The 55,832-nt window shown below is 69.8% G+C and carries 55 protein-coding genes (2 of these 55 running past the window's edge); 31 read left to right on the top strand and 24 right to left on the bottom strand.

All coding sequences use genetic code 11. The annotated features are described in order from the left end of the window. Positions 1-714: the 3' portion of a hypothetical protein gene (locus ABZ027_RS04995; protein ID WP_356764416.1), read on the top strand. Its footprint begins 486 nt before the window's first position; the window shows 714 of its 1,200 coding nt (coding positions 487-1,200); the start codon falls outside the window, past its left edge; it ends in the stop codon at positions 712-714. An 11-nt stretch (positions 715-725) separates the two neighbouring features. Further along, entirely contained in the window at positions 726-1,316 is a 591-nt protein-coding gene (locus tag ABZ027_RS04990) for a hemerythrin domain-containing protein (RefSeq protein ID WP_356764414.1), read from the top strand. A 192-nt stretch (positions 1,317-1,508) separates the two neighbouring features. On the opposite strand, the gene ABZ027_RS04985 is transcribed toward ABZ027_RS04990, so the two are convergent. Together ABZ027_RS04985 and ABZ027_RS04980 are read right to left on the bottom strand one after the other, a co-directional pair. After that, complete coding sequence (locus ABZ027_RS04985; RefSeq protein WP_356764455.1) at positions 1,509-2,654, bottom strand: DUF6596 domain-containing protein; 1,146 nt, start codon at positions 2,652-2,654, stop codon at positions 1,509-1,511. A gap of 8 nt (positions 2,655-2,662) precedes the next feature. After that, positions 2,663-3,070, bottom strand: a complete 408-nt coding sequence (locus ABZ027_RS04980) for a YciI family protein (protein WP_356764412.1) — start codon at positions 3,068-3,070, stop codon at positions 2,663-2,665. A gap of 298 nt (positions 3,071-3,368) precedes the next feature. Here ABZ027_RS04980 and ABZ027_RS04975 point away from each other — a divergent pair, with 298 nt between their 5' ends. Next, on the top strand, positions 3,369-3,890 hold the full coding sequence (locus ABZ027_RS04975; protein ID WP_356764410.1) for an ATP-binding protein: 522 nt from the start codon (positions 3,369-3,371) through the stop codon (positions 3,888-3,890). Between the two features lie 75 nt (positions 3,891-3,965). Here the strand turns inward: ABZ027_RS04975 and ABZ027_RS04970 are convergent, their stop codons facing one another. Then, entirely contained in the window at positions 3,966-4,388 is a 423-nt protein-coding gene (locus ABZ027_RS04970) for a DUF3592 domain-containing protein (protein WP_356764408.1), read from the bottom strand. Between the two features lie 410 nt (positions 4,389-4,798). Between ABZ027_RS04970 and ABZ027_RS04965 the strand changes: the two genes are divergently transcribed. Both ABZ027_RS04965 and ABZ027_RS04960 read left to right on the top strand, forming a co-directional pair. Further along, on the top strand, positions 4,799-5,017 hold the full coding sequence (locus ABZ027_RS04965) for a hypothetical protein (RefSeq protein ID WP_356764406.1): 219 nt from the start codon (positions 4,799-4,801) through the stop codon (positions 5,015-5,017). A 25-nt stretch (positions 5,018-5,042) separates the two neighbouring features. Next, entirely contained in the window at positions 5,043-6,275 is a 1,233-nt protein-coding gene (locus ABZ027_RS04960; protein ID WP_356764404.1) for an MFS transporter, read from the top strand. A gap of 300 nt (positions 6,276-6,575) precedes the next feature. Here ABZ027_RS04960 and ABZ027_RS04955 read toward each other — a convergent pair whose 3' ends face one another. Next, positions 6,576-7,310, bottom strand: a complete 735-nt coding sequence (locus ABZ027_RS04955) for a maleylpyruvate isomerase family mycothiol-dependent enzyme (RefSeq protein WP_356764402.1) — start codon at positions 7,308-7,310, stop codon at positions 6,576-6,578. Between the two features lie 211 nt (positions 7,311-7,521). Here ABZ027_RS04955 and ABZ027_RS04950 point away from each other — a divergent pair, with 211 nt between their 5' ends. The 3 genes from ABZ027_RS04950 to ABZ027_RS04940 all read left to right on the top strand — a co-directional run bounded on the left by ABZ027_RS04950 (position 7,522) and on the right by ABZ027_RS04940 (position 11,374). After that, on the top strand, positions 7,522-9,234 hold the full coding sequence (locus ABZ027_RS04950; RefSeq protein WP_356764400.1) for an IlvD/Edd family dehydratase: 1,713 nt from the start codon (positions 7,522-7,524) through the stop codon (positions 9,232-9,234). A 175-nt stretch (positions 9,235-9,409) separates the two neighbouring features. Next, the gene (locus ABZ027_RS04945) at positions 9,410-10,666 is read left to right on the top strand and encodes an SGNH/GDSL hydrolase family protein (RefSeq protein WP_356764398.1); all 1,257 of its coding nucleotides are present in this window, start codon (positions 9,410-9,412) and stop codon (positions 10,664-10,666) included. A 174-nt stretch (positions 10,667-10,840) separates the two neighbouring features. Further along, on the top strand, positions 10,841-11,374 hold the full coding sequence (locus tag ABZ027_RS04940) for an AAA family ATPase (protein WP_356764453.1): 534 nt from the start codon (positions 10,841-10,843) through the stop codon (positions 11,372-11,374). Positions 11,375-11,411: 37 nt separating this feature from the next. Here ABZ027_RS04940 and ABZ027_RS04935 read toward each other — a convergent pair whose 3' ends face one another. After that, positions 11,412-12,428 carry a helix-turn-helix domain-containing protein gene (locus tag ABZ027_RS04935; protein ID WP_356764451.1) on the bottom strand — a complete coding sequence of 339 codons (1,017 nt, stop codon included), beginning with the start codon at positions 12,426-12,428 and terminating at the stop codon, positions 11,412-11,414. 65 nt (positions 12,429-12,493) lie between these two features. Here ABZ027_RS04935 and ABZ027_RS04930 point away from each other — a divergent pair, with 65 nt between their 5' ends. Next, entirely contained in the window at positions 12,494-13,792 is a 1,299-nt protein-coding gene (locus tag ABZ027_RS04930; protein ID WP_356764396.1) for an MFS transporter, read from the top strand. A gap of 76 nt (positions 13,793-13,868) precedes the next feature. Here ABZ027_RS04930 and ABZ027_RS04925 read toward each other — a convergent pair whose 3' ends face one another. Next, positions 13,869-15,761, bottom strand: a complete 1,893-nt coding sequence (locus ABZ027_RS04925; protein ID WP_356764394.1) for an NAD-binding lipoprotein — start codon at positions 15,759-15,761, stop codon at positions 13,869-13,871. 296 nt (positions 15,762-16,057) lie between these two features. Here ABZ027_RS04925 and ABZ027_RS04920 point away from each other — a divergent pair, with 296 nt between their 5' ends. From ABZ027_RS04920 to ABZ027_RS04905, 4 genes are all read left to right on the top strand, one after another. After that, positions 16,058-18,061 (top strand): FAD-dependent oxidoreductase, encoded by a 2,004-nt coding sequence (locus ABZ027_RS04920; protein ID WP_356764392.1) that lies wholly within the window; start codon positions 16,058-16,060, stop codon positions 18,059-18,061. Between the two features lie 712 nt (positions 18,062-18,773). Further along, a complete protein-coding gene (locus ABZ027_RS04915; protein WP_356764390.1) occupies positions 18,774-20,033 on the top strand; it encodes a nucleotide sugar dehydrogenase in 1,260 nt (419 codons plus the stop codon). 113 nt (positions 20,034-20,146) lie between these two features. Beyond that, on the top strand, positions 20,147-20,311 hold the full coding sequence (locus ABZ027_RS04910) for a hypothetical protein (RefSeq protein WP_356764389.1): 165 nt from the start codon (positions 20,147-20,149) through the stop codon (positions 20,309-20,311). Continuing rightward, positions 20,304-21,599 (top strand): glycosyltransferase, encoded by a 1,296-nt coding sequence (locus ABZ027_RS04905; RefSeq protein WP_356764387.1) that lies wholly within the window; start codon positions 20,304-20,306, stop codon positions 21,597-21,599. Before ABZ027_RS04910 ends, ABZ027_RS04905 begins: the two co-directional genes overlap by 8 nt. Positions 21,600-21,748: 149 nt before the next feature. On the opposite strand, the gene ABZ027_RS04900 is transcribed toward ABZ027_RS04905, so the two are convergent. After that, positions 21,749-22,147: a VOC family protein gene (locus tag ABZ027_RS04900; RefSeq protein WP_356764385.1), complete on the bottom strand. Its 399-nt coding sequence runs from the start codon at positions 22,145-22,147 to the stop codon at positions 21,749-21,751. A 465-nt stretch (positions 22,148-22,612) separates the two neighbouring features. On the opposite strand from ABZ027_RS04900, the gene ABZ027_RS04895 reads away from it, so the two are divergent. Both ABZ027_RS04895 and ABZ027_RS04890 read left to right on the top strand, forming a co-directional pair. Next, positions 22,613-24,016, top strand: coding sequence for a prolyl oligopeptidase family serine peptidase (locus tag ABZ027_RS04895; protein WP_356764383.1), 1,404 nt, complete (start codon positions 22,613-22,615; stop codon positions 24,014-24,016). Positions 24,017-24,260: 244 nt separating this feature from the next. Further along, on the top strand, positions 24,261-25,532 hold the full coding sequence (locus ABZ027_RS04890; RefSeq protein ID WP_356764381.1) for a discoidin domain-containing protein: 1,272 nt from the start codon (positions 24,261-24,263) through the stop codon (positions 25,530-25,532). 70 nt (positions 25,533-25,602) lie between these two features. On the opposite strand, the gene ABZ027_RS04885 is transcribed toward ABZ027_RS04890, so the two are convergent. Further along, a complete protein-coding gene (locus tag ABZ027_RS04885; protein WP_356764379.1) occupies positions 25,603-26,124 on the bottom strand; it encodes an ATP-binding protein in 522 nt (173 codons plus the stop codon). Positions 26,125-26,818: 694 nt separating this feature from the next. Between ABZ027_RS04885 and ABZ027_RS04880 the strand changes: the two genes are divergently transcribed. From ABZ027_RS04880 to ABZ027_RS04865, 4 genes are all read left to right on the top strand, one after another. Beyond that, positions 26,819-27,172: a hypothetical protein gene (locus tag ABZ027_RS04880; RefSeq protein WP_356764377.1), complete on the top strand. Its 354-nt coding sequence runs from the start codon at positions 26,819-26,821 to the stop codon at positions 27,170-27,172. 810 nt (positions 27,173-27,982) lie between these two features. After that, entirely contained in the window at positions 27,983-29,401 is a 1,419-nt protein-coding gene (locus ABZ027_RS04875) for a cytochrome ubiquinol oxidase subunit I (RefSeq protein ID WP_356764449.1), read from the top strand. A 54-nt stretch (positions 29,402-29,455) separates the two neighbouring features. Next, a complete protein-coding gene (locus ABZ027_RS04870) occupies positions 29,456-30,490 on the top strand; it encodes a cytochrome d ubiquinol oxidase subunit II (protein ID WP_356764375.1) in 1,035 nt (344 codons plus the stop codon). A 556-nt stretch (positions 30,491-31,046) separates the two neighbouring features. Next, positions 31,047-31,370, top strand: coding sequence for a MerR family transcriptional regulator (locus tag ABZ027_RS04865; RefSeq protein ID WP_356764374.1), 324 nt, complete (start codon positions 31,047-31,049; stop codon positions 31,368-31,370). A gap of 228 nt (positions 31,371-31,598) precedes the next feature. Here the strand turns inward: ABZ027_RS04865 and ABZ027_RS04860 are convergent, their stop codons facing one another. After that, complete coding sequence (locus tag ABZ027_RS04860; protein WP_356764372.1) at positions 31,599-31,952, bottom strand: VOC family protein; 354 nt, start codon at positions 31,950-31,952, stop codon at positions 31,599-31,601. Between the two features lie 191 nt (positions 31,953-32,143). Between ABZ027_RS04860 and ABZ027_RS04855 the strand changes: the two genes are divergently transcribed. The 3 genes from ABZ027_RS04855 to ABZ027_RS04845 all read left to right on the top strand — a co-directional run bounded on the left by ABZ027_RS04855 (position 32,144) and on the right by ABZ027_RS04845 (position 34,423). Continuing rightward, positions 32,144-33,307, top strand: a complete 1,164-nt coding sequence (locus tag ABZ027_RS04855) for a PP2C family protein-serine/threonine phosphatase (protein ID WP_356764370.1) — start codon at positions 32,144-32,146, stop codon at positions 33,305-33,307. Between the two features lie 85 nt (positions 33,308-33,392). Then, entirely contained in the window at positions 33,393-33,851 is a 459-nt protein-coding gene (locus ABZ027_RS04850) for a MarR family winged helix-turn-helix transcriptional regulator (RefSeq protein WP_356764368.1), read from the top strand. Positions 33,852-34,042: 191 nt separating this feature from the next. Beyond that, positions 34,043-34,423 carry a VOC family protein gene (locus ABZ027_RS04845; protein ID WP_356764366.1) on the top strand — a complete coding sequence of 127 codons (381 nt, stop codon included), beginning with the start codon at positions 34,043-34,045 and terminating at the stop codon, positions 34,421-34,423. A gap of 63 nt (positions 34,424-34,486) precedes the next feature. Here the strand turns inward: ABZ027_RS04845 and ABZ027_RS04840 are convergent, their stop codons facing one another. Both ABZ027_RS04840 and ABZ027_RS04835 read right to left on the bottom strand, forming a co-directional pair. Continuing rightward, positions 34,487-35,725: an MFS transporter gene (locus tag ABZ027_RS04840; RefSeq protein ID WP_356764364.1), complete on the bottom strand. Its 1,239-nt coding sequence runs from the start codon at positions 35,723-35,725 to the stop codon at positions 34,487-34,489. Between the two features lie 114 nt (positions 35,726-35,839). Beyond that, entirely contained in the window at positions 35,840-37,150 is a 1,311-nt protein-coding gene (locus ABZ027_RS04835) for an MFS transporter (protein WP_356764362.1), read from the bottom strand. Positions 37,151-37,283: 133 nt separating this feature from the next. Here ABZ027_RS04835 and ABZ027_RS04830 point away from each other — a divergent pair, with 133 nt between their 5' ends. Then, the gene (locus tag ABZ027_RS04830; protein ID WP_356764360.1) at positions 37,284-38,219 is read left to right on the top strand and encodes a LysR family transcriptional regulator; all 936 of its coding nucleotides are present in this window, start codon (positions 37,284-37,286) and stop codon (positions 38,217-38,219) included. Positions 38,220-38,323: 104 nt separating this feature from the next. Next, positions 38,324-39,184, top strand: coding sequence for an oxygenase MpaB family protein (locus ABZ027_RS04825; RefSeq protein ID WP_356764358.1), 861 nt, complete (start codon positions 38,324-38,326; stop codon positions 39,182-39,184). A gap of 127 nt (positions 39,185-39,311) precedes the next feature. Here the strand turns inward: ABZ027_RS04825 and ABZ027_RS04820 are convergent, their stop codons facing one another. The 8 genes from ABZ027_RS04820 to ABZ027_RS04785 all read right to left on the bottom strand — a co-directional run bounded on the left by ABZ027_RS04820 (position 39,312) and on the right by ABZ027_RS04785 (position 45,575). Continuing rightward, entirely contained in the window at positions 39,312-40,391 is a 1,080-nt protein-coding gene (locus ABZ027_RS04820; protein WP_356764356.1) for a PQQ-dependent sugar dehydrogenase, read from the bottom strand. A gap of 341 nt (positions 40,392-40,732) precedes the next feature. After that, entirely contained in the window at positions 40,733-41,881 is a 1,149-nt protein-coding gene (gene pqqE / locus ABZ027_RS04815) for a pyrroloquinoline quinone biosynthesis protein PqqE (RefSeq protein ID WP_356764354.1), read from the bottom strand. Next, complete coding sequence (gene pqqD, locus ABZ027_RS04810; RefSeq protein ID WP_356764448.1) at positions 41,878-42,099, bottom strand: pyrroloquinoline quinone biosynthesis peptide chaperone PqqD; 222 nt, start codon at positions 42,097-42,099, stop codon at positions 41,878-41,880. The genes pqqE and pqqD overlap by 4 nt, the downstream gene beginning before the upstream one ends. A gap of 44 nt (positions 42,100-42,143) precedes the next feature. Beyond that, entirely contained in the window at positions 42,144-42,899 is a 756-nt protein-coding gene (gene pqqC, locus ABZ027_RS04805; RefSeq protein ID WP_356764352.1) for a pyrroloquinoline-quinone synthase PqqC, read from the bottom strand. Further along, positions 42,896-43,810: a pyrroloquinoline quinone biosynthesis protein PqqB gene (gene pqqB, locus ABZ027_RS04800; protein WP_356764350.1), complete on the bottom strand. Its 915-nt coding sequence runs from the start codon at positions 43,808-43,810 to the stop codon at positions 42,896-42,898. The genes pqqC and pqqB overlap by 4 nt, the downstream gene beginning before the upstream one ends. A 9-nt stretch (positions 43,811-43,819) precedes the next feature. Further along, positions 43,820-43,960 (bottom strand): pyrroloquinoline quinone precursor peptide PqqA, encoded by a 141-nt coding sequence (gene pqqA / locus ABZ027_RS04795; protein ID WP_356764348.1) that lies wholly within the window; start codon positions 43,958-43,960, stop codon positions 43,820-43,822. 544 nt (positions 43,961-44,504) lie between these two features. Then, complete coding sequence (locus ABZ027_RS04790) at positions 44,505-44,930, bottom strand: hypothetical protein (protein ID WP_356764346.1); 426 nt, start codon at positions 44,928-44,930, stop codon at positions 44,505-44,507. A gap of 372 nt (positions 44,931-45,302) precedes the next feature. After that, positions 45,303-45,575: a hypothetical protein gene (locus tag ABZ027_RS04785; RefSeq protein ID WP_356764344.1), complete on the bottom strand. Its 273-nt coding sequence runs from the start codon at positions 45,573-45,575 to the stop codon at positions 45,303-45,305. A 286-nt stretch (positions 45,576-45,861) separates the two neighbouring features. On the opposite strand from ABZ027_RS04785, the gene ABZ027_RS04780 reads away from it, so the two are divergent. The 3 genes from ABZ027_RS04780 (at position 45,862) to ABZ027_RS04770 (ending at position 47,474) form a co-directional block, all read left to right on the top strand. Beyond that, positions 45,862-46,404 (top strand): MOSC domain-containing protein, encoded by a 543-nt coding sequence (locus ABZ027_RS04780; RefSeq protein ID WP_356764342.1) that lies wholly within the window; start codon positions 45,862-45,864, stop codon positions 46,402-46,404. A gap of 146 nt (positions 46,405-46,550) precedes the next feature. Continuing rightward, the gene (locus ABZ027_RS04775) at positions 46,551-46,871 is read left to right on the top strand and encodes a GYD domain-containing protein (RefSeq protein ID WP_356764340.1); all 321 of its coding nucleotides are present in this window, start codon (positions 46,551-46,553) and stop codon (positions 46,869-46,871) included. Between the two features lie 189 nt (positions 46,872-47,060). Beyond that, positions 47,061-47,474 carry a cytidine deaminase gene (locus ABZ027_RS04770; protein WP_356764338.1) on the top strand — a complete coding sequence of 138 codons (414 nt, stop codon included), beginning with the start codon at positions 47,061-47,063 and terminating at the stop codon, positions 47,472-47,474. Between the two features lie 76 nt (positions 47,475-47,550). Here the strand turns inward: ABZ027_RS04770 and ABZ027_RS04765 are convergent, their stop codons facing one another. After that, on the bottom strand, positions 47,551-48,240 hold the full coding sequence (locus tag ABZ027_RS04765; RefSeq protein WP_356764336.1) for an NAD(P)-binding domain-containing protein: 690 nt from the start codon (positions 48,238-48,240) through the stop codon (positions 47,551-47,553). A gap of 285 nt (positions 48,241-48,525) precedes the next feature. Continuing rightward, a complete protein-coding gene (locus ABZ027_RS04760; RefSeq protein WP_356764334.1) occupies positions 48,526-49,068 on the bottom strand; it encodes a TetR/AcrR family transcriptional regulator in 543 nt (180 codons plus the stop codon). 110 nt (positions 49,069-49,178) lie between these two features. On the opposite strand from ABZ027_RS04760, the gene ABZ027_RS04755 reads away from it, so the two are divergent. Then, positions 49,179-50,189, top strand: a complete 1,011-nt coding sequence (locus ABZ027_RS04755; RefSeq protein WP_356764332.1) for an NADP-dependent oxidoreductase — start codon at positions 49,179-49,181, stop codon at positions 50,187-50,189. 464 nt (positions 50,190-50,653) lie between these two features. On the opposite strand, the gene ABZ027_RS04750 is transcribed toward ABZ027_RS04755, so the two are convergent. Genes ABZ027_RS04750 through ABZ027_RS04740 form a run of 3 tightly spaced genes read right to left on the bottom strand, consistent with a single transcriptional unit; the run spans position 50,654 to position 54,426 of the window. Next, positions 50,654-52,006, bottom strand: coding sequence for an MFS transporter (locus ABZ027_RS04750; protein ID WP_356764330.1), 1,353 nt, complete (start codon positions 52,004-52,006; stop codon positions 50,654-50,656). Next, a complete protein-coding gene (locus tag ABZ027_RS04745) occupies positions 52,003-53,781 on the bottom strand; it encodes a sulfatase (RefSeq protein WP_356764446.1) in 1,779 nt (592 codons plus the stop codon). The genes ABZ027_RS04750 and ABZ027_RS04745 overlap by 4 nt, the downstream gene beginning before the upstream one ends. 36 nt (positions 53,782-53,817) lie before the next feature. Further along, positions 53,818-54,426, bottom strand: a complete 609-nt coding sequence (locus tag ABZ027_RS04740; RefSeq protein ID WP_356764328.1) for a PadR family transcriptional regulator — start codon at positions 54,424-54,426, stop codon at positions 53,818-53,820. A 244-nt stretch (positions 54,427-54,670) separates the two neighbouring features. Between ABZ027_RS04740 and ABZ027_RS04735 the strand changes: the two genes are divergently transcribed. The 3 genes in view from ABZ027_RS04735 to ABZ027_RS04725 are tightly spaced (each overlapping or abutting the next) and all read left to right on the top strand, a layout consistent with a single transcriptional unit that may run on beyond the window. Beyond that, complete coding sequence (locus ABZ027_RS04735; protein ID WP_356764326.1) at positions 54,671-55,063, top strand: DUF202 domain-containing protein; 393 nt, start codon at positions 54,671-54,673, stop codon at positions 55,061-55,063. Further along, positions 55,048-55,587 carry a DUF202 domain-containing protein gene (locus ABZ027_RS04730; protein WP_356764325.1) on the top strand — a complete coding sequence of 180 codons (540 nt, stop codon included), beginning with the start codon at positions 55,048-55,050 and terminating at the stop codon, positions 55,585-55,587. Before ABZ027_RS04735 ends, ABZ027_RS04730 begins: the two co-directional genes overlap by 16 nt. Next, positions 55,550-55,832, top strand: partial view of a formylglycine-generating enzyme family protein gene (locus ABZ027_RS04725; protein WP_356764444.1) — the start only. Its footprint extends 572 nt past the window's final position; only the first 283 of its 855 coding nucleotides appear in the window; the start codon lies at positions 55,550-55,552; the stop codon falls past the right edge of the window. The genes ABZ027_RS04730 and ABZ027_RS04725 overlap by 38 nt, the downstream gene beginning before the upstream one ends.

The following is a 55,832-nucleotide window of genomic DNA, read 5'->3' as shown; positions in this document are numbered from 1 at the left end:
ATGCCGGGACGACCGACCAAGTACCACCACCGCGATCCGTTCGACAACGTCCGCGACCCGTACGCCAAGGACGAGACGGACCCGCTGTCGAAGCTGCACGCGCTGACCATCATGTCGGCGGAGCAGCAGACCATGAACTTCTACATGAACACCGGCCCCACCTACATGGAGCCGATCGCCCGCCAGCTCTACCAGGAGATCGGGCTGATCGAGGAGGAGCACGTCACCCACTACGAGTCGCTCGTCGACCCGGGGGAGACGTGGTGGGAGCAGCTGGTCAACCACGAGTACAACGAGTGCTATCTCTACTACTCCTTCATGGAGCAGGAGAGCGACCCCAAGGTGAAGGCGATCTGGGAGCTGCACCTGAACCAGGAGTTGGAGCACCTGCACATCGCCTGTGACCTGATGCGCCGGCACGACGGGCGCGACCCGGAGCCGGTGCTGGCGCCGCGGCTGCCCGACGTCCTGACCTTCGAACCGAACAAGGCGTACCTGCGTGAGCTGCTCGACACGCAGATCGACCTGACGACGCTCGGCGCCGGATACGTCCGGGAGGCGCATGAGCGGTTCGAGAAGATGCAGGAGCAGATCCACGGTGGCGAAGCCCCGCCCAGCGAACGGGTGATGGCCCAGCACGACGAGATGTTCGGGCGCGAGTACCGCATCGAGTCCGAAGGTGAACACCCCGATCCCGCCCTGCGTGAGAAGTGAGGAGACCGGTCATGTCCGAGCTTCACACCCCGCAGGCCGGTGACGACGCCGCCCAGGACACCGACGTGGTCGCCCTGCTCATGCGACAGCACGGGGACATCCGTAACCTCTTCGACGAGGTCGAGGCCACCAAGGGCGACGCCCGACAGGAAGCCTTCCGCCGCCTGGTTCGACTCCTCGCAGTCCATGAGACGGCGGAGGAAGAGGTGGTGCACCCGTTCGTCCACCGCACTGTCGCAGGCGGCGAGGAGGTCGTGAAGGCCCGTCTCGCCGAGGAGCGCTCGGCGAAAGAGACACTGAGCACGTTGGACGACCTGGACACCGGCGACCCGAAGTTCATGCCGCAGCTGCTGTCGCTGCGCCAGGACGTCCAGGAGCACGCCCGGGCTGAGGAACGCTACGAGTTCATCCACATCAGGCGCTCCGCCGACGCCGCGACACTCGCCTCACTGGCCAGGGGCGTCAAGGCGGCCGAGGCCATGGCGCCCACCCGGCCTCACCCCGGCGTGGAGTCCGCCACGGCCAACGTGATACTGGGGCCGGTCGCCGCCCTGATGGACCGCACCCGTGATGCCGTCCGCAAAGCCATGGGCAAAGACTGAGCGTACGCGTACGGAACATCAGCGAGGTGGGTTCCGCCACGGCGGGACCCACGGAACGGCCCCGCCGCAAGGGCGGATTCCAGGGGCCGTTCGCCTTGCTCCCCGGCCGGCGCCGGCCTTCGGGGATGCGTCAGGTGAGCGCTCGGGGCACGGAACCGGGACGGCCGTCGCAGGACATCCGAGCGTGGCCTCTCAGCGAGACCGGTCGGCGTTGAGCCGGGCGGCCTGGCGCGTAAGGTGGTCGCGCTCGGCGAGGTTGGGTGCCTTCCGGGCCGCCTCGGCGTACAGGCGCGCCGCCGTCGCCAGGTCGCCGTCGCGCTCGTGCAGGTAGGCCGCCACCGCGGCGTGGCGGGGCAGTGACTCGTCCAGCGCCGCGAGCGCCCGCAGGCCGGCACGTGGTCCGTCGGCCTCGCCGACGGCCACCGCGCGGTTGAGCCGGACGACGGGGCTGTCGGTCAGGCGCGCGAGTTCGTCGTACCACTCGACGATCTGCACCCAGTCGGTCTCCTCGGTGGTGGGCGCGTCGGCGTGGAGTGCCGCGATGGCGGCCTGCGCCTGGAACTCGCCCAACTGGTCGCGGGCGAGGGCCGCTTGCAGGATCTCGACGCCCTCGGCGATAGCCCGGGCGTCCCAGCGGCCGCGGTCCTGCTCGGCGAGCGGCACCAGGCTGCCGTCGGGTGCGGTCCGGGCGGCGCGCCGGGCGTGGTGGAGCAGCATGAGGGCGAGCAGCCCCGCCACCTCGGGGTGGTCGATCGCGGCCGCGAGCTGCCGGGTGAGCCGGATGGCCTCGGCGGCGAGGTCGATGTCGCCCGAGTAGCCCTCGTTGAAGACCAGGTAGAGGACGCGCAGCACGGTGGCGACGTCGCCGGGCCGGTCGAACCGTACGGCGGAGACGGTGCGCTTGGCCCGGCTGACGCGTTGCGCCATGGTCGCCTCGGGTACCAGGTAGGCCTGGGCGATCTGGCGGGTGGTCAGCCCGCCCACGGCGCGCAGCGTGAGCGCGACCGCGGACGACGGCGTCAGTGACGGGTGGGCGCACAGGAAGTAGAGCTGGAGCGTGTCGTCCACCGCGGGCGCGGGCCCGGGCGCCGGCTCCTCGTCCACGAGGTCCTCACGCCGACGGCGGGCGGCGTCCGCCCGGGTCGCGTCGAGGAACTTGCGCCAGGCCACGGTGACCAGCCAGCCCTTCGGATCCCGCGGCGGGTCGGCCGGCCAGACGCGGACCGCCTCGACCAGCGCGTCCTGAACGGCGTCCTCGGCCGCCGCGAAGTCGGCTCCGCGGCGGACGAGGATCCCGAGCACGCTCGGTGTGAGTCTCCGGAGCAGCACCTCGTTCACTTCGGAGGTCACTCCGTGATGGTGGGCGGCGCGGACAGGAACGGACGCAGCTCGAGCCACTCGTGGATCGGCTTGCCACCCGCCCCAGGGGCGGCCGAGAGTTCTCCGGCCAGCTCGACCGCGCGCTCGTAGCTGTCGACGTCGATCACCATCCAGCCGGCGATGAGGTCCTTGGTCTCCGCGAACGGGCCGTCGGTGACCGGCGGGCGGCCCTCGCCGTCGTAGCGGACGAAGGTCCCCTCGGGGGCGAGTGCCTGGCCGTCGACGAACTCGCCGGTCTTCTCGAGCCTGGCCGCGAAGTCCTGCATGTACGTGATGTGGGCCGAGATCTCCTCCTGGGTCCACTGGTCCATGGGGACGTCGTTGACCGCAGCCGGGGCGCCGCGGTAGTGCTTGAGCAGCAGGTACTTGGCCATCGTGGTTCTCCTCGGTGCGCGTGCGACCCATTGTGGTCGCGTTCGGAGCAGGGACGGAGCCGGACACGTGTTCTCGACATCCCCGCCGGATTTTTCTCGGCTTTTTTTCGATGAACCTGCGTGAGGTGTCGCGCGGGGCCCGGGGCGGTGGCGTGGCGCGGGGGCGAGACGCAGCGACGCGGTCGATGAGCGGGCGCATGGCGGCGCCCGAAGCGGCCCTCGCAGAACTCTCGCCTGTGTCGGTTCTGTGACAGGAACGGCGTCCACCGCGGACCGGACATCGCTAACGTCAGGCCCCATGATCGTATGGCTCAACGGCACCCACGGCGCCGGCAAGACGACGACCAGCGCACTCGTCCAGCAACTCCTCCCGGATTCAAGAGTGTTCGACGCCGAGAAGGTCGGTGAGACGCTCATGGACATCACGCCCGGGCTGCCCGAGACGGACAACTTCCAGCACTGGCCGCCGTGGCGGCCACTCGTCGTCGAGACCGCTCGCCGCGTACTCGACTACACCGGCGGCACCCTGGTGATGCCCATGACCGTCCTGGTCGAGGAGTACTGGCGTGAGATCAGCGCGGGCCTCGCCCACCATGCCATCCCGGTACGGCACTTCGTCCTCCACGCCGACCAGGACACGCTCCGCGGACGCATCGAGGGGGACACGGTTCTTGGCCCCTCCTCGTTCCGCCTCGCATACCTGGAGCCCTACGCCGAGGCGGCCCGGACCTGGCTGCACGCCGAGGCCGAGGTCATCGACACCACGCACCTCACGCCCGCCCAGGCCGCCCTGCGGATCGCGGAGGCGGTCAAGGGGTGAGGTTGCTGCCGCCCGCCCCATGCTGACCGGCACCACTGGAGGTACAGGCGGTGCCGGCTGTCCCGGACACGCGGCTCAGGAACGCCCCCGCCTCAGCAACGCGACCGTCGTACCGATCCCCGCGAACAGCGCCCCGAGTCCACTGAAGATCAGCGGCATCAGCCACAGCGAGGCGAACCCGTTGATCCGCGCGTCCCCGGGGGAATCAGCGCGGTAGAGCACCTCGACCCGTTCGCCCTCCTCGTACGACGGCGGGTTGGAGCCCGCCTCGTTCCGGAACGTCTGCCGGGTGCCGTCCGCCGGCGTGAACTCCACGACGGGGTACGCCACGGGCTGGTTGTTCGCACGCTGCTTCCGGGATGCACTGCTGTGGTCGGTGCGCCACTCCAGCGCCACCACTGTGCCCCGGGTGCGCTCCGCATTCGCCAGGAACGAGGCCGTCGTCCCCGCCATGACCAGCCCGATGACCAAGAACAACGATCCGAAAGCGATCGTCACGAACGCGATCCACTGGCGGGCGCCCCACCCACGCACCTGAAACTGCACGATGTCCCTCTCACTTTTACTGAGTGAGAAGGACGCTATCCCAGGTACGCCGGTCGCGATCTCCCGCCCCCGGTGCTCGCTCATCCACTGATCACGCCGGTCTCTCGGTTCGTCCGCCGTGGACTTTCCTCGCCCGTGCCTCCCCACCGTCGTGGAGCGGCGACAAGTGGTCACCGGCGTTGGTCTTGCCCACCGCCTCCTGCTCAGGGGGAGTGACCTGGGAGCGTTTCGGTCATCATCGGCGGCTCTGCCATCCCGCCCGCCGCAGCGACTCACACGCGGTGACCAGGCTCTGCACCCGGCGTGGCACCGGTTGACGCCTGTCTGCGGATCGACCGGAACTCGGCCGTTAGGGAGGCGGGTTGAGGGAGACACGGGGCTTCCCGCTTCGGTGGGCCCGGCCGGTCACCACGCTGGGCGAAGACGGAGAGGTGTTCACCTCTCATGTGGCGCCCATGCTGGGCCCTTCGTCATCGGTGACGCGCCGGCCGGCTGCCTGGCGGCAGTTCGCCGACGGCGAGGACGGCGTCATCAGTGTGGAGCGGCACGGGGCCGCACAGAACGACGCCGTGGCGGCATAGGTCAGGGAGAGGGGATCGGACGTCGATGAAGAAGCGCGGCATTGTGCCCCTGCTGTTGGCCGGGCAAGCGGTCAACGGCTTCGGTGACGGACTGTGGTTCAGCGTCTGGGCCATCTTCTTCACCCGCATTCAGCACATCCCGGCCGAGAGCATGGGACTCGCCATCGGGATCGGTGGCGTGGCCGGCATCCTCACGGCGATACCGGTCGGCACCGCCGCGGACCGGTACGGTCCGCGCGAGGTGCTCGTCGTGGTCATCGCGCTGCGCGGGCTGGCCTCGATCGCCTACATCTTCGCTGGTGACTTCTGGTCCCTGCTCGTCGTCTCGTGCTGCTACTCCGCCGTGCAGAGTTCGGGAGTCGGGGTACGGGTCAGCCTGGTGTACCAACTGCTGGGTCAGGACGACCCGTTGCGGGCACTGGCACAGAGCCGGGTGGTGCAGCACATCGCCTACGCCGCGGGCGCGGGCGTCGCCATGCTGGTGCTGGCGGACGGAAGCCGGTTCGTGTTCGTCGCGTCCATCCTGGTCAACGCCGCCGCGTTCTTCATCACCGCGGTGATCACGTTGGCCCTCCCGTCGGTGCCGTCCGTTCCCGTGGAGCGGCAGCGGTCGAGCACCGAGGCGCTGCGTGACCTGCCGTATGTGGGACTCATGAGCACGACCGCGCTTCTCGCGCTGTGCTGGGCCCTGCTCTCCAGTGGTCTGCCCCTGTGGATCGCGGAGGGCACCGAGGCCCCCCTGTGGACCGCCGGCCTCGCGGTCGCGCTGAGTTCCCTGGCGATCGCCCTGTTCCAGGTACGGGTGAGCGGGCGGGCCGTGAACATCCCGCGCTCCGTCCGCGCCAGCCGTGTCTCCGCCGTCGCCCTGGCCGGCTGCTGCCTGCTGTTCGCCGCGGCGGCCTGGGCCCACCAGCCGTTGCTGGCCACCCTGGTCATCGTCGTCGGCATGGGAGCCCACATCATCGGCGAGTTGTACTACGTCTCGTCCCGGTGGGGGCTCTCCCTGGGGTTCATGGTCAAGGAGGCCGAGGGGCAGTACCAGGGGCTGACCGCCAGCACGGAGGCCGGCACCACGGCCATGGGCCCCGCGCTCGTCACCTCCCTGGTCAGCGGACTGCGCGAGGTCGGCTGGGTGGTTCTGGCGCTGGTGTTCCTGCTCAGCGCGACACCCGTCGGCTCGCTGTCCCGACGAGCCCTGCGTGATTCCCGCCGCGTCTGGCGGACGGACCGGGCGGGTGACCGAGAAGTGCTGTCCTGACTCCGCTCCTCCCTCCCAGCGGCCCCCAAGGAGACCCATCACTGTCAGTTTCCCCGACACCGCCGCCCGCCCCGCTCCCGGGCGGTCGTCGCTGCCCTGGCAGCCGGCGTCCGTGGATGGGCTGCACGGCCTGGAACCTGCCCGCGAGCGGGACAGCCGGGGTTACTGCGACGCCGCCATCCAGCTCCACGCCGACGGCGTGCGCAACCCCCTGCACAACGACCACATCACCCGCGACGCGCAGGGCACGACCTGGAGCCGACGCCCTCCGCGTCGGCTCTCGGCCGTCCCGACCGGCGGTCAGCTCCGCCAGACCGGAACCTCCGGGAGGGCCCCGGAAGGCTCGACGGCCAGTGCGCGTCCGTCCGTCCGGCCGGTGAGCCAGCCGAGCAGCTCGGCCGCGGGTCCCGACACCCGCGGCCCGTGTCCGCCCGCCCCGACCCGGTGCAGCACCTGGTCCTCGTCGGCGCGCAGCACCATGGCCGGGGCCTCAGGGCTGTCGCGCAGGTTCTGCACCGTGGTCTCCAGTTCCAGTGCCACGAAGAAGTCCGGCCAGTCGACCGGGCGATGGCCGGTGGCCAGGTCGGTGTGGTGCACCTCCACCTCACGCAGCATGCTTCCCACGGCGCCGCGCACCGGCCGCCGACCGTCACCGAGCCACCGCACCGGCACCTCCCAGGCGTCCTGCGGATGGCCGTCGGCCGTGGTGAGGAAACGGCGCAGCGAGGTCTCGAGGTCCTCCACGAGGGCGTCCGCCGGGCGTGCCGCGCCTTCTTCGATCTCCCGGTTCCGTTCGTCGGCGTCGGCGTACTGCGGCAGGTCCCGGCCCGTCCGGGCGGCGGTCAGCAGCCGGGTACGGGAGTCGGCGCTGCGGGCGAGGTGCGTCAGCACGTGCCCGCGGGTCCATCCGGGCAGCAGCGACGCTGCCCGTACGTCCTCGTCGGAGAGCGCCGAGGCGGACTTGAGCAGCCGGTCGACGGATGTACGCAGCAGGGGCAGGTAGGTGGTGGGTGAGTCCTTCTCGTGGTGCGCCAATGGAGGTCTCCGTTCGGTGGCCGTGCGTCGTCACCAGACCGTTTCCCCGCACCCGGGGGGCCATGTACGCGGAAGGCGGGGGAGCCCCGCATGGCCGGTACCGCACACCCAGGTCGGGGCTGTTGATCCGTCGTCCGTCTGGCTATGCTTCATGAGGTTCAACTCTGTACCGCCGTAACGCCTGTTGCAGGACTGTGGGAAGAGAGTCCGGGTGGAGCTCCGTAGCGACCAGTGGTACGCGGGTCAGGACCGCAACGGCTACATTCACCGGGCGTGGATGCGCAGAGGTGTACCGGGGGACGCCTTCACCGGCCGGCCTCAGATCGCCATCGCCAACACGGCCTCCGACCTGACTCCCTGCAACGCCCACCTGAACGAGGTGGCGGCCTCGGTCCGCAACGGCGTGTACGAGGCGGGCGGCATCCCGCTGGACCTGCCGGTGGTGTCGCTGGGGGAGACGAACGTGCGGCCCACCGCCATGCTGTGGCGCAACATGGCCGCGATGGCCACGGAGGAGATGCTGCGGGCCAACCCGATCGACGGCGTCGTACTGCTCGGCGGCTGCGACAAGACGATCCCGTCGCTGCTGATGGCCGCCGCCTCGGTGGACCTGCCCGCGGTCGTGGTCCCCGGCGGCCCGATGCTCAACGGCACGTTCCGCGGCGGCCTGTTGGGCTGCGGCACCGGGGTGTGGCAGCTGTCGGAGGAGGTGCGCGCGGGCACGCTCTCCCAGGAGCAGTTCACCCGCTCCGAGTCGTCGATGATCCGCAGCCGCGGGCACTGCAACACGATGGGCACGGCCTCCACGATGGCGCTGGTGGCGGAGGCGCTGGGCACGGTCCTGCCCGGGGTGGCCGGCACGCCCGCCCCCGACAGCCGCCTGCTGGAGGCCGCCCACCACACCGGCCTGCTGGCTGTCGACATGGTGGGCGCCGACCGGCGCCCGGGCACCTTCCTGACCAAGGCGTCCTTCCACAACGCGATCGTCGCGCTGGCCGCCATCGGCGGCTCGACCAACGCGGTCGTCCACCTCCTCGCCATCGCCGGGCGGCTGGGCATCGACCTGTCGCTCGACGACTTCGACCGCATCGGCTCCCGGGTGCCGGTCCTGGTGGACCTCCAGCCGGCCGGGCGTTTCCTCATGGAGGACTTCCATCGCGCCGGAGGCCTGCTCGCCGTCCTGCGCGAGGTCCGTGACCTCCTCGACCCGGACGCGCTCACCGTCACCGGCGAACCCCTGTCGAGCTACCTGGACGACGCGCCGATCTGGGACAGCGAGGTCATCCGCACCCGCGCCCAGCCACTGGTCGCCGAGGGCGGCATCGCCGTCCTGCGCGGCAACCTCGCCCCCGACGGCGCGCTCATCAAACCCGCCGCGGCTTCCCCGCACCTCCTGCGACACCGGGGCCGGGCCGTCGTCTTCGACTCCATCGAGGACTTCCACGCCCGCGTCGACGACCCCGACCTCGACGTGGACGCCGACTCCGTCCTCGTCCTGCGGGGCTGCGGCCCCAAGGGCTACCCGGGCATGCCCGAGGTGTCGAACATGCCGCTGCCCAAGAAGCTCCTCGAACAGGGCGTCCGTGACATGGTCCGCGTCTGCGACGGCCGGATGAGCGGCACCGCCTACGGCACCGTCGTCCTGCACGTGGCGCCGGAGGCCGCGGCCGGCGGCCCCCTCGCCCTCGTCCGCACCGGGGACGTCATCGCCCTCGACGTCGAGGCCCGCCGTATCGACGTCGACGTCCCCGCTGGTGAACTCGCGGCCCGCAAGCCCAACCAGGCCACCGTCGACGGCTTCGCCGCCCCCCGCCGTGGCTGGGAACGTCTCTACGTCGATCATGTCCTGCAGGCCGACACCGGCGCCGATCTCGACTTCCTCGTCGGTTCCAGCGGCTCCGAGGTGAGCCGCGAGTCGCACTGACAGGCCGCGAATTGGTCCGTTCCCAGGGCGGCCCGCGCGGACCGGCAGGTCACATACGTGACCGTGGTTCAACCCATTGACACATCCGATGAATTGCTGGTTGTCTGCGAATCGCTCAGCCTCCGGTCGACTCCGCGCACCCCACGGACACGGACTACTGGAAAGGCGAACCCGCATGTTCAAGAACCGGTACTTATTCGCCGCCTTGGTGGCATCGCTGGCGATCGTCCTGTTGGGAACGGCGGGCGGACTGCCCGCGAGAGCCGACGCGGGGCCGGCCCCCGCCAACCGCCTCGGCTGGACCGGCACGTGGGAAGCCGCAGCGTCCGGCACCGTCCCGGCCCTGCCCGGCACCTCCATCCGCAATGTCGTCCACATCAGCGTCGGTGGCCGCGCCGCACGCGTCCGCATCACCAACCGGCTCGGCACCGCGCCGCTCGAACTCGGCGCCGTGAGCGTGGCGTTGCAGGAGAACGACGCGCCGAAGAGCCCGAACGCCGTCGCCGGCACGCTGCGTACCGCCACGTTCCGCGGCGCCACCTCGGTCACCGTCCCCGCCGGCAAGGACGTCGTCACCGATCCTGTGCCGCTCGCGGTGCCCTCCGGCGCCAACCTCCTGATCACGGTCTACACACCGACCGACAACGGCCCGGCCACCTACCACCGGTCGGCCCTGCAGACCAATTTCCTCGCCCCTTCCGGTGACCACACCGCCGACGAGGACGGATCTGCCTACACCCAGACCACGGGATCCTGGTACTACGTGACCGGCGTGGACGTGGTCGGCTCGCGCACCGCCGGAAGCGTCGTCGCACTCGGCGACTCGATCACCGACGGTTCGGGATCGACCTCCAGCGCCAACCGCCGCTGGCCGGACCGGCTCTCCGAACGCCTGCGCGCGCTGCCTCCGCACCGCAGGCTCGGCGTCCTGAACGCCGGTATCTCCGGCAACCGCGTCCTGCTCGAAGGCACCGGCCCGAGCGCCCTGTCCCGGCTCGACGCCGACGTCCTGTCCCGCTCCGGGGTACGCGCGATGATCGTCATGGAGGGCATCAACGACATCAAGGGCAACCCCAACCAGACGGACCCGGCCGCGTTCGAGGACGCCTACCGCGAGATCGTGCGGCGCGCCCACGCGCGCGGCATCCGAGTCATCGGCGCCACCATCACCCCCTACGGCGGGAACGGCGGTTACACCGAGGCCCGTGAGACCGTCCGCCAGACCGTGAACGACTTCATCCGCACCAGCGGGCTCTTCGACGCCGTCGCGGACTTCGACGCGGTGGTCCGGGACCCGGCCGATCCCCACCGCATCCTGCCCGCCTACGACAACGGCGACCATCTGCACTTCAACGACGCGGGCCTGAAGGCGATGGCCGACGCCATCGACCTCAACGACCTCCACCGCACCCGAGCGCACAGCGCCGTTTGAGCCTCAGTCCGCGACGGCCGCACGAAGCCCGCGGACGGTACGACGCCGCCCTGGCCCGCCTGTCGAGAGGCGGTGCCAGAGCGGCCTGGTACCGGTCGACGCACTGACCACGTCCGCAGATCCGGCCGGTACGTCCACGCGATGTCACCGACCGTCGGTAGCGTGACCGCCGTGATGGTGGGAACCGAACAAACCCGGCTGGTCGTCCTGCGCGGCAACAGCGCCTCCGGCAAGTCGTCCGTCGCGGTCGGCCTGCGTGAGAGGTTCGGCAGCGGCCTGGCCCTGGTCGGCCAGGACAACCTCCGCCGTATCGTGCTCCGCGAGCGGGACCGGCCGGGAGCGGCGAACATCGGACTGATCGACCTGACGGCCCGCTACGCCCTTGACGCCGGGTATCACGTCGTCGTCGAAGGCATCCTGTACGCCGATCACTACGGCGACATGCTCGCCCGACTGCGCGTCGACCACCGCGGCCCGAGCCACAGTTACTACCTGGATGTGCCGTTCGCCGAGACTCTCGCCCGGCACGCCACCAAGCCGATCGCCGATGACGTCGACGAGACGCAACTGCGCGACTGGTACCGGTCCCGTGATCTGCTCCCGGACGGCACCGAGACCGTCATCGGCGCCGACAGCGCCCTGCACGAGACCGTCGACCGCATCATGCTCGACACCGGCCTGGCCCACCTGCCCGCGCTCGACCGCTGACCGACGGCGCGGTGGGTCCCGCCGACGCGAGGGCCGCTCAAACGTCGCTCGCCGGATCGCCCGGCCCACGGAACGTCATACGGTAGGCGCTCGGCGATGTGCCCAGGGCCGCGTGGAAGTGCTGCCGCAGATTTGCCGCCGTGCCCAGGCCGGCGCGGACGGCGACCTGGTCGACCGGAAGGTCGGTCTCCTCCAGCAACTCCCGTGCGAGTTCGACGCGTTGCCGGGTCAGCCAGCTCATCGGCGTCGTGCCGACCTCATCCCGGAAACGACGGTTGAAGTTGCGCACGCTCATCGCGTCCCTGGCCGCCAACTGCCCGAGCGTGATGGACTCGTGCAGATGCCGCAGCGCCCACTCGCGGGCGGCCGAGGTGGCCGACGCCGTGGGAGCCGGTACGGGGTGGCGGATGTACTGGACCTGACCCCCCTCACGATGCGGCGGAACGACCGCGCGACGGGCGACGTCACCGGCGACGGCCATGCCGTGGTCGTTCCGGATCATGTGCAGGCACAGATCGATCCCGGAGGCGCAGCCCGCGGAGGTCAGCACGTCGCCGGCGTCGGTGTACAGCACATCCGGGTCCAGTTCGACCTGCGGGAACAACCTCGAGAACAGGTCGGTGTAGCGCCAGTGGGTGGTTGCCCGACGCCCGTCCAGGAGGCCGGCGGACGCCAGCACGAACGCGCCCGTGCAGATGGACGCCATCCGGGTGCCGGGCCTGATCCGGGCGAACGCCTCGGCCAGCGGGGCGGCGAGGTCCGCTGTCTCCTGGGCGTAGTCCTCGTAGGACGAGAGGACGATCACGGTGTCGGCCTCCGCCAAGGCTTCGAGGCCGTGCGGGACACGTACGGTGAAGTCACCGTCCGTCCGTATGTCTCCGGCCCGCAAGGCGCAGGTGGCGACTTCGTACAGAGGCTCCCCGTCCACCGACGCGCCCGATCTGGCCTGCCCGAACAACTGGTGCACGATGCCCAACTCGATGGGGAGCAGGTCCTGACGGACGAAGAGGGCGATGCGATGCCGCCCGGGGTGGCAGAAAACAGGCATGGCCATATTCTTGCGCATGTGGTCCATCTGGACTCTCGTGAAGAGGGAGGTTCTCCCAGCAGGGTTGAACCATGGCCCAGTTGACATCCACCTCACAGACCACCGCACCGCACAGCCCGGGACCACGTTTCCACCGAGCCTGGGTGATCGCCCTCGCCGCGGGCGCGGCCATCGTCACGGCCGGTGCCTTCACCACCGTCCCCGGCCTGCTGGTGACTCCACTGCACGACAGTTACGGCTGGGATCGTGGACACATCGCCCTCGCCGCCTCGGTGAACATGGTGCTCTTCGGTCTCACCGCGCCCTTCGCGGCGGCCCTGATGGACCGGATCGGCGTCCGCCGGGTGGTGGCGGGCGCGCTTGTCCTCGTCGCCGTGGGTGCCCTGCTCACCAGCGTCATGACCCAGCCCTGGCAGCTGGTCACGTACTGGGGCGTGCTGATCGGTCTCGGCAGCGGCTGCCTGACCACGACGTTCGCCGCGAGCATCACCAGCAACTGGTTCGACAGGCGCCGGGGGCTGGTCACCGGCCTACTCAGCTCATCCAGCCACCTGGGCCAGATGCTCTTCCTGCCGCTCCTCGCCTGGGCTGTCGGCCGCTACGGCTGGCGTCCGCCGGTCGTGACACTCGCGTTCGTGGCCCTCACGGTGACCGCCCTGGTCCTGCTGCTGCTGCGTGATCACCCGGCCGACGTGGGCGTGAAGCCCTACGGCGCACCGACGTTCGTGCCGAAACCGGCACCGGCCTCCGGTGCGGCACGGCGCACGCTGGCCGTGCTCTTCAACGCCGCACGCACCGGCCCCTTCTGGCTCCTGGTCGGCATGTTCGTCATCTGCGGCGCCTCCACCAACGGCATCATGTGGAGCAACTGGGCCCCCGCAGCCCACGACCACGGCATGCACGCCACGGCCGCGGCGTCGATGCTCTCCCTCATCGGGATCTTCTCCGCCCTGGGCGCGGTCTTCTCGGGCTGGCTCACCGACCGTTTCGACCCCCGCCGCCTGCTGACCACGTACTTCGCGGTCCGCGCGCTCACCCTGCTGGTCCTGCCGATGGTGCTCTCGTCCACGGTCACGCTCACTCTGATCGTCTTTGTGACCGTCTACGGTCTGGTCGACGTCGCCACGGTCCCGCCCGTCATCGCCCTGTGCGGTCGTGTCTACGGCGAGGACGGCCCCATCGTCTTCGGCTGGACGAACTCCGCCCACCAACTGGGCGCGGGCGCCTCGGCGTTCCTCGGAGCCGCCGCGCGTGACCTGTTCGGCACCTATGACGTGGTGTGGACGACGCTGAGCGCGGTGTGCCTTGTCGCCGCCCTGATGGCGCTGGTCGTACGCGCCCCGAAGCGGCCCCGACCGGTTCCGGCGTAGGAACGGGGTTACGCGGCGACCGGCCGGTCGGTCTCTGCGCGGCCCCGGGCGACGGGCCATGCCGTGAGAAACCCCGTCAGTCCCGCGCGATCACGATCACTTCGTCGCGCTCCGTCCAGCGTCGTCGCTCGCTCTTGTCCGGGTTGATCCGCACTCCGTGGTCGGGAACGGCCGTGGCTCGGTCGTGGCGGCGGTAGCCGATGGCGCATTCGCGCCGCTGCCGCGCCGCGGCGACGACGGTGGCGAAGGACGCCTCGCAGCCGGGCAGGACGTACGACGTCGCCGGTCTCAGGTGGACCTGACTGCCGGTGAGGGAGAACAGCTCCTCGAACACGGCGGCCAGGTGCCGGTTCTGGGAGATCTGCGCCATCAGCAGGCCGATGAGCTTTCCGCTGATGATCACGTCGGACCCGGGGCTGATCGGCGCGAGCGTCCGGTTGCGGTCGTCGATCATCTCGGTGACCACCGGCAGCTCCTGCCCGGTCTCCTGCTGCAGCTGTTGCAGAACGAGGAGGGTGACGAGGGTCCCGTTGTCGGCGTCGTCGGGCTGCTGTCCCGGGGCGGGGTCCGGACCCAGAACCACGACACTGTCGTACGAGTCGATCTCCAGGCACCGCAGTGTCTCGGGCCGGGTGACGTCTCCAGGCCGGAACGTGATGCTCAGCCGAGGTGCGAAGTCCGCGTGGGCCTCCCGTAACTGCTCGGCCGACACCTCCTTCCCGTCCGCCACCACGGCGATGACCGAGCCGTGCACGGCAGACCGGCCCAACTGGTCGACTATGAGCGAGGCCCGCCGGTTCCAGCCGAGGATCAGGACCCGTTCGGGCCGCGTGTTCCCCGGCTGCCAGGGCGTCATCACCGCCTCGTCGACCAGCCCGCAGCAGTCGCTGAGCCGCGCGGTGTCATCGTCCCGCGTGATGACGATCAGCTGGTCGCCGGGGCCGATCAGGGTCTGCGGCGGCGGGTTCAGCAGGGGCCTGCCGTCACGCAGCAGGCCCACCACGCTGGAGGTGGCGTAGGCCAGCAGCGCGTCGCCGAAGGAGCGGCCGGTCAGGGCCGGATCGAACGTGAGGTAGAACTCGTCTCCGGCGAAGTCGAGGAGGTCGCGGTACACGAGGGAGAGTCCCGGGCGGCGGGCGGACTGGACGATCAGCCGGGCGGTGATCGCGTCGCTTTCCAGAACGGTGCCGTGCGTTCCCGCGGCGAGGGAGGCCGCCAGCCGGTACCGGTCGTCTCTGACGGCGGCGACGACGGGTGGCCCTTCCTGCTCGCCGAGGGCGGATCGCAGCGCCAGCAGCGTCTTGACCACTTCCGGGTCCGCCGACGGATCGTCATGGGGCAGCACCAGCACGGCGCTCGCCGCGCCGGGGTTGGCCAGGGCCAGCAGAGCCGGGTCGGTGGGCGGACCGCTACGGCAGATCAGCCGGGTACGGCCGGTGGCCCCCACCTTGCCGCTGAGGGCCTCCTCCATGCCGGTCTTGTCCCGGTCCGCCAGCACGGCCACCGCGCCGTACCGCTGGTTGGCGTTGGCGGCCACCAGTTCGCTCACCACCGTGAACACCTGCTCGGACCAGCCCAGGACCACCGAGTGCCCCTGCTCGATGACGGTGGAGCGGCCCCGCCGCAGCGCGGTGAGCCGCTCGGTGAGCCCGGTGGTGATCAGACCGACGAGGGTGGAGACGTACACCAGGGCGACCAGGGCGAGCAGCACCGACAACAGCACGCGCAGCAGCGGGCCTGTCGCCCCGCCGAGCCGCAGCGTCTCACCGGTGAGACGCCAGACCGCTGCCAGCCTCCCCGAACGGGTCGCGGGCGCGTGCGGGTCCGTCCACACCAGCACGGCGCTCGCCGGGAAGACGATGACGAGGCAGCCCAGGGCCAGCCAGCCGACGAGCGCGGAGGTGCCGCGGGCCAGCGTGGTGTCGAACCAGTACCGTGCCCTGCCCTTGAGTGAAGCCGTTCGTCCCACGCCTGCCCCCCTGTTCCGGCGGGGCCCGGCGGCGGCAACCGTGCCGCCGCTCCGGACTGCCCCGCCCGTCCCCCCACCGGCCGCGCCCGGCCACGCGGCCACCTGGAAGTGTGCCGACGAGTCGGCCGTGACACGCGGACCACCGTCTGAGGTTCATCCCTTCGGGGACATCGCCGGGGAGCCGCTCCCGTCCAAGTCCGATGCGGCGTCAGTGGTTTGACCTCGGCATCGCTCGTTCGGGGCAACGCCGCGACGCAGGTGGGCGGGTCGTGTCGGCCGACCGGTAGAAGTGCGGCATGACTGAAGATCACGAGGCCGTCTCGGCAGGTTCAGGTCTGTCCAGGCGTACCTTCACCACGGCGGCGGGAACGACGGCGGCGGCCACGGCTCTGGCCGGCGCTCCCGCCACGGCGACGCCCGCACGGGCCGTCCCTGCCGCACCAACGCCCACCAGGGGCGCGGACTTCGACAGATGCCTGGCGGTGGCCCGGGCCCTACTGGTCGTGGACGACCACGACCGCCCCCTGGTTCCTCGCTACGAGCGCGTACTCAAGGACGGACTGCCCGCCCGGCGGACGGCCACGCCCAAGAAGGTCCTCGTCATCGGGGCAGGCCCGGCCGGCCTGGTGGCGGCGTCGCTGCTGAAGCGGGCGGGCCACCACGTGACCGTTCTCGAGGCGAACGGCAACCGGGCGGGCGGACGCATCAAGACCTTCCGCCGGGGCGGCCACGAACGGGCCGCGCAGCCCTTCGCCGACCCCCGCCAGTACGCCGAGGCCGGCGCCATGCGCCTGCCCTCCAGCCACCCGCTGGTGATGGGTCTGATCGACCAACTGAACCTGAAGAAGCGGCGTTTCCACTACGTCGACGTCGACGCCGACGGCCGTCCCGCCAACCGCACCTGGATCTACGTCAACGGCATCCGGATGCGGCGCGAGGAGTACGCCCGCGCACCCCGCCGCATCAACCGGTCCTTCGGCGTGCCGCGCGCCCGCTGGGACACTCCCGCCGCCGCCATCCTGCGGTCGGTGCTGGACCCGGTGCGCGACGAGTTCAGCACCGTGGGCGCCGACGGCAAACGGGTCGACAAGCCGCTGCCGGAACGGGTGCAGGGCTGGGCCAGGGTCATCCAACGCTTCGGTGACTGGTCGATGTTCCGCTTCCTGACCGAGCACGCGGGGCTGGACGAACGTACGGTCGACCTGATCGGCACGCTGGAGAACCTCACCTCACGCCTGCCCCTGTCGTTCATCCACAGCTTCATCGGCTCCTCCCTCATCAGCCCCGACACCGCCTTCTGGGAGCTTGAGGGCGGCACGGCGGTACTGCCTGACGCACTACTGGCGCAGGTGCGTGACACGGTCCGCTTCGACCGCCGGGTCACCCGCGTCGAGTACCACGATCCCGACCGCCCTTCTTCCGACGCCCGGCACGTCGGCGCCAAGGGCCCCCGGGTGTGGGTGGACACGGTCTCCGAGGGACGCGACGGCCAGGTGGTGCGCGAGCAGTTCACCGCGGACGCCGCCGTGGTCACCGTTCCCTTCTCGGGTCTACGGCACGTGCAGATCAGCCCTCTGATGTCGTACCGCAAGCGCCGCGCGGTCACGGAACTGCACTACGACAGTGCCACGAAGGTGCTGCTGGAGTTCAGCCGCCGTTGGTGGGAGTTCACGGAGGCGGACTGGAAGCGTGAGCTGGACCGGATCGACCCGAAGCTGTACGACGCCTACCGTTCCGGTCGCGCACCCGCCGACGGCAGCCTGCTCGGCGCCCATTCCTCCGTGCCGGCCGGCCACATCACCCCGGCCCAGCGCACCCACTACGCCGCCAACCGCGCCGTCTCGCGCGACCAGCCCGAGGCCGTACACGTCGTGGGCGGCGGCTCGGTGTCGGACAGTGCCAACCGGTTCATGTACCACCCCTCCCATCCGGTGCCCGGCAGCGCGAGCGGAGTGGTGCTGGCCTCCTACAGCTGGGCGGACGACGCCCTGCGCTGGGACTCCCTGGACGAGGAGGCCCGCTACCCGCACGCCCTGTGCGGACTGCAGCAGGTCTACGGCCAGCGCGTCGAGGTCTTCTACACCGGCGCCGGACGCACCCAGAGCTGGCTGCGCGACCCCTATGCCTACGGCGAGGCGTCGGTCCTGCTGCCCGGCCAGCACACCGAGTTGCTGCCCTCCATCCCGCTGCCCGAAGGCCCGATGCACTTCGCGGGTGACCACACCTCCCTCAAGCCGGCCTGGATCGAGGGCGCCCTGGAGTCGGCGGTCCGCGCCGCGCTGGAGGTCCACACCTCGTGACCTGACGTAACTCGTCATCACGACGCCCGCTGCCCTTCGACTTGGGCAGCGGGCTTTCCCATGTCACGACCCGACGGTGGTACAAGGGGCGCATTCCGGGAGCGCGTAATCTTTCGAAACGCAACCACTCCAGATGTCGCGAATCGGCAACAGGCCTTCCGTTTCCCGATCTGTTGTTGAATCCTTTATCATGTGCAGTGAGGGGGAGTTGTGAAGGCTTCCCGTACCTCGGCACAGCCGTCCCCGTCGCGGGATCGCCCTTTGGTGGGTGGGCTGCGGACGACGCCGTCCGCATGACCGACTGGACCCGAGACGCATCAAATCCCCTGCTACATCCATCATCCAGCGTCGTATCCGACGGTGTACGTGGACGATGCATCAACTCATAGGTCTCGAATAGGTAAAGAGACTTCCGCTTCCGGGCGGCTTGTTGAACCCTGGAGATCCACAAATGAGGGGGAGTTGTGAAGATCGCCCGGCGTATCTGACGCACGGTTCAGGCAGGGGGCCTGGACCGGTCTTCGAGCCGGCGATGACTCAACTGGGCGTCACCGCAACCCGACGGGGGGTTGCAGCAAACGCTGTACAGCCCAGCGCATCACGCAGTATCCGACGCCGCGACCGCCTGATTCAGGACCAGGGGGCCGCATTCAGGGGCGCCGTTCCCGGGGCCGCCATGCCGGCGGACCGGCTGAAGGTGAGGAAAACCACCATGCACATCTGTGTTCTCGGGCAGGGATATGTCGGCCTGCCCCTGGCCTTACGGGCCGCCGAGGCCGCTCACACCGTGACCGGATACGAGCCCGACACGCGGCGCTGCGCTCAACTGGCGGCGGGGTCCTCCTACATCGAGGACATCGAATCCACGCGCCTGCAGGACCTGCTGCGCTCGGGGGCGTACAAGCCCACCGACGACCCGGAGGACCTCAAGGGCTTCGACGTCGCCGTCATCACCGTGCCCACACCGCTCACCGACCGTACTCCGGACCTGAGTTGTGTGCGCGATGCCGCCGGTGAGGTGGCCCTCCGGCTGGAGCCGGGCGCGACCGTGGTGCTGGAGTCCACCACACACCCCGGCACCACCCGCGACGTGCTCATACCCCTGCTGGAGGAGGGCTCCGGCCTGACAGCGGGACGGGACTTCCACGTCGGGTTCAGCCCCGAGCGCATCGACCCCGGGAACCCCGCCTGGCGGCTGGAGAACACACCCAAGATCGTCGCCGGGCTCACCGAGGCGTGCCTGAGTCAGGTGAAGGCCTTCTACGACACGGTCACCGACGCCACCGTACCGGCCTCAGGGCTGGAGGAGGCAGAGCTGGCCAAGGTCTTCGAGAACACCTACCGGCACGTCAACATCGCGCTGGTCAACGAGCTTTCCCGGATGGCGCACACGCTGGGCGTGGACGTCTGGCACACCCTGGAACTGGCCGCGACCAAGCCCTTCGGATTCACCAAGTTCCTGCCCGGGCCGGGCGTCGGCGGGCACTGCCTGCCCATCGACCCCGTCTACCTCAGCCACCACGTCAAGACGCAGCACGGGCAGACCTTCCGGCTCATCGAGCTGGCGCAGGACATCAACGACAGCCAGCCCGACTATGTGGTGCGCCGCCTGCAGGACGCGCTCAGCCGCCGCTTCCGCCGCAGCGTGCACGGCGCTCGCGTCCTCGCACTGGGCGCCGCCTACAAGCCGGGGACGGCGGACGCCCGCCAGTCGCCGGCCGTGCAGGTCATCGACCGCCTGCGCGACATGGGCGCGGACGTCACCGTCGTGGACCCCTATCTGCCGGACGGCGGATCACGGGAGATCCCCTTCGCCGCTGCGGGCAACGACGCGAGCGTCGCCGATTTCGACGCGGTCGTCCTGCTCACCCCACACGCCGAGTTCGACCTGGTCCAGGTCGCCGCCGAGGCCGCCTACGTCCTCGACACCCGAGGCGTCATGGGGGCGGCACCGCACGTCGAGCGGCTCTGACGGCCACGACCGCCGTTCGGCAGCGCGCACGCGGACCCCCGTGTGTGCCCGGCTGCCCCATCAAGCGCATCAATCACAGCTTCAACAACAATGAGCCAGAGGTAGGAATCACCATGGGTTACGACGACGGAGCACTTGCCAGAACCGGCGTGGGAGCGATCACGCTGTTCGGTGCGAGCGTCTCGCTGAACTGGATACTCGCCATCGCGGTGGCGCTCGTTCTGCTCGGCTCCTTCACCTACCGGGCCGTCACCCGGCACCAGCGAGGGCGTGTCTGACGTGTTCGATCACAAGTCCAAGCGGGGCCGGCGTGCTCCGTGGCAGACCTGGGTCTGTGTGGCCGCCGCTCTGGCGGCCACCGCCTGGACCCTCATCTACCACCTGTACTGGAGCGCCCAGCCCTGGGGAACAGCGCTGGTCTTCTACTGCGCCGTCACCGCCGTACTCATCTATTCCCTGGCCGCGGTGGTCAAGGGGCGGAGTTTCAGCCACCTGCCCGCACATGACGGCCGGGTGCTGGCCATCGTCCCGGCGTACAACGAACCGGCCGAGGCCCTGTACAAAACCGTGTGGGCGCTCATCGACCAGGTGCGTCCGCCCGAGGCGATCCATGTGGTCGACGACGGTTCCAGGGTTCCCGTGGTCCCGTTCGAGCATCCCTTGGTCACATGGCACCGCCAGGACAACGCGGGCAAGCGCGAAGCCCAGGCGCACGTCTTGCGGACGGTCGACCCGTCGACGTATGACCTCGTCATGACCGTCGACTCGGACTCGGTCGTGCACCGCATGGGTCTGTGGCATTGCCTGAAGGCCATGTCGGACGTGCGAGTGCAAGCGTGCACCGGCCTGACGCTGGTCTCCAACCGCGCGCACAACCTGCTGACCCGGGTGATCGACGTAGAGATCGTCACTTGGTGCTTAGTGACGCGCATGGCCCGCTCCCAGGTCGGAGCCGTCGCACCCACGTCCGGCATCCTCGCTGTCTACCGCAAGGAACTCGTCCTGGACAATCTGGACGACTACATCAGCTCCGGCACGGCGGGGGACGACCGGCGCCTGACGCACTACGCGCTTCAGCGCGGCCAAGTGGTGGCCGTCAACGAGGCCTGGGTCTACAGCAACATGCCCACCGACCTGAACGAACTGTTCACCCAGCGGGTGCGATGGTTCAAGTCGTACTGGCGCTACGTCGGCTGGGAGCTGACCAACTTCTCGGCGGCTCCTCTGTTCTTCCGCCTCTACGGTCTGGTCGTCACCGCGACCACGCCGATCCTGTACGCATGGGTCTTGTTCGTGCTGCCCTACCACACCGACAACAAGCTGCTGTTCGTGCAGGGCCTCGGCTACTGGCTCATCATGACCTATGCACAGACCGGCATGTACGCGGCACTGCGCCCTGAGCTGACGGTCAGCCAGAAGCTTGTGGCGTGGCTTTTCCTCACTCCTCTGGTGACCCTGCTCAACCTGTTCGTCGTCCGCCCCGCCATGTACTGGGCCCTCACCCAGGCGCGCACCACCCACTGGGGCACGCGCAAAGTGCCGGTGCCATCGGTGGAGCAGGCCTGAGGCCCAGTCGGAACAAGGGAAGGGAAAAAGGACGCGCCCCACAGCCCACGAGGCGGACATCTGCTGGGGCGGTCGCCCCCTCGACCTCACGGCCTGAACGACCCTCCGACTATGCGATCGACCGCGCCAAGGTGTTCGCCTGGCTCCGCTCACCCCAAGCGGTCGGCGACATACGTCGCGAGTGTCTCTCGGGACGGATGTCCCCAGCCGATGCAGAACGGGTGCCCGGCCGGATCCGCGTACACCTGGTGCCCCTCGACGGCATCGAGATCAGGAGCCGGTTGAAGAAGCCGGGCACCCAGGGCGATCACCTCTTGGTGCGCAGCTCGCGGGTCGTTGACGTGCAGGTCGAGATGAACTTGCTGGGGGGTCGTGCCGTGCGGCCAGTCGGGCGGGACGTGGTTCGGCGCCCGCTGGACGCCGATCCGCCACTCTCCGGCAGCGTCGATGACACTGTGCCAATCGTCGTCCTCGAAGACGTGCCCGCCGAGCACGCCGACCCAGAACGTGCTTTCCGCATGGAGGTCGGCCGCGTCGAACACGATCACCTGACGGACCATGTGCATACCGCGCACACTACGCGAGCGCGTGCCTGCCGGACAGCTCGTGCCAGGCCTGGCCGTGACCGGACCCGGCGAACGTGAATGGTCACCGCACCAGCCTGTGCAACCCCGCGGTGCGGCTCGCGGCGCGGCCGGCAAGCCGCACCCACGTGCATTGATGCGCCGATCGCATGCACAGATCTCGGTCTCGATCCTGGACACCGATCCGGTACCGCTCCGAGACTCTCGCGTAGCACCTCGGTCTGCCCCGTCGGCCGCCGCCGCGGGTCGTCCCCCCCCCCGAGAAAGCGAGCGTCGCATGCCGACAGACCCGTGTTTCGCCGCAGTGGCCGTCCTGCTGCCGTGCACCATGACCGGACACACCCCCGCTCCCACGACCGTCGCCCGGCCAACCGGATCCACACGCAGAGGCATCCGGTCCGGATGCCCCACCGACTGAGACGAGGGCCCATGGGACACATCACCAGACGTACCCTCCTCGCCGGCACGGCAGGTGCGGTCACGGCGCCGGCCGTGAGCACGGCAACCGCTGCGGCCGCCGACACCACGACGGTCACATCTGCAGGACGACAAGCGGCCGGACTCAATCCGGTCCTGCGGACGGACCTCGTCACGCGGGTGACGCCGAGGAACAACTGGCTGGTGACCGCCGTCGCCATCCAGTACGGGCACCCGATCGACTTACCAGGCGCGGTGATCCCGCCCTCCGCCTTCGAGGTGAAGGCCACGGTGGGCGGGCAGACCGCGGCTCGCACGGTGACCCGGGTCTACTCCAACTCCGCCGCCGAAGTGGACGACCGGGCTCGTCCCGGACGGCCGGGGGACCGGCTGATCGTCGAACTCGACCCGAACGACGCCAACGCTCGGGCCGCCGGCACCGATCCCCTTCCGCTGGACCGGGCGTACTCCGTCAGGCAGGTGGCGGACGTGCGTGCCCCGGGAGGCGAACCTGTCCTGAAGGCCGGCCCGTTCGCGAGCCGGAACGACGACGTCATCACCCCGGTGGTCGACCGCTTCACCGCCGGTTCCTTCACCGACTCCGCCGGTTTCGAACTCGACTTCCGGCTGTACCAGCCCGAGGGATACGTACGTGATCCTCAAACGCGCACGCGGTACCCGCTCGTCGTCACCCTGCACGGCGGTGGCGAAGTCGCGGACAACAACATGACCCAGCTCACCTCCAACCGGGTCGCGGTCACCTTCGCCACACCGCAACGGCAGCGCCGCAACCCCGCGTTCGTCCTCTCTCCGCAGATTCCCCTGCCTCGGCCCATGGACGGACCCGACGGCACCGACTGGACCGACGCCAAGGTCCAGGCCGCGCTGAGCGAACTCATCGACACCTTCGTGGGCGAGCACTCCCGGAACATCGACAGAAGCCGGCTCTATCTCGTCGGCCTGTCCTCGGGCGGGCGCGGCATCTACAGCCTGCTGGCGAAGCGCCCCGACGTGTTCGCGGCCGCCCTGCCCACGGCCGGCTGGGGCGATGCGGCCACCATGGACCGGATCACACACATTCCGATCTGGGCCGACCACTCGGTCGACGACCCGGTCGTCCCCTACCGTGAGGGCCGGTTCGGCAATCCCGGAACCTGGACCCTGATGAACGCGCTGGAGACCGCCGGCGCACGAGTCGTCCGTGCGGAGTGGGCCAACGATCTGCCGAAGGCCCAGTTCGAGGCCCGCTCCCGGGCGCTCCTGAGGCAGGCCCGGGCCACCCACAGCCACGTACTGTTCACCAGCTACACGCCAGGAACGACGCCGGTGAACCCGCACCTCGCGTGGGGTCAGACGTATGAGAACGACGTGGTCATCGACTGGCTCTTCGAACAGTCCCGGCCCCGTTCCGGGTGATCGCCGGTCACAGGATTCCCCCTCCTCGTCCGCTCCGGCCCGCCCGGGTCACGAGGGTTCCGGTCGTCTCTTCTCCTTCCGCACCGTGAGAGCTCGCCTTCCGGCTCGCTCCGGCAGCGCTTACAGTGCGGGCGCACCTCGCTGTCCGGTTACCGCGCTCCCACCGCATTCCGGAGGTACAACGATGCGTCCACGCAGTCCTTCAACCCTCGCGACCGTGCCGTTACGGACGCGGTCCCGGCCCATGACGGCACTGATCGCGCTGGCCACCGCCATCGGCTTGGCCCTGACCCTGCTGACCGCCGCCGCGCCGCCGGCGGCTGCCGCCGACCTGCTGTCCCAGGGCAAGCCCGCCACGTCCTCGTCGACCGAGAACACCTCCACCCCCGCGTCGGCGGCGGTGGACGGCAACCCCAGGACGCGCTGGTCGAGCGCCTTCAGCGATCCGCAGTGGCTGAGAGTGGATCTGGGTGCCACCGCCGCGATCAGCCAGGTGGTGTTGCGCTGGGAGGCCGGGTACGGCCGCGCTTTCCAGGTCCAGACCTCCGACGACGGCACCGCCTGGAGCACCCTCTACTCCACCACGACCGGCGTCGGCGGCGTGCAGACCCTCGACGTGAACGGCAAGGGCCGGTACGTCCGCGTCCACGGCACCCAGCGCGGCACCCCGTACGGCTACTCGCTGTGGGAGTTCCAGGTGTACGGCTCCCGGGGCGGCACCCCTCCGGGCAACGGGATCCCCGACCCGACCACCGCTTCCCTCGAGGCCGCCGACGGTCCGCTGCCCACGGCCACCTACACCGTGCCCCAGACCACCGGATACGGCTCCGGCACCGTCACCTACCCGACGACCGGCGGCGCGTACCCGGGCGTCGTACTGATGCCGGGCTATCAGGGCACCCAGCAGAACCTGCAATGGCTCGCACCCCGCCTCGCCTCATGGGGCTTCGTCGTCATCAACGTCGGAACCAACACACTCACCGACGATCCCGAATCGCGCGGCCGCCAGATCACCGCCGCCGGCACCCAGCTACTGGCGCTCGGCAACGCCTCCGGCAACCCGATATCGGGGAAGCTCAACGGCACCCTGGGGGCCGCCGGTCACTCGATGGGGGGCGGTGGCGTCATGGCGGCCCTCCGGGACGACCCGCGCTTCCGGGCGGGCGTGCCCACGGCCCCGTACCACACGAACCCGAACTTTTCCGGAGTGACCGAGCCCACCTTCTTCCTGACGTGTGAGAGCGACCCCGTCGCCAACGGCGACAGCTACGCGGTGCCCTGGTACAACTCCATGTCCCAGGCCGAGAAGCTCTACATCGAGGTTCCCGGCGACCATCTGTGCCCGATGACCGGATACGGCAACAAGGCCAAGCAGGGCAAGTGGATCGTGTCGTTCTTCAGCCTCTGGCTGCGGGCCGACACCCGCTTCAGCCAGTTCCTGTGTGGTCCGGCACGTGACGCCGACAAGAACAACACGTCCCTGGTCACGCAGTGGATGGACACCTGTCAGTTCTGACCCGCTCGCTCGGAGCGCTGCGCGGCCCCGCCGACGTGGCGCTCCGAGCCTGCACCCGCTCCGGTGCTTGTCACGGAATCTGCCGTGTCCCACCGGAGAGGGAGGCGGGCGGAAGGCTGCCGCTCGTAGCAGTTGCCTCGTCGGGCGCCAGGCGTAGATGGGCAGTGATCTGCTTCCCGCGGGCGTGGACCGTAGAGACGACTCTGTCGCTGACCGTGTGCACGATGTGAAGGCCGTGGCCGCCCACCCGGTGCCGATTGCCTTGCCTCACCCTTGGTGGCTCGGTGGAGTTGTCCCACACGGTGATCGTCAGTTCTTCACTGGAGAGGTGCACGCTCAGCCCGCAGGGACCGGGGGCGTGCCGGATGGCGTTGGTGATCAGTTCGCTGACGGTGAGTTCGGCGTCCATGGCCACGAGTGCGGGAACAGGGTCGCGGCCGGTGTGCGGGGCATGAGCGAGAAAGGCGCGAAGGGCCTGGCGAGCGTCGATGGCGCAGGCCGCACCATCGGTCCACACCGCGCTGCAGCGTAGCGTGGTGAGCTCGTCCGTGCCCCGCTCATCTGCCGCCTGCTTCATAAGCGGGATGACCATGTGGGTTCTTTCGTTGTGGTCGCCGCTCCGGGCGGCTTTCGGTCGTGCGTATACCCGGACACCGCCGGTGCACACGGTGCGCAGCCTCCCGATGCCCGACACACGGAGTGCCGCGAGGGTGAGCACGACGGAGAACCGCTTCGGGGCTGTGACACTTGCGGGGCCCGCTGCGCTATGACCAGTAGGGCCATGACCACGGCCCTTCGCAAGACCCGCTCTTCCCCCGTGAGCGGGTCTTGCCCACGGTGCGGGCAGGTGCCCTCCCCCCGGTCGCCTGCCCGCTCCGTGGCCGCCCCGATCCGCGCACCCGCCCCTGGCGGCAGTGTGATCGCGACACAAGACGGCAGACGCGGTACGTCCTTCAACCGCCGCCGCTCGGCGTATGCGCCGACCTCCCACCACCACGCCCCGCCTCAGGCCCCGGTTCGGACACGGCACCGTCAGCCTGCTCTGCGCCTGTCGGCCGTCCTCCAACACCCGCAGGACAGCTTCGTCCGTGCGGTTCGCAAAATGCCTCCCAGCGAACATTTCGGTAAGTCGCCGGATAGGAAGCCATATTTAGGCCTCCGCTGGTGCGGGTGTAACACGATGGCCCCCGCAGGGCGCAGAAGTAGGCGGAAAGGGTCACTGGCCGAAGCTGAATCTCGGTTCCGGGACGACCTGCCGACAAAGCGCATGCCAGATCGGATTTACTGTGAACAGCACCGACCCGGTTTCCGGATATCAGCCCTACGACCAGCCCCCGAGGCCCGACCACGCCACGCGCTACCAGGCCGGGACACGGCGGGCAGCCCTTGCGATCTGCACGATCGCTGACATCGCGGCCGGTGTGCTGGGCCTGTGGATCGTGCTCTACCTGCTCGACGCCAACCAGGCCAACACATTTGTGGAGTTCGTGCGAGGAACTGCGGACTGGTTGTCCGGGTGGGCACAGGATATTTTCACCATGGACACAGACGGCCTACGTGTTGTCCTCAATTATGGTCTCCCGGCCGTCATATATTTGCTGATCGGTCATGGGATTGCCGCCCGGCTCAACCGGGCCTGACGGAATTACTGGCAATCACCCAAGCCGGAATGAGCACGACATCGGAAGGAACAGTGCTGTGACACCTGCTCCCAGCGGAAGCGATCACGTCCCCATCTACGAGGACTTGGTCCGTGAACGAGGCGACGTGGTGGCCGAGGCCCAGATGGCCGCCGATCATACGCAGCACCAGGCAGCCGAGCTGCTCGGCACAGACCATGCCGACCAGCCGTACCTGCCGACTGCATGACAGGTAGTGAGGGTCTCCCCGTAAAGGCGCCGACGCGAACGGCGACGGCGCGACCTGCGCGGTCGCCCGTTCGGCGCTGAATCACCGTCCATGCCGGGAAGCCCGGCAGACGGAAGAGGAGCCGGCGCGCTGCTCGCAGGGGCAGACGGTCGTGCGAAGCCGCCCGCGCCCAGGCCCTGGCGGCGGGGTTCCACCGCGCGGACGTCGCGGAGGGACCAGGCCTGACCCGCGCCGCTCCCGGCGCGCCCTGCCCCGCCCACGAAGAGAGCCGCAGCGACGAAGGACGGAACCCTTCGCTGGGCGGTTGGGCCCAGCGGGTGCCGAGAGCCCCGGACGCGCGCCCAGCCGTCGCCTGAGCGACGGCACGAGGGTGAGGAACACAACCGCCTTCATCGAGTGGTCCGCGTGGCTACCCCCGCCCTCCCCGCTGACAGCTATAGCGTCGTCGTCGGCTGACGGGCGTGTTCTTGGCGTGATCAGACGAGAGGCCCCAGGGCCGCCACCCCTGCGGAAGGGCCCTCCGACGCCCCTCCGCAAGCCGTGCCTCGTCCCACGTCCACCTCGGGGAGCGACTTGTGCCTGTGTTCGACCAGTTGACTTCCGCTCCCTGGCCGATCGCCGTCCTGGCCGCGGACACGGTGTCCGAAGGTGACCTTGCCGCGGCCCGCGCGCAGATGGGGTTTTCGCTGGCCTGGCACATCGTCGTGGCCTGCCTCGGGGTGGGGCTGCCGGCGCTGACGTTGATCGCGGAGTGGTACGGCATCCGTACCGGCAAACCCGTACACCGCCTGCTGGCGCGTCGATGGGCCCGCGCGATGGGGGTGCTGTTCGCGGTCGGCGCTGTCTCCGGCACGATTCTCAGCTTCGAGATGGGGCTGTTGTGGCCCGGCCTGATGGGAACGTACGGGCAGGTGCTCGGCTTGCCCTTCGCGCTGGAGGGCATCGCCTTCTTCATCGAGGCGATCTTCCTGGGCATCTACCTCTACGCCTGGGACCGGCTGCCGCCCAAGCGGCATCTGCTCACCGGCCTGCCGATCGTGGTGGCCGGCGTCGCCTCGGCGTTCTTCGTCGTCTGCGCCAACGCCTGGATGAACCAGCCCCGCGGCTTCACGCTGCGCGACGGCCGGGTCATCGGCGTGGACCCGTGGGCGGCCATGCTGAACCCGGCAAGCCCGCCGCAGACCGTGCACATGATTCTGGCCGCGTTCATGGTGGCCTCCTTCCTCACCGCTTCGGTCTACGCGGTCGCCCTGCTCCGGGGCCGCCGGGACGCGTACCACAAGGCCGGCTTCGGCATCCCCTTCGCGCTCGGAGCGGTGGTGACCCCCTTCCAGATTTACGTGGGCGACTGGGCCGCCCGGTTTCTGGCCGAGTACCAGCCGACCAAGCTGGCGGCCATGGAGGGCGTCTACACCACCGGCTCCCACGTCCCGCTCACCCTCGGAGGCGTCGCCCTCGACGACTCCCTGCGCTACGGGCTGGAGGTCCCGAGCGGGCTCTCCCTGCTGGTCGGGTACCACCCCGGCACGGTCGTCCAGGGCCTGGACAAGGTGCCGCGCAGCCAGTGGCCGGCGGTGACCGGGGTGCACTGGGCGTTCGACCTGATGGTGGGCATCGGGTTCTTCCTGCTGGCCCTCGGGGTCTGGCTGCTGGTGTCGTGGTGGCACGGGCGCCGCAGGGACGGCGAACTGCTCGACCGGCGCGGCTCCCGCCTCTTCCTGGGGCTGGCCGCCCTGAGCGGTCCCGCCTCGGTCGTCGCGCTGGAGAGCGGCTGGTGTGTCACCGAACTCGGGCGGCAACCCTGGATCGTCTACGGGATCATGACGGTGCGGGACGCCGTCAATCCGGCTCCCGGCCTCATGACCGGTCTGTGGCTGGTCCTGGTCGTCTACGCCGCCATGACCGTCGCGACGGTGTACGTCCTGCGCCGCCTGGTCAAGAACACGGCCGTGCCGATGGCGCCGCAGGAGGAGGACGTCGAGAGCTACCCCGTCGTATAGCCCCTCGTACAGACCACCCTCGCCCCGTTCACGTCGGTACCACTGGAGGTGACCGTGCTCGCGGACACGGCTCTTGCTGTCATGTGGGTGGGCCTCACCTGCTACGCCCTCTTCGGCGGCGCGGATTTCGGCGCCGGTGTGTGGGATCTGCTCGCCGGCGGAACCCGACGGGGGCAGGCACAGCGCCATCTCATCGAGCACTCCATCGGGCCGGTCTGGGAGGCCAATCACGTCTGGCTGATCTTCGTGATCGTGCTGCTGTGGTCCGCCTTCTCACCCGTCTTCGCCGCCGTGATGTCCACGCTCTACCTGCCGCTCACTCTCGCGGCGCTGGGCATCATCGCCCGCGGGGCCGCCTTCGCCTTCCGCAAGGCCAGCAGCGAGCTGTGGCAACAGCGCCTGTTCGGCGCCTGCTTCGCCCTCTCCTCGCTGATCACCCCGTTCTTCCTCGGCGCCGTGGCCGGCGGGGTCGCCTCCGGCCGGGTCCCGCCCGGCATCGCCGGAGGCGACGTCATCACGAGCTGGCTCAACCCCACCTCGGTCCTCGGCGGCGTCCTTGCCGTCCTCACCTGCGCACACCTCGCCGCGGTATACCTGTGCGCCGACGCCACCCGTGACGGCCGGACCACGCTCGCCTCGGCCTTCGCGCACCGCGCCACGATCAGCGGCCTGGCCGGCGGAACCGTGGCCTGCGCCGGCATCGCCGTCCTGCACGCCGACGCCCCCGAGCTCTTCCACGGTCTGACCCACCGCGCCCTGCCCCTCGTCATCCTCAGCATCGTCGCGGGCGTCGCCGGCCTCGTCCTGCTCAACAGGCGCCGGTACGTGGCGTCACGCCCCGCCGCGGCGCTGGCAGTCGCCGCGATCCTGTGGGCCTGGGGCGCGGCGCAATACCCCGCCATGCTCGTCGGCAGCACCACAGTCGATCAAGCTGCCTCGAGCAGGTCCGTGCTGTGGGCATGTCTGATTGCGTTGGCCGTCGGAGCAGCCCTGTTGGTCCCCTCCCTGTGGCTTCTCTACGCGACCTTCCAGCGCCGCACCCCTGCCGCGCCCGAGGCCCGTACCGAGCCGCCGCCCGCCTCCTCATGAGTCAGGTGCCGCGCCGTCCACTCGGGTGAGGCCGCGCTCACCCGGATGGCGGGCTGATCGACCTCGGGGTGCCCCGTCACCGTTCGGGCACGATTTCCCCACCGCCGGACACACGGAAATCTATGCCGCCCAGAGTAGACATTGGGCGCTGGCATGGTTATGGTTTCTCTCGTAACCCAGAGAGACAGCAGGACCTGGCAGAAACGAACTGCCGGTCAGCAGTACCCGAAGTGGCAGTACCCGCAAGTGCAGTTCGCAGTACCCAGCAGTACGCAGTACCCCGCAAAGTACGTGAGCACCGAGGAAAGAACGGAGGAACCCGCGCCATCAGGATCGCCCGGGCTGAAACCGTGAGCCCGGGTACCGCAGGACATCGATAGTGAGGTGGTCTCCGGTCAAGCAACCGCGATCCCCGCGACCCCGACAGCATCTCGGTCGGGTCAGCGGAAACAGGGAGCCGGCGCAGCAACAAGGCCGGCAGATGGTCTAGCAGTTCCTTCGGGGTCCTGGTGCCACAAGCACCAGGACCCCTCGACGCGTGCCACAGAGAGGTGCGATGACAGCAGACGACACGTACGGCCGTCTCGACGACGACGACTACCCCGCCTACACGATGGGCCGGGCCGCGGAAATCCTCGGCACCACCCAGGGCTTCCTCCGTGCCATCGGGGAAACCCGCCTCATCACCCCGCTGCGGTCCGAGGGCGGCCACCGCCGCTACTCCCGCTACCAACTGCGCATCGCCGCCCGCGCCCGGGAACTCGTCGATCAGGGCACCCCCATCGAGGCCGCCTGCCGCATCATCATCCTCGAAGACCAGCTTGAAGAAGCCCAGCGCATCAACGCCGAATACCGCCGCGCCGCCGAATCGACGACATGACCTTCCGCACGGATCATCCGCCTGTGCAGGTCGCCCTGCAGGCCGCCCTGCAGGGCCGTCCTGGAGGGGCGAGGTGACGGCGTGACGCAGGTCGTCGGGGGCGAATCAGTTGCCGGGAAGGTTGGGCGAGCAACACGCGGGTGAAGCCCGTGAGTTGGCCATCGGCGAGCCGCGGGCCGACGAGGATGTCGAGGTGGGTCCCACTGTCTCAAAGGCCCACTTCGGCGGTCAGGCGGGCTGCCACAGCTCGACCCGGTTGCCCTCCGGATCGGTGACCCAGCCGAATCGGCCGACACCCGCCATGTCCTGCGTCTCGGTGGCCACGTCCGCTCCCTTGGCACGCAGTTGCGCGAGCATCGCATCGAGGTCGCGGACGCGGAAGTTGAGCATGGTGTGCTGTGCGCGGGACCCGAGATAGTCGGTCTCGGACTCGAACGTCGCGAACACCGTCGGTCCGGCGCCCTGGTGCCACAGACCGTTCTCGTCGGCGTCCAGGCCCAGGCACTCGCGATACCACGCGCCCAGGGCCGCCGGGTCAGAGGCCCGCATGAAGTATCCACCGATTCCCAGCACACGTTCCATGCCGCCATCTTGCCAGGTCGGCGACCGGGCGGGCCGCGCCACACCATCGCCCGCCGCAGTGCAGCAACCGCAGGACGGCGTGGGGGACGGTAACCGGGTCTCGCGGGGCGCGTACGTGCTGTGGCATGCGTCGCACCGGCCATGTCGGTCCTTTCGGCGGGAAGGAGAGTCCGTAACTCAAGGAGGCGGATGTGGCGCGGGATCGGATCGGTTTGGCTGAGGTACTGACGGCGGCGGAAGACGCCGCGCCGGTGGGCTCCCTCGACGTGGTGGCGCGCAACCTGCGCGACCGGTTCGGTGCGCGATATGTGTCGTTCCTGTTCGTCGACGTAGTAGGCCGACGACTGCTGCGCGTCAGCGAGAAAGTGACTACGCAACAGGAGCGCCGCGCCGAACAGGTCCCCCTCGCCGGCAGCGTCTACGACGAGGTCCTGCACACCCAGAAGCTGGTGATAATGCCGGAGGACGAGCAGGGGCAGCGGGTACTCGCCCCCGTGACGAACCGCGGTGACACCATCGGTGTCCTGGAGTTGTTCCTCGCCCAGGCCACGCAGGACGTGCTGGATCAGATCGAAGAGGCCGCGCACGCGCTGGCGTACATCATCGTCACCGACCGCCGGTTCACCGACCTCTACCACTGGGGCAATCGCACCCACTCGGTCAGCCTGGCCGCGGAGATCCAGCGCCAGCTCCTGCCCTCGGCCTCTTCCTGCGACGCCGCCGAATTCGCCCTCGCCGGCGCCCTGGTGCCGGCCTCCGACATCGCCGGTGACACCTACGACTACTCCCTCGACCACGACGCCCTGCACCTGTCCGTCACCGACGCCATGGGCCACGACGTCGACGCCTCGCTCATGGCCACCCTCCTGGTCAACGCCTCCCGCGGCGCCCGCCGCGCCGGCAAAGACCTTGCAGAGCAGGCTCGTCAGACCCACCAGGCCCTCCTCGACCACGGCCGACGGACCTTCGCCACCGGCCAGATGGTCCGCATCGCCCTGGACGGGACCCGTGCCGAGCTCGTCAACGCCGGCCACCCCTGGCCGCTACGGCTGCGCGACGGCACGGTCGATGAACTGCACCTGGCCGTGAATCTTCCCTTCGGTGTCGTCGGGCAGGGCCCGTACCACGTGCAGGACATCGACCTGCGCCCCGGTGACCGCCTCGTGCTCTACACCGACGGCATGCAAGAACGCCAAGCGGAAACGGTGGACCTGCCCGACATCATCCGTGCCACAGCCGCTGAGCACCCGCGCGAGGTCGTACGCACTCTGGTCGCCGCCGTCACCGACGCCTGCGACGGCCACGTGAGAGACGACGCCACCGTGCTCTGTCTGGACTGGCGTGGGCCGAGGTAGAACGCAGGCGAAGTGCCTTGACCTCAAGTCCAGTTGAGCTTCTACGGTCGGTCGTGTCGAACCAGAAGTCACGGAGGGACCGGCAGTGGATTACTCGCACAACGACGCCGAACTGATCCAGCAACCCATTGGCTACTGGAGTTGGGCCGCCTTCAAGGCCGTCGTCACCCGCACCGGGGGCGCACTGGCGCAGATCGGCACCACCCAGCCGCAGTGGTGGGTCCTCGCTCGGGTCGCACGCGCCGACACCCTTCACACCCGCGACGAACTGACCCGTCTCTTCAGGAACTACCTCGACACCGGCTCGGAAACCATGGGGTGGGAGATCGACAGGACCATCGCCCAGGGCTGGATCACCGAGGATCCCGAGGGACGACTGAGCATCACGGCCGAAGGCAGGGCGTTCCACGAGAAGGCCGCGGCCCTTCAGAAGGAGCTGTGGGCGGAACGGCACGCGGGTGTCTCCGACGAGGAGTACTTGACCACCCTCAAGGTGCTGCAGCGATTCATCCACAACACCGGCGGGCGTGCCTGGCACCACTAGGTTCTCTTGTTCCGTCGGACAGGAGCAGAGCCGGATCAGAGGGGAATGGGGGGCGGGCCTGGGCGGGCTTGAAATCATGTCGCCCGCGGTCGCCTCGTTCGATATCGTCGCGGGATTGTTTTGACTGCTGGGGCCCATGGTGTTCGCGAGTTGGTGTCCCCGCAGTTCCCGGACTGAGAGCAGGTTTCGTCATGGCATGTCGTATCAGTGAGCTCGTGCTCGGTTGCCGCGATCCCGAGGGGCTGGCGCGGTTCTGGTGCGAGGTCCTGGACTTCGTCGTACTCGATCGCGAGGACGACGGCACGCTGGAGATCGGTCCGCGCGAAGGGTTCGGTGGTCCGCAGCCGACGATCATTCTCAGTCGCAGGGACGAACCGGAGAAGGGGAAATCCCGGCTGCACATCGACGTCAACCCGACCGACCGGGATCAGGACGCCGAGCTCGAACGCCTTCTGAAGCTCGGTGCCCGCCCGGCCGACATCGGCCAGACAGGTCAGGAGCAGTGGCATGTCCTGACGGACCCCGAAGGCAACGAGTTCTGCCTGCTCAAGGCGCGTCTCAACCCACTCTGACGCTCATCGGTCGCGCCTTCACGCCAGTTGGCCGCTGCGCCGACTGGCTGTGGGCCGAGTACATCACCGTGCGTTCCGGAAGCCCGGCAGGATCAGGCACAGCACGGCCGCGGCGGCGGTCGTGGCGGCGAAGGCGCCGACCGCCCAGGCGCCGGACACGTGCTGGACGAGCAGGCCGGCGATCAGCGGTGCCAGCGCCGCCAGCGCGGTGGCCGCCATCATCACGGTGCTGATGACTCGGCCGCGCATTTCCTCCGGCGCGCTGCGCAGCACGGCCGCGACCAGCGCGCCGTTCGCGGCCGGCGCGAGCAGCAGCGCCAGCGCGACCGGCGCCGCCACCAGCGGTGACGGGATGAGCAAGGCCGCGGCGCCGAACAGCAGGGCACCGGCCAGGGTGATCGTGGTGGCCAGGGTGGCAAGGCGGGTGCGCCCCTGCAGCCGGGGTGCGACCACGGCGCCGAGCAGCCCGCCGGCTGCGATGGCCGCCTGAACCAGCCCGATCACCGCGGTGGAGGTACCGTCCTGTCGCATCGCGAGGGTGATGCTGAAGATCACGCCGCTGAAGGCGAAGTTCACCAGGGGCGTCTGGATCACCGCCGCGCGTAGAACGGGCACCTGCCAGACGAGCTTGAGGCCATCGGTCACCTCACGCCACAACGACGTGCGCCCGGCCGCGTTCTCCGGGCGGAATCGCCCGCGGATCCGGCTGACGGAGCTGAACGAGACCGCGAAGGACAAGGCGTCGGCCAGAAACGGGACGGCTCGGCCCACCCCGAACAGCGCCCCGCCGATCGCCGGACCGGCCAGGCCCGCACCGTACGCCCGGGCTTCGGTGGCGGCCCACGCCTGCTCGAGCTGCCCGTCCGGCACGATTCCCGGCAGCGCGGCGGCGGCGGACGGGTCGAAGACGGCACCGGCGGCCCCCTCGATCAGGCTCACCGCCAGGACCACCGGCCAGGAGGCGAGATCGAGCACGATCAGGATGCCGAGCAGAGCCAGCAGAACGGCGCGCACGACATCGCAGATGATCATCGTCAGCCGCCGGTCGAAGCGGTCCGACAGCGCCCCGGCGGGCAGTTGCAGGCAGAGCAGGGCAACCGCCCGGACCGTACCCACCAGCCCGGCGAGCACCACCGAGTGGGTCAGGGCCAGAATGAGCAGCGGGTAGGCGATCCCGCTGATCTGCGTGCCGGTGTCGGACAGCAACTGTCCGATCCACAGCATCCGGAAGCCCTTGTTGCGCCGGAGCGGAGTCTGTCGTGGCACATCGGCGGTTATCTCGACTCCGCTGGCGTCGCTCACCCCGACACGATAGGCGTCGGGGGTGTCACCGGGCCAGGTCCTGGCGGCCTTCTTCGACGGCCACCGGCAGACGTTCAAGCACGTCGTCGGAGGGGCGACGGCGGTGGCGGCCCATCAGCTGCGGCGTGGCCCCGGTCCGGGCTGGGGCTTGGGTTCCGGTTCCGGTTCCGGCTCGGAGAGATGCGCCGCCGCGCGGCGGGGGAGCAGCAGTGGGGTCGCCAGCAGGAGCACGCCGGCCAGACCGATGGCCGGGCGCGGGCCGAGCAGGCCGCCCAGCGCTCCCCAGACGGCCGTCAGCAGCGCGGTCGAGGCCTTGTTCGTCACCAGCCAGGCGGAGAGCGTGCGGGCGGCCCGGTCGGTCGCGGTGCGCTCGAGGCGGTAGGTGGCGTAGACGGGGTTGAAGACCCCGCAGCAGAAGATGAGTCCGAACTCGACGCCCATCACCAGCAGCAGCCCCGCGGTGCCCGGCCCGAGAAGGGCAAGGCCGATGGGCCAGACCGCGCGCAGCGACCCGGCCGCGACCAGGACCTGGTGCTGTCCGAACCGGGTGACGAGCGGCCGGGCCAGGCGCGAGCCGAGCAGCCCGCCGATCGAGGGCGCGGCGAAAGCGAGGCCGTACTGCCACGGTGTGAACCCGAGCGGGCCGAGCATCAGGACGGCCAGCAACGGCTGGGCGGCCATCACCAGACCGTTGAACAACGCGGTGTTGAAGAACAGCGGGCGCAGCGCCCCGTCGGCGAGGATGTACCGCCAGCCGTCGAGCAGGTCCCCGGCCCGCGGGTGCGCGGCCTTCCGGCGCTCGGGCCGCGGCTCGTGCCCGCCCAGCGCGCGGATGCCCAGAGCCGAGAGCAGGTAGCTGACCCCGTCAGCCACCACCGTCGCCACCGGACCGAGCAGCCCGATCGCCGCGCCTCCCAGGGGCGGTCCGATGATCGTCGCGGTCCAGGCCGTGGACTCGAACCGGGCGTTGGCGACGAGCAGGTCCTCGGCCGGCAGCAGCGTCTTCAGGTACGCGCCGGAGGCGGCACGGAACGCGACGTCGGCCGCCGCGACGACGACCGAGACCACCATGAGCTGAAGGAAGGTGAGCGCGCCGAGCGCGAACGCGGCGGGGATCGTCAGCAGCGCCGCGAACCGCACCAGGTCCATCGCGATCAGCACCGTCCGCTTGCGGCGGAACTCCACCCACGGGCCGAGCGGCACCGCCACGGCCGCACCCACCGCCGCCCCTATGGAGGCGAGCGCGGCGACCTCGGCCGGTCCGGCGTGCAGCACCTGGATCGCGATCAGCGGAAACGAGCCGAAGGCGAGCCACGTGCCCAGCGTGCTGGTCGCGTACGCTCCCCAGAGCCACCCGAACCGGCGCCCCAACCGAGGCCCGAACCGAGGTCCCAACAGATCTCCCAGCCGGTGCCCGCTCCTCATGCCCGACGCCCCCGTCACTCGCCCCGCACAACCGATCCGCGATCGGAATCATCAAAGCGAGCCACGCACCTGGGAATCAAACAACTCCAGGGCCGCCAGCCACAACCGACGGTTGTGTCCATAGGGTAGGCGCATGGATCTCGACACCGTCCGGACCTTCGTCGCCGCCGCCGACGCGAGGCAGTTCCAGGAGGCCGCCGCCGAGCTGGCGGTCACCCAGCAGGCCGTCTCCAAACGCATCGCCGCGCTGGAGCGCCACCTCGGGGTGCGGCTGTTCACCCGCACCCCGCGCGGCGCCGAGCTCACCATCGACGGACAGGCGTTCCTGCCCCACGCGCGCGAGTTGCTGCGCGTGGCCGAGCGCGCGGTGGCGTCCGTACAAACCGGCCGCCGTCCGCTGCGCGTCGACGTGATCGCCTCGCGCGTCGCGCCGTCGGGCCTCATGCGCGGCTTCCACCGCGCGTACCCCGAGATCGAGCTCGACGTGGTGATGCTGTTCGACGTCGAGACGGCCGTCGCAGCCATCCGGTCCGGGGCGATCGACGCGTCCTTCCGCGCCGTCGCCGCGCCCGGCCGGCCACTTCCCGACGACATCGAGTCCGTCCGGGTGCTCGACGAGCCGCACCAGCTGCTCACCGGCCCCGCCCACGCGCTGGCGGGCGCCCGCTCGGTGACCCTCGCCGAGCTCCCCGGGCACCGGATCTGGATGCCCGGCCTCGTCCCCGGCACCGAGTGGACCGCCTACTACGACGACCTCGCCGCCGAGTTCGGCCTCACCATCGAGGCGACCGGCCCCAACTTCGGCTCCGACGCGCTCCTCGACACCGTCGCCGACACCCCCGCCCTGGCCACCTTCACCACCGAGCAGACCCGCCTGGTCTGGCCTGTCGGCCACGGCCTGCGCCGCATCCCGGTGACCGACCCGACGCCCGTCTACCCGCACTCGCTCCTCTGGCACCGCGACAACCCCCACCCGGCGCTGGCCACCCTCCGCGCACACCTCGCCGCCATCACCCGCGACGAGGACGCCACCCGGACCTGGGTGCCGAACTGGGTGATCACGCGCTGAACGCCGGCGGCCGGTGCCTTGATCGACAGGAACATCAGACCCGCCGTCGTGCCTGGTTCCGGGCGGCATCACGGACACTGGGAGCAGGAGAGGGGAGGCCGACCATGCTGACCGCAGTCCGTGAACAGCTGGGCCAAGCCCTGTTCCGCCGCGTCGCCGGCCCCGACGGACCGGCGACGCGTGCCCGCATCCACGACACTCCCGGACCGCGCTGGTTCGAACCGGACCGCCCGATCCGCACCGTCCACGGTGACGCGTCGATGTTCATCGGTGGGCTGAGCGCCCTGCTGCTGCAGTCCCTGCATCCGCTCGCCATGGCGGCCGTCGCCGGGCACTCCGGTTACCGCGGCGACCCGTGGGGCCGGCTGCAGCGCACCAGCACCTTCCTGGCCGTGACGACGTACGGCACCGCCGATGACGCTCAGCGGGCGGTCGACCACGTCCGTCGCATCCATGAGCGGATCCGCGGGACGACGGCCGAGGGCACGCCGTACCACGCGGCCGATCCGCACCTGCTGGGCTGGGTGCACGCCGCCGAGACGGACAGCTTCCTGCGCGCCCACGAACGCTTCGGCGCCCGCCCGCTGGACGCCGCCGGCTACGACGGCTACGTGGCCGACACCGCGCGCGTCGCCGAGGCACTGGGGGCGATCGACCCTCCACGCGACCGCCGCGAGCTGTCCGAGCGCCTGACCGCCTACCGGCACGAACTCAGCGCCACATCCGAGGCCCGGGCCGCCGCCCGCTTCCTGCTGTTCCAGCCCCCGCTGCCCCTCGCGGTGCGGCCCTTCTACGGCGGGCTGGCCGCGAACGCCGTCGCGCTGCTCCCGCCCTGGGCCCGTGCCATGCTGTGGCTGCCCCGGGTGCCGGTCGTCGAAAACCTCGCCGTACGCCCCACCGGACAGGCCCTGACCCGGACCATCCGCTGGGCCATGACCCCACCGCGCCAATCCCGCCCGGCGTGAGCACGCGGCACACAGAAGAAGGCGACCGCGGCCCGGAAGAGGCCCCCAGAGCCGGATCAGTGCGGCTCTGAGGGCCCCTCGACCATCTACCGAACGACGGTCACCGGACAGCGGAGGTCGGCCGAGGTCAGCCGAGGTTGACCTGGAGCACCCGGTCCGCGCCCTTGCCGGCCTGGTCGGTGGTGATCCACAGCGCGTTCTTGCCCGGGACCTTCACCACGTCCCGCAGCCGCCCGTATCCGTTGGTGTAGTGAGCGACCGGGGTACCGATGCTGCTGCCGGTGACCGGGATGCGCCACAGCCGCTTGCCCCTCAGGGCGGCGACGTACAGCGAGCCGTCGGCGTACGCCAGGCCGCTGGGCACGCCCTTGGTGGGGTGCCACTGGTGCTTGGGGTTGGTCATGCCCGCGGTGGAGCAGGTGCCCTCGCAGGTGGGCCAGCCGTAGTTCTTGCCGGGCTTGATGAGGTTCAGTTCGTCGTGCGTGGCGTCGCCGATCTCCGTCTCCCACAGCTGGCCCCGCGAGTCCCAGGCCAGGCCCTCCGGATTGCGGTGGCCGTAGGAGTAGACGAGGGTGCCGAAGGGATTGCCCGGCGCCGGCTTCCCCGCCTTGGTCATGCGCAGGATCTTGCCGTTCAGGGACTTCTTGTCCTGCGCGGAATGCTTGTTGTCCGCGTCACCGGTGGTGGCGTAGAGGTAGCCGTCCGGGCCGAACTTGATGCGGCCTCCGTTGTGCAGGCCTCTCTTGATGCCGGACACCAGCGTCTTGTAACCGGTGAGCTTGGTGCCGTCGTACGTCAGCCGGGCGATTCGGCTGCCCTCCTTCGCCCCGTGGTAGACGAAGACGTAGTGGTCCCGACTCCAGTTGGGCGAGACGGCGATCCCGAGCAGCGATTGGCCGCTGTTGGGAGCGGCGATCCGGGGCGACGCGGTGACCTCGGTCTTCGTGCCGGACAGGGTGGTCCTGAAGATTTTGAGGGAGTCCCGCTCGTTGACCAGAGCCGATCCGTCCGGCAGCCAGCTCACTCCCCACGGGATGGTCAGCCCGGACGAAACGGTCTTGATGCCCGAGGGCGCGTGAGCCTCGGGAACGGCCGGGACCGGTGCGGCATGGCCGGTCGAGGCCAGTGGGACCAGCAGACCGGCCGTCGCGGCCACGGCAGTGGCGACGCGAGCCGAGGCTCTCCGGCGGGGTGTGTCCACGTACATGGGCGGGTCCTCCTGGAAGCGGCTGATGACGATGTCTGACGTGAGGAACGGCCAGGTGCTCGCCCCCGGGCCCTCTCCCGGACCCAGACCTCGCCCGGCTTGAGAACACTGGTGCCGGCGAATCGTCGCCGCGAGAGCCACTGAGGTCCGGCCGACGAAACGGCTGCGGCACATCACTGAGCGCACCTCGGCCTCCAGTTCCACGAATGGTGCTGATAGGTAAAGGTGACGAACGGAAGTGTGAGGAGGCAGGCAGCGTCACCGAGCTTGGTCCGAGCGGTGGGGAATGTTCACCCCGGTGGGGCATGAAGTCGGCCGATCTCACCGGGGGTGAACCCCGGTCAGCCGGTCGCCAGCGTTGCCGGAGCGTCGGGTGCCGCTCCGGGGCGGCGGTAGACATACGGAGGTCGTTCCTGAGTCGGGCTGCCGCCGGTGAGGGCGCGGATGAGGTGGTGGTCGGGGGACAGCGCGCACGCCGGGTCGGTGCGGGCGGCGTCGCCGGTGAGGGCGTACGCCTGGCAGCGGCAGCCGCCGAAGTCCTCCTCACGGCGGGGACAGGTGCCGCAGGGGCCGTTCATCCAGTCAGTGCCGCGGTAGCGGTTGAAGGCCGGTGACTGTCCCCAGATCCACGCCAGCGGACGGTCGCGGACGTTGGGTGCGCCGAGGTCCGGCAGCGAGGCGGCGGCCGGGCAGGGCAGGACGGTGCCATCGGGTGTCACGGTGAGGGAGACCGCTCCCCACCCGCCCATGCAGGGCTTGGCGACGCCGTCGAAGTAGTCGGGGACGACCCAGACCAGGTCGATCCGGTCCGCGAGCCGCTCCCGAGCGCGTGCGACGGACTCCCGGGCACGGTCCAGTTGCTCACGGGTGGGCAGCAGCGCGGCGCGGTTCAGCAGGCCCCAGCCGTAGAACTGGGTGTTGGCCAGCTCGATGCGGTCCACCCCCCACGACACGCCCAGCTCGATGAGGGCGTCGATGTCGTCGAGGTTGTCCCGGTGCAGGACGACGTTGAGACCGAGAGGGAGCCCCGAGTGGCGGACCAGGGCAGCCGCCCGCTCCTTGACGGCGAAGGAGGACGGGCGCCCGCCGATCCGGTCGTTGGCCTGTGGGTCGGCGTGCTGGACGGAGAGCTGGACGCTGCGCAGCCCCGCCGCGCGCAGCGCGGTCAACCGGGTCTCGTCCAGGCCGGTGCCGCTGGTGACCAGCTGGGTGTAGATCCCGGCGGTCTCGGCGCCGGCGACGATCTGCTCCAGGTCGGGGCGCAGCAGCGGCTCGCCACCGGAGAGATGAGTGTGGACGACGCCCAGCGCGGCCGCCTGACGCAGCACGTCCGTCCACTGCTCGGTGCTCAGTTCGTTCGAACGGCGGGCCAGCTCCAGCGGGTTGGAGCAGTAAGGGCAGTGGAGCGGGCAGGCGTGGGTGAGTTCGGCCAGCAGCGCCCACGGGGGCGCGGGGTCAGCGGAGGTGATCGGGGCCTGGGAAGCGGTCACTTGAGCCAGCCTTCCTGGTGCAGACGGTCGAGGAAGACGGGGACCTCGGTGGCCACGGGCGCGCCGGGGTGGCGCTCGGACAGTTCGTCGACGATCCCGCGCACGGTGCGCGTGCCGTCGCACAGGCCCACGACCTGGGCGGCGTGTCCCTCGAGTACGACCACCCGTTCCGGCAGGACCAGCAGGTCAGCGCCGCGCACACGGTCGTGCCGCAGCATCAGACCAGGAGCCAGGGCGGGTTGCCACTGGTTCTCGGACGCCGTCACCGCCCCCGTCCGCCGTCCGGCTCGGACCGGTCCCTGTGCTCCCAGGGCTCGCCCTGCTGCACGGCGTCGAGCAACGTCCACAACACGTCACACTTGAACGTCAGGGCGGCCACCGCCCGTTCCTGGTCCTCCCGGGTGCGGGCCCACTCCAGTACGAGGGGGAGCGCCTCGGCGCTGTCCCGTCGGCCCTGGTCGACGCGGGTGCGGAAGTAGGCGAGCCCGGACGGCGCGATCCAGGGGTAGTGGCGCTCGAAGGCGTCGATGCGCCGGCGCATCAGATCAGGAGCGTTGAGCTCGGTGAGCGACGCGGCGACGGCCTCCAGGGCGGGACGCAGCCGGCAGAAGTTCACGTAACCCTCCACGGCCAGCCGTACGCCCGGCAGCACGGACTCGCCCGACAGCAGGCTCCCGCGGTCCAGTCCGGCCGCCTCACCGAGCCGCAGCCAGCGTTCGATGCCGCCCTCGCCGTCCTGGCGCCCGTCGTGGTCCTCGATCCGGCGCACCCACATGCGGCGCAGCCGCGCGGAGTCCAGCTTGGCGGTGATCAGAGCGTCCTTGACGGGGATGTGGCGCTGGTAGTGGAAGCGGTTGGCGATCCAGCGGCGCACCTCCTGGGGGGTCAGATCTCCCTCGTGCATGCGGACGTTGAAGGGGTGCCGGTCGTGGTACCTCTCCTGTCCGACCGCACGGAGGCGGGCCTCGAACTCGGCGGGACTCCAGGGCTCCGTCAAGGGGGCGAGTGCTGTGGTCACAGCTCGATCACCATTTCGTCGTCGGCGACCTCGATGCCCAGCCGGGCGAGCCGTTTGTGCTGGGCCGCGGCCGGGTCGACGAGGGGGTTCGTGTTGTTGAGGTGTGTGTAGAGGCAGCGGGCGGACAGCGTGGCGAGGATGGAGGCGGTGCCGTTCGGTCCGTCGATGGGCAGATGGCCCATGCCGGTGGCGGTGCGGGAGGAGATACCGGTGCGGCGCGGCTCCTCGTCGTCCCAGAAGGTGCCGTCGACGATGACGCAGTCGGCCTCGGCGGCGACCCGATGCAGGGCGTCGGACCAGACGGCCACCGCGGGGGCGTACACGGCCGACTTGCCGGTGGCCGGGTCGTAGAGGCGCAGCGCGACCACCCAGGCGTCGTCCTCGGGTGCGTCGGCGGCGTATCTCGGGCGTTTCCCGGACACCGGCACGGCGCTGATGTGCAGACCGGCGCCGGACGGCCCGGGGGAGTCGCCGCTCAGTGGCCGCGCGCTGTGGGACGGCAGCTCACGCCAGGTCAGAGCGGTGTAGGGGCCCAGTACCTCGCCGAGGCGCAGGCGGTCCTCCAGGGCCCGGCGGACCGGGGCGGTGGCGAGGATGTCCAGACCGTCAGCCTCGCGCAACCGGGCGATGCCCAGGGTGTGGTCGAGTTCGGCATCGGTGAGAACCACTCCGGCGATCGGCGTCTGCCGGGGCTGCGGGCCGGGGTGGAGTGCTGGGTGGGCCTCGATCTGGTCGCCGATGTCCGGGGTCGCGTTGACGACGTACCAGCGGCCCTCGCTCGTACGGACGGCGAGGGAGGCATGGCGGCGGCGGCGCTCGGGATGAGCGCGTGCCCCGGAGCACCCGGGGCACGCGCAGTTCCACTGTGGGACGCCGCCGCCGGCCGCGGTGCCGAGCACCTGCAGCAGCACGGCGGCCGACTAGCGGTTGGACAGGGAGTAGGCGGTGACCTCCAACGCGCAGTCGACGACCGTGTAACCGGGCGTCTGCCAGGCGGTGGTGTCGAGCTGCTCCGCGGTGGTCGTAGCCGGCTGTTCGGTGTGCTCGATGGTCTCGTTCATGGTGTGCGTCTTCCTTTCGGGGGAGGTGGGGTCACCCCTTCGTGAGAAGGGGGGCACTGGATGGCGATCTCGAGATGCGGTCCTTGTCGCCGTCGCCGTCGCCGCGGCCGCTCGTGGCCGGCCAGAACTGGTCCGGGCAGGGACTTCGTGAGTGTCGCCGAGACGTGGATGACGTCGTGGTTGACGGCGATCGGGGCGGTCGGCCGCCGATGCCGGCGAACGCCGCGTGCTGGACGGACTCGGTGCAGCGCCGAATTCGCCGAGCGTGGCATCTCGATGTCCGTCCTGTCCTGGAGGCGACCGACCGAATTCCGACAACGAACCCAACGAGAGAAGCAGAGGCGAGAGCCGAAGCGCGGCACATCACTCCTGCAGGGAGTATTGAGCACAGAACTCCGCGCGGGCCACCCGAAATCCGCCATCTGGAGGCTCCCGGTTCACCCCGGGCGGGACAGGCGCGGGGCTGCCGGACGGCAGGGCCAGGACACGCACCGCGCTTGGCGGGTGAGCGGTGTGCCGTGCCGGGCGGCGGGCAGGTCCAGGCTCAGCGGGAGGGCCGCTGCACCGCAGCAGAACCGGGCGAGGAGCTGCACCACCCCTGCTTCGTCGCCGCCCAGCCGACGATGAATCCGATCCCCAGCATTGGCAGGACCATCACCGCGAACACCACGGCCACGACGACGAGGACCGCAGCCTCACCGAGTGTCCACCGGGCGCCGGCTCCGAGACTTTGCACAGCGCACGCCGCCGTCGCGGCGACGGCCGCCAGCGCGGCCGCGGCCACGGCTTCCCGCCGGGCGCCCAGGCGGCCCAGGCCGAAGCCCAGCGGAAAGCCCAGGACGCCGACCACGACGAAGGCGACCAGCAGCGGTAGCGCCGTGAGGTAACCGGTCGCGAGTGCTCTCGCCGCCCAGGGGCTCGCCGCAGCGACGACAACCCACACAGCGGAGGGCAGCCAGACCCTTGCCATGCCCCTCATCGCCTCTCCCGCCCCTCAAGATCACGCCGTGATTCCGCGCGAGATCGAGAAGGTGTCCGCGATCTCGGGTCGTCGAAGTATCCCCCAACCGCTTCATATGATGGCGGAATGCGAGCGTCTTCCAGACCCTGCTGGATGAGACGCTCGCCGAGCCGCCCGTAGGACAAGATCCACATGTGCCTGGTCGGGGTGGACATGGCCCGCTGCGACCGTACCGCGTCCCGCTGCGACCGGGCGCGGCTCACCGCCGGGCGCGCCCTTCACCGCCCGGGCCCGAGCGGAACGCCGCCGGCGACGCCCGGACGCTCGCCGGCTGCGGCGTACTGGCGCCGTGCCCGCCGCCGGACGGCGCACACCGGAGGGTCAGCCGGCTTTGCGTTCGCGCATTTCGTGGACGGTGGCGGTGAGGGTTCCGTCTTGCTGCTCGTAGTGGGAGAGGGCGACGCCGAGGCCGAAGAACGTGGGCGCCCACTGGCCGACGAAGATGCCCCACCTGTCGGCGCGGGCGAGGCCGGTGCCGGGTTCCATTGTGAGGCTGCCTGCCCAGGTGGCGATGGAGAGACCGATGCTGCCGAGGGCCGCCATGTAGGCGTGTTCGCTGCGAATGCCCATGTCGTGCATCTTCTTGATGACCATGCTGTGCTCCGTTCTCGCAGAGGTTCCCAGACCGTGTTCCTCGCATCGGCCGCCCCTATTCACCCGTTTTGCCTGATATCTGAAGTTGTCGCGCTGACCAGCGAGAATTCTGGCCAGAACGCGACCGTCGGCGCGCACAGGGCGCCCATCGTGAGTTCCCCTCCGCACCCGCGTCTTGTTCGAGCGCACGCAATCCCTGACCCACGGGGCCTTCTCCTGCTGCGCGTTGGGGGTCCGAAAGCTAGGGTGGTGACTGATCATTGCCACTCAGGAGGGGGATCCGAGGATGAGCGGAATGGTGACGGCAGTCAGCAGCAATGGTGAGTACTCGTTCACCAAGCCGAACCGGGACAGCGTCACGCTGCTCGCCGGGCTCGGTGTGGACGGTGATGTACATGCCGGTGTGACGGTGAAGCATCGCTCCCGTATCGCGCAGGATCCCACTCAGCCGAACCTGCGTCAGGTCCATCTCATTCATGAAGAGCTCTTCGGCGAGGTCGGTGCGGAGGGGTTCGATGTGGCGCCCGGTGACCTCGGCGAGAACATCACCACCCGTGGCATCGACCTGCTCAGCCTCCCGGTCGGCACCCTGCTGCGGATCGGCGACGACGCGGTGCTGGAGGTGACCGGTCTGCGCAATCCCTGCCTGCAGATCGACAACTTCCAGGACGGCCTGCTGAAGCGAGTCGTGGGCCGCGATGAGGCCGGAAACATCGTGCGCAAGGCCGGGATCATGAGCATCGTGAAGGAGGGCGGCACGGTGCGCCCCGGTGACACCATCAAAGTGGAGCTCCCCAGCGGGCCGCACCGGCCTCTTGAGCGGGTCTGACGCCCTCATCGGGCGGGCCGTGACGTCGACCGGAGACCGCGGCCCGCCGCCGGCTGGGTGATTCCGGCCGCGCGGCTGAGGCAGCGGACGCGGCCGTGGGAAGGCCCTTGCGTAGACCGGACAAGCGATGCGCAGGGAGCGTCCCGATGCCGAAGTTCCTCATCCAGGCGACCTACACGCCCGAGGGCACCAAAGGGCTCCTCGAGGAGGGTGCGAGTGGTCGCCGCGCAGCCGTCGACCAGGTGGTCACCGCCCTCGGCGGCACGGTCGAGGCCATGTACTTCGCCTTCGGGGAGGACGACGCCGTCCTCATCCTCGACTTCCCCGACTCGGTCTCCATGGCCGCCGTCAGTCTCACCGTCAAGGCCAGCGGCGCGCTCCGTACACGGGCCACCCCTCTCCTCACCCTCGACGAGATCGACGAGGCCGCCCGCCGACAGGTCGCCTTCCGCGCCCCCGGCGCGTAGAGGACCGGCCGGCCGGCCAGAGCACGCCAGCTGGTTCCCGGCGCATCGGACCACGGCGAACACATGGGACGGCGAGCGGCCTTCCGTCTCCATCGGCGCAGCAAGCGCAACTAACACACCGGCGATATTCGTTTGCGCACCGTCGTCACTCGGGTCAACGTCGCCGTAGACCTGAGGAAGGCGGAGAAGATGACCAGCCAGGCCCACCACGTCGATGACGAACTCATCCAGGCAGCGGACCGAGTCGCTCGCATTCGCTGCCGGGGTGACAACCACACCATGGCCGCGGCGGCACGTGCCCCGGACGGCCGGATCGTCACGGCGGTGAATGTCTACCACTTCACCGGAGGCCCGTGCGCCGAGTTGGTCCTCATCGGCGCGGCAGCCGCCCAGGGCGTCTACGAGCTGGACACGATCGTCGCCGTGGGCGACCGTGACCGGGGGGTCGTTCCGCCGTGCGGCCGGTGCCGTCAGGTCCTTCTCGACTACTTTCCCGGCCTCAAGGTCATCGTCCCCGAGCGCGACCGCGTCCGAACCCTCCTTGTCACCGACCTGCTGCCCGGGAGTTACGTCTGGGCCGACCAGCAGCTCGACGCCCAGTAGACCGCGGCGGCCCCTCACACACCGGCACAATCCGCACACGCAGGCACTGCCGACGATCAACTACTGGCGCAGCACACTAGCGTGCACCGGCGATGTGGAAGTTGAAGTCGGCGTGGCCGAGGTTGCCGTACAAGCGCAGCCAGATCGGCAGAAGCATCTCGGCGCCCCGGGCCGTCTCAATGCCGCCGAGGTCGATGACGCTGCTCTCGGGCCAGCCGAAGGAGACGAGCAGCTCGGAGACCTGCTTCTTGGCACCGGCGTCGTCGCCGGAGACGAAGACGTTGTGGGCTCCGGTGACGCGGCCCGGCTCGACCATGACGACGCAGTTCATGGTGTTGAGGGTTTTCACGACTCGGGCGTCGGGGAACGCGCGCTGGGCCTGTTCGCCGAGACTGTCGGTGTTGACCGGGTTCAGCGTCGGCGGCATGCCCCCGGAGAAGTCGAGCGCGTTGGTGACGTCGATGAGCACCTTGCCGGCCAGGTTGTCGCTGCCGGCGGTGTGCAGGGCGTCGAGCGAGACGGCGCCCGCGGTCGCGTTGACGACCGTCTCGCCGAAAGCGGCAGCCTCCGCGAAGGTCCGCAGCCGCACGGAGGCGTGGTCGGCGTACCAGGTGGCGAAGGGCGGGTTCCCCATGGCGTCCGGCTCGGTGCGCGCGAGGGTGGCTTGGGGGCCGCGGGTGCCGATGGCGACCTCGTGGCCCAGCGAGGCGAGCTTGGCGGCGATCGTCCGGCCGACGATGCCGGTGCCGAGGACGGCGTAACGCATGCGGGTGGGTCCTTTCCGGGCGAGCACGAAAACGGCCGTATTGTCATGGTATTTGCCGTTGCGGACGAGGACCATGTCGAGGGCGGTGCGGTGCCCGGCAGGGTGCTGAGCGTGCCGAGGAGTCGACGGTCGACGGTCGCGCAAGCGTGGTCATGACGGCGGGCTCGATGTCTTCCCTTCATGGGCGGCGGCCCGGACGCTCGTCAGCGAGGCGGCGGCCCGCATGCGCGACGTTCTCAACTGCGGAACCGGTTCGGCGTTCTCCCGGAGTCGGCGCTCGCCGGATCACGTCAGGATCGCACTCGCGACGACATCGAAAAGGCGATCGGCGCGTGGTGCGAGCGAGGGTTGGTCGCCGAGCCACGCGAGCGCCGCGATCAGCGCGAACAGATCGGTGCCGTCCATGTCGGTCCGCGCCCTGCCCGCGGCCTGGGCACGGGTGAGGAGCCGGGCGCCGGCCGCGCGCAGGGTGACGCACGACGCGTGGAGTGCGGAGTCGGGGTCCTCGATGGCGGCCGCCATCAGCACGGTCACGCCCCGGTACTCGGTCGTCCACGCGACGCAGTCGCGCAGCCACGAAACGAGAGCGTCCTCGGGCGAGCTCGACGACTCGAGGTCGCCCGCGCTCGCCGTCAGCTCTTCGAAACTCGAGTGCAGCAGCGCCTCGAGCAGTGCCTCGCGCGTCGGGAAGTGACGCAGCAGCGTCGCCAGCCCGACGTCGGCCCTGCGCGCGATGTCGCGCAGGGACACGTCGACGCCCTGCTCGGTGATGGCGGTGCCCGCTACGGCGAGCACGTGGTCGCGGTTCTTCCTGGCGTCGGCCCGCATCTGCCCCTCTTGACTATCCGGATCAGTGGTCCATATATTCGGATCAGTGGTCCAGTTATGTGGAGCACTGATCCGGATGAGTCTATCCCGCAACGCGGGCAGGAGAAATGATGCCGACACACACGATGAGGGCAGTCCGACTCCATGAGCATGGCGGCCCTGAGGTTCTGCGTTACGACGAGGTGCCGATACCCGAGCTGGGGCCGGGTGAGGTGCTCGTTCGCGTGCACGCGGCCGGGGTCAATCCTCCGGACTGGTACCTGCGCGGCGGACTGACCACCATGCCTGGGGAGACGGAATCGACGGTCAGCCTGCCGGTGATCCCGGGGACGGACGTGTCGGGCGTCGTCGAGGCCGTCGCCGCGGATGTGGACGGTTTCTCCGTCGGCGATGAGGTATTCGGGCTCCTGCGTTTTCCCAGCTTCCACGGCAGCGGGTACGCGGAGTACGTGGCCGCGCCCGCGTCGGACCTCGCACCCAAGCCGGCCGGTATCGACCACGTCCATGCCGCCGGGGCGCCCATGGCCGGGCTGACGGCGTGGCAGTTCCTGATCGAGGTCGGACACGATCACCCGTCGCCCTTCCAGGAGGCAGCACATCGCCCCATGGCACTCGACGCCGACACGGCGGTGCTCATCAACGGCGCCGCGGGCGGCGTGGGGCACTTCGCACTACAGCTGGCGAAATGGAAGGGCGCGCATGCCATCGCGGTGGCATCGGGGGCGCATGCATCGTTCCTGAGCGAACTCGGCGCCGACCAGATCATCGACTACACCAGGAGTCGCCCTGAGGAACTCGTGAAGGACGTCGACCTCGTTCTCGACACCGTCGGCGGCCCCGAGAGCAAGCGTTTCCTGCGTACGCTCAAGCGCGGCGGCGCCCAGTTCCCGGTGTTCCCAGGGGACTTCGACGAAGAGGAGACCACGAGGCTGGGCGTCACGGTCTCGATCGCGCAGGTCCGCTCGAACGGCCCGCAGCTCGCCGAACTGGGACGCCTGCTCGACGCCGGCACGGTCCGTGTCGCGATCGACAGCACGTTCGCGCTCGCGGACGCCCGAGCAGCGCACGAACGCGCCGCTCGAGGGCACATCCAGGGCAAGATCGTGCTCACGGTCGCATAGGAACGAGCCGTTTCACCGGCGTACAGCGAAGCCGTCCGCCGGGACGGACAACGCCGAGTGCAGCGCAGCGACCTGCCGCTTTCCAGGTCCGCGGGACGGGGGCCGCAGTCATGAGCGGGGCCTGCGGCCCTCGTCCTGCGCTCAGCGGCCTCGGTCACCTTGGTCGACCCCGTTGTCCTGGGGGCCGAGCACCACGGCGACGCCTTGTCGCGGGCCTCCTTCGCGATGACCGCGCCGTAGCGGTAGGCGAGGGTGTCGTCCCAGGAGGCCGACAGGGAGGTCGCGCTGGGCAGGTTCAGGGAGGGCTCGCGTTCGTCCCAGACCGGTCCGCTTACCCCGGAGGGGCGGTCGGACATGAGGATGCTCCGCAGCCCGATCTTCTCCAGGGGCTACGTGGACCAGAAGTCGCGCCCCGTGATCAGCTTGACCTTCTCGGTGTGCCGCCGGAGAGGGACGCCAGTGGATCAGGCGGTGCCGCGGGCGAGCCTGCGGCGCTCTTCGAGGGCGTGCCTGACCCGTCGCGCGTCCCGCGGGTAGGTGGTGTGGAGCACGCCGAGCACCGCGGCGTTGAGGAGCATGCAGACCACCATGACCCACAGGAAGACCTCCTGGAGGCCGAGGCTCTCGGCGAGCCGGCCGGCGACGAGGGCGAAGAGGGCCCAGGCCATCGTCTCGAAGACGGACAGCCAGATGGCGAATGCCTGGCCACGGAGCTCGGGAAGCACGACCGCCGTCACCAGCGGCCGGTTCACCGAGGGGTTCACCCCCTGGCCGAAGCCCATGAGGGCCCAGAAGACGCAGTAGATCCCGATCCCGCCGGAGTAGTGGAACTGGGTTCCGAAGAAGGCCACGACGGCGAAGAGAACCTGTGCGAGCTGGAGGTAGGCCACCCGGCCCCGCTGGGGCCACCACCGGTCGACGAACACCAGAAAGTAGCCGCCGCCGATCGTCCCGGCGAGGTAACCGACACCGAACGGAATGCCCACGGCGGCCGCGGCGGCGTTGCTGAATCCGCGTTCGGTGACCAGGAACTGGATCCCGAAGATGACGATGAGCAGATGCCCGGAGAGGAGGCGCGAGAGCATCATCACCGAGTAGGTCGGGACGCGGAACAGGGAGAGCACGGACTTCACGGTGACGGTGTCCTTCACCCGCGCCGTCTCGTTCAGATCCGCGAGTTGTTCCTCGGCGGCTCCGACGCCGGGATCCTTGAAGAGGAGCGCGATCATGAGTCCGGCGAGGATGCAGACACCGCCGATCGCCCACATCCCGTAGCGCCAGCCGTCTGTGAAGCCCGTGAAAAGGGCGACGACCGGGCCGATGACCTGCCCGAACGCGTTGGCGATGCCGTAGAGGATGCCGACCGCCTTTCCCCGTTCGCGGTCGGTGAAGGAGTCGGCGATGACGGCGTTGGCGATCGGGGAGGCGCCTATCAGGCACGCGGCCATGATCGTGTTGAACAGCAGCAGGGTGCCGAAGCCGTGAGCGAATCCCGCGAGGACTCCGAAAAGACCGCCGAGGACGGTGGTGAGCACCAGGGTGGCGCGGCGGCCCAGCCGTCCCGCCGTCCACACCCAGAACGGACCGGTCGGCACCGAGGCGACCTTGCCGAGCGCCGCGAGCGTTCCCAGATGGCCGCTGGTGAGACCGAGTGCGCTGGAAATGGACGGAAAGAGGACGGAGGTCGCGGTGTTCTCGGTGTTGTCCACGGAGATGACACCGGTGAGCGTCAGCAGATTGCGCCAGCGGTGAGGGACCTGGGAAGCGGCAGCGGTGTCGGGGGCGGCGGTGGGAGCGGCGGAGTGTTGAGTCGTCATGGTGTGTTCCTGTCGACGTCGTCCGGCAGACACCGGGGAGGTGGCAGCAGGTCCTGCAGGGAGCGCGCGAGGGACCGCAGCGTGCCGGCCGGAATGACGGCCGACCGTGCCAGATCGAGCGGGCTCAGCTCCGGTGGAAAGGCGATGAGTTCGGTCCGTGTGACGTCCGGGAGGTGCTCCTCGACGACCGTCCTGACGGCGGGATCGCGGAGCAGCTCGAGCAGTGGCCGCTCGAGGAGACCACCGTTCGGCAGTTCCTCCCGCGTCGGCATCGGCTCCGCGAGTGCGGCCGCGCGTGCCGCCTGGTCCCGCACGAGCAGGTGCCGCTCGGTGATCTCGCCGTCGTACGGAATGCCGAGCCGGTCGAACTGGCTGCGGGGAGCGTCATGGGCGTGGAGGAGGCCGGCGAGCAGGCGCAGCATCCGCAGCTCGGTCTCCGGGTCGTCGAGGGGGTGCTGCTGTCCCGGGTCGCTCGCGAGGTCGAAGAGCAGGGTTCCGTGCCGCCACGGGTTCATCCACCCTCCGGCGGCGGGGATCCGCAGTGTCCGCAGCCCCTTGGTGAACTTGAACGGGTCGGCGGGCTCCCAGTCGGTGAGTTCCTCCACGCCGAAGCGTGCCCGCATGTGCGTCGGCATCAGGGTGTACTCCTCCAGCGGGCCGTTCTCGGGGGTCGCCGCGGCGCGCATGTACACATGGCGGCCGTCCGTCACGTTCACATGACCGCCGTGGATACCGAACAGCGCGCCCTCGCGCAGCCGGCGGTCTTCCCTGAGCGCCGGTGCGAGGTCACGTCCCTGCATGTCGGGCGGGGTCCCGAGCCCGAAGTAGCGCAGCAGGGTGGGCGCGATGTCGATCGTCTGCGCGAGCGCGCCCCGGCGGGTGTCCGCGCCCCGGGTGCGCGGGTCCCACAGGAACATCGGCAGATGGACGAGTTCGTTGAACCACGGCATCACCGACTTCGCCCACCAGCCGTGCTCGCCGAGCAGGAACCCGTGGTCGGTGTTGACGATCAGCAGGGTGTCGTCCCACATGTCGTGCTCGTCCATGACGTCGAGCACCCGGCCCAGCGAGTGGTCGCACATCGACACGAGCGCGGCGTACCGGCGCCGTGCGTGGTCGACCTGGTCGGCCGGTTCGGTGACCTTCTGGTAGCCGGGCCAGTCGAATTCGGGGCCGGCGTGGTCGTCCGGGTAGCGGGAGGTGTACGGCTCGTGCACGAAGAACGGCTCGTGCGGGTCGAAGAGCTCCAGTTGCAGCAGCCAGCGGTCCGCGTCCGCGTTGGCGTGCAGGAAGTGCACACCGGCGTCGACGGTAAGGGTCTGGGAGTGTTCCGACTCGGTGGGCATGTAGGTACGGTTGATCAGGTCCTGCCGGTGCATGAGCGGGCCTTCGCCCTCGCGGAGCCCGTCGACGAGGCCCTTCCACGGGTCGCCTTCCTGACCGCGGAAGAACTCCCATGTGGTGTAGCGGGTGTGGTACGTCGCCCCGCCGTCCTCCCAGTAGTGCGGGTGGTCCGAGACCAGGTGGGTGTGGATTCCCGCGTCCCGCAGTATTTGAGGCATTGAGTCGTCGAAAGGCTCCAAAGGCCCCCAGGAGCGATGCAGGAAATTGTGACGCCCGGTGTGGAGTTCCCGGCGGGCCGGCATGCAGGGCATCGATCCGGCGTAGAAATTGTCGAATGTCACCGCTCGGGAGGCCAGGCGCGCGAAATTCGGCGCGTCCACGATCGTATCCGCGTAGGGAGCGAGCATGTGCCGGTTCAAGCTGTCGAACATGAGCATGATGGCGCGCACGAAAAGAATGTCCTTCGTTCAGTGAACGTCGTCGCGGAGAAACGAGGGCAGTTCCGGCGTGTCGGACGGGGCCGGAGAATCGAGCAGCACTCGCCTCAGCGTCTCCAGGCGCTCCAGGTATGCGTCTATCGCCTGCGCGCCGGCCTCGTGGGACCATTCGGCCACGAGCGATGCCAGGTCTTCGTCGAAGGGAGCCCAGGTCTCGACGGCTTCGTGACGGTCACGGAAGCGGTAGCGGGCCACTTGATCGCGACGCGCGCTGAGCTCGGTGTCGATGAGACGCAGGAGCTGCTCCCGCGTCATGAATCCGGCAAAGGCGAGCCGCGCACCGAAATCAGGGTCCTGGAAACGCGTCGGCGGGTTGTAGGGCCCGGTGAGCCAATCCAGGAAGATTGTCATTCCCTCGTCGGTGATCCGGTACGTCTTGGCGTCGGTGGCACCGGCTCGCGGCTGCACTGTGTGGGCCACCCAACCGCTGGATTCCATTTTCGCAAGTGACCGGTACACCTGGCTCATCTGGGTGTTGGAACGCAGAAAGCGCCCATGGGTGTCGAGATATTTCTTCAGGTCGTACCCGGTGCTGGGATGCCGGGCGAGCACGCCCAGCAGAATGCTTTCGAGTTTCATCGCTTCATCCTTACGGCGACTCCGCGGGGCTGTCCCTGCCCGCAAGCTAGCCATGCCACAAGTGGAATGGCTAGGATGCAGAGACCATGACACAAGTCGAATGCCTCCGCAAGAGGTCGGACACGCCGAAACCAACAGCACCCCACGCGACACCATCCATCGCCGAGCGCCCACCCTCTCGCCGCCCCAGGCGCGCGCGGGCCCTCCTGCCTGACCGGACCACCGACCCGGAGGGGAAGCGAACATGAGCCGCCGCATCCGACCCCACGGGCCGCGATCCGGCGCAGCCGCACCCTGGCATGAGGAGGGCGAGGAGCCGGATTACCGTTTCTCCCTGGCCAACGAGCGCACGTTCCTCGCATGGATCAGAACTGGCCTGGCGCTGCTGGCCGGCGCCGTGGCCGTCGCCCAGTTCGTTCAGCCGACGGCACACAGCGAAGCAGGCGCGACGCTCGGGGTGCTGTTGGCCGCGACCGGGACGGTGTTGTGCGCTTCGTCCTACGGACGCTGGATGCGGGTGCAGCGGGCGATGCGACACAACCGCCCATTGCCGATGACCCGACTGCTGACCGCGCTGACCTGGGGCGCTTCCTCGGCGGGCGTCGCGGTGCTCCTGCTGGTGTGGACGGCGCGGTGACCACGTGGCGCCGCGCGGGAACAACTCCGCATTCGGCGGGGCCTGCTGACCCCGGCCTTCAGGCGGAGCGGACCGCACTCGCGCGCCGCCGCACGGCGCTCTCGGCGCTGGTGGCCGCCGCACTCGCGTTGCGCTTCGGACTGACCCACGCGGCCCCGCTGGTCACCGCGGCGGGCGCATGCCTCGTCGCGACGGCCGGTCTGACCGCCAAGTCGTCCGGGACACGTCGGCACCGGCTGGGGACCGTCGCGTCCTGCGCCACGGTTGCGGCCTCCTGGCCACCATGCACGTGGCACTACTCGTCCACTGACATCGGCCACGCATTCGTTCGACCGACCTCCGCGTCCCCGTCACGAAGGAGCACTGCCGCACATGTCCCCCCACTGCTGTCCGCCTGGCCGCCCCGGCGACCACCCGGCCACCGCCCCTCTCCCCGCCGCCGCGCCGACTCCCGCAGGAAAGAGCCACGGCGACCGTGCCACTGCCATACCCCTCCCCGGCGGAACCTTCCGCATGGGCAATGACGGCGCCGACGCCAACCCCGGGGACGGCGAGGGGCCTGTACGTGAAGTCACCGTGGCCCCTTTCGTCATCGACGCCCATTGCGTGACCAACGAACGCTTCGCTGCCTTCGTCGAAGCGACGGACTACCGCACCGAGGCCGAACGGTTCGGCTGGTCGTATGTCTTCGCCGCGTTCCTGCCCGGTGAGCTGCGCCGCGTCTCACCACGCCCGAAGAACACACCGTGGTGGTGCGGAGTCCGAGGAG

The sequence above is a fragment of the Streptomyces sp. NPDC006332 genome, from assembly GCF_040612855.1.
Classification (GTDB): Bacteria; Actinomycetota; Actinomycetes; order Streptomycetales; family Streptomycetaceae; genus Streptomyces.
Note: the sequence above shows the minus strand (reverse complement) of the source record. Positions and strands in the feature narration are given on the sequence as shown.

What these genes read in the sequence shown, in the direction of transcription:
- ABZ027_RS04990 (WP_356764414.1), top strand. Translation starts at nt 726, where the DNA reads ATGTCCGAGCTTCACACCCCGCAGGCCGGTGACGACGCCGCCCAGGAC.
- ABZ027_RS04980 (WP_356764412.1), bottom strand. Translation starts at nt 3,070, where the DNA reads ATGGCCAAGTACCTGCTGCTCAAGCACTACCGCGGCGCCCCGGCTGCG.
- ABZ027_RS04975 (WP_356764410.1), top strand. Translation starts at nt 3,369, where the DNA reads ATGATCGTATGGCTCAACGGCACCCACGGCGCCGGCAAGACGACGACC.
- ABZ027_RS04960 (WP_356764404.1), top strand. Translation starts at nt 5,043, where the DNA reads ATGAAGAAGCGCGGCATTGTGCCCCTGCTGTTGGCCGGGCAAGCGGTC.
- ABZ027_RS04945 (WP_356764398.1), top strand. Translation starts at nt 9,410, where the DNA reads ATGTTCAAGAACCGGTACTTATTCGCCGCCTTGGTGGCATCGCTGGCG.
- ABZ027_RS04940 (WP_356764453.1), top strand. Translation starts at nt 10,841, where the DNA reads ATGGTGGGAACCGAACAAACCCGGCTGGTCGTCCTGCGCGGCAACAGC.
- ABZ027_RS04935 (WP_356764451.1), bottom strand. Translation starts at nt 12,428, where the DNA reads ATGGCCATGCCTGTTTTCTGCCACCCCGGGCGGCATCGCATCGCCCTC.
- ABZ027_RS04930 (WP_356764396.1), top strand. Translation starts at nt 12,494, where the DNA reads ATGGCCCAGTTGACATCCACCTCACAGACCACCGCACCGCACAGCCCG.
- ABZ027_RS04920 (WP_356764392.1), top strand. Translation starts at nt 16,058, where the DNA reads ATGACTGAAGATCACGAGGCCGTCTCGGCAGGTTCAGGTCTGTCCAGG.
- ABZ027_RS04915 (WP_356764390.1), top strand. Translation starts at nt 18,774, where the DNA reads ATGCACATCTGTGTTCTCGGGCAGGGATATGTCGGCCTGCCCCTGGCC.
- ABZ027_RS04910 (WP_356764389.1), top strand. Translation starts at nt 20,147, where the DNA reads ATGGGTTACGACGACGGAGCACTTGCCAGAACCGGCGTGGGAGCGATC.
- ABZ027_RS04895 (WP_356764383.1), top strand. Translation starts at nt 22,613, where the DNA reads ATGGGACACATCACCAGACGTACCCTCCTCGCCGGCACGGCAGGTGCG.
- ABZ027_RS04890 (WP_356764381.1), top strand. Translation starts at nt 24,261, where the DNA reads ATGACGGCACTGATCGCGCTGGCCACCGCCATCGGCTTGGCCCTGACC.
- ABZ027_RS04885 (WP_356764379.1), bottom strand. Translation starts at nt 26,124, where the DNA reads ATGGTCATCCCGCTTATGAAGCAGGCGGCAGATGAGCGGGGCACGGAC.
- ABZ027_RS04865 (WP_356764374.1), top strand. Translation starts at nt 31,047, where the DNA reads ATGACAGCAGACGACACGTACGGCCGTCTCGACGACGACGACTACCCC.
- ABZ027_RS04860 (WP_356764372.1), bottom strand. Translation starts at nt 31,952, where the DNA reads ATGGAACGTGTGCTGGGAATCGGTGGATACTTCATGCGGGCCTCTGAC.
- ABZ027_RS04845 (WP_356764366.1), top strand. Translation starts at nt 34,043, where the DNA reads ATGGCATGTCGTATCAGTGAGCTCGTGCTCGGTTGCCGCGATCCCGAG.
- ABZ027_RS04835 (WP_356764362.1), bottom strand. Translation starts at nt 37,150, where the DNA reads ATGAGGAGCGGGCACCGGCTGGGAGATCTGTTGGGACCTCGGTTCGGG.
- ABZ027_RS04830 (WP_356764360.1), top strand. Translation starts at nt 37,284, where the DNA reads ATGGATCTCGACACCGTCCGGACCTTCGTCGCCGCCGCCGACGCGAGG.
- ABZ027_RS04825 (WP_356764358.1), top strand. Translation starts at nt 38,324, where the DNA reads ATGCTGACCGCAGTCCGTGAACAGCTGGGCCAAGCCCTGTTCCGCCGC.
- ABZ027_RS04820 (WP_356764356.1), bottom strand. Translation starts at nt 40,391, where the DNA reads ATGTACGTGGACACACCCCGCCGGAGAGCCTCGGCTCGCGTCGCCACT.
- pqqD (WP_356764448.1), bottom strand. Translation starts at nt 42,099, where the DNA reads ATGCTGCGGCACGACCGTGTGCGCGGCGCTGACCTGCTGGTCCTGCCG.
- pqqA (WP_356764348.1), bottom strand. Translation starts at nt 43,960, where the DNA reads ATGAACGAGACCATCGAGCACACCGAACAGCCGGCTACGACCACCGCG.
- ABZ027_RS04790 (WP_356764346.1), bottom strand. Translation starts at nt 44,930, where the DNA reads ATGGCAAGGGTCTGGCTGCCCTCCGCTGTGTGGGTTGTCGTCGCTGCG.
- ABZ027_RS04785 (WP_356764344.1), bottom strand. Translation starts at nt 45,575, where the DNA reads ATGGTCATCAAGAAGATGCACGACATGGGCATTCGCAGCGAACACGCC.
- ABZ027_RS04780 (WP_356764342.1), top strand. Translation starts at nt 45,862, where the DNA reads ATGAGCGGAATGGTGACGGCAGTCAGCAGCAATGGTGAGTACTCGTTC.
- ABZ027_RS04775 (WP_356764340.1), top strand. Translation starts at nt 46,551, where the DNA reads ATGCCGAAGTTCCTCATCCAGGCGACCTACACGCCCGAGGGCACCAAA.
- ABZ027_RS04770 (WP_356764338.1), top strand. Translation starts at nt 47,061, where the DNA reads ATGACCAGCCAGGCCCACCACGTCGATGACGAACTCATCCAGGCAGCG.
- ABZ027_RS04765 (WP_356764336.1), bottom strand. Translation starts at nt 48,240, where the DNA reads ATGCGTTACGCCGTCCTCGGCACCGGCATCGTCGGCCGGACGATCGCC.
- ABZ027_RS04760 (WP_356764334.1), bottom strand. Translation starts at nt 49,068, where the DNA reads ATGCGGGCCGACGCCAGGAAGAACCGCGACCACGTGCTCGCCGTAGCG.
- ABZ027_RS04755 (WP_356764332.1), top strand. Translation starts at nt 49,179, where the DNA reads ATGCCGACACACACGATGAGGGCAGTCCGACTCCATGAGCATGGCGGC.
- ABZ027_RS04750 (WP_356764330.1), bottom strand. Translation starts at nt 52,006, where the DNA reads ATGACGACTCAACACTCCGCCGCTCCCACCGCCGCCCCCGACACCGCT.
- ABZ027_RS04745 (WP_356764446.1), bottom strand. Translation starts at nt 53,781, where the DNA reads ATGTTCGACAGCTTGAACCGGCACATGCTCGCTCCCTACGCGGATACG.
- ABZ027_RS04740 (WP_356764328.1), bottom strand. Translation starts at nt 54,426, where the DNA reads ATGAAACTCGAAAGCATTCTGCTGGGCGTGCTCGCCCGGCATCCCAGC.
- ABZ027_RS04735 (WP_356764326.1), top strand. Translation starts at nt 54,671, where the DNA reads ATGAGCCGCCGCATCCGACCCCACGGGCCGCGATCCGGCGCAGCCGCA.